The following is a 56,896-nucleotide window of genomic DNA, read 5'->3' on the forward strand; positions in this document are numbered from 1 at the left end:
AACAGCCCCGCCGGGCCGTTGGCCGGGGCGTTGAAGAACTGGTCCTGCTTGCGCCACGGGATTCCGCCGCCGTCCTCGGGGACCCACGCGTTGACCAGTTGGTCGTTGAGCTTGCGCAGCGCGCGCCCGCGGTCGACGTCCGCGATCCGCGACGCCCGCTCCAGCGACAGCGCCAGCCAGGCCATGTCGTCGTAGTAGTTGTTGACCCAGGATCCGTTGTTACGCAGTCGGTGCGCGCGGATCTGCCGTTGGATCTTGATGCGCCGTTCGGGCTGCGGGTCGCGCTGCTCGGCGTCGACCAGGCAGTCCAGCAGGTGCGCCTGCCACCAGTAGTGCCAGCCGCCGAACCATTTGTCGCGCCGCGTGGGTGGCCACGCCACTACGCCGAGTTGAGTCCCGGGCAGCGCCCACAGCTTTTTCAGATGCCGACCAGCAACAGCGGCCTCCGCGCTGACCGCCCGGTTGACCCATACCTGATCCATATCTGGTGATCCTGCCCTACCAGGCCTGGCCGAGTTCGGCGTGTTGGCTGATCCAGGTGTGCATCGCGATGCCCGCCGCGACGGCGACGTTGATGCTGCGCGTCGACCCGAACTGGGCGATGGAGACGGTCAGCGCGGCACCGTCACGGGCGTCGTCGCTGATGCCGGGGCCTTCCTGACCGAACAGCAGCAGGCAGTTCCGCGGCAGTGTGGTCCGCTCCAGCCGCGCGGCACCCGGCACGATGTCGACAGCGACCACCGTCAGGCCCGCGTCCGCGGCGCAGCGCAGCAACGCGGCGGTGTCGTCGTGATGCTGCAGACGCTGGTAGCGGTCAGTGACCATGGCGCCGCGACGATTCCACCGGCGCCGGCCGACGATGTGCACGGTGTCCACGGCGAACGCGTTGGCGGCGCGCACCACTCCGCCGATGTTGGCGTCCTGGCCGAAGTTCTCGATCGCGACATGGAGCGCGTGACGGCGTTTGTCTATGTCGGCGACGATCGCCTCCCGCGTCCAGTATCGGTAGGCGTCGACAACGTTGCGGGTGTCGCCGTCGCGCAGCAACTCAGGGTCATACCGCGGATCGTCGGGTAGCGGGCCCTCCCAGGGGCCGACGCCACCGGTTGACGGCAGCGCCCATTCCGTGGGCCCGGGCTCGGTCACCGCATGGTCCACACCGCGGCGTGGGTGCCCACGATCGAGACCGTCGCGTACAGCAGCGCGGCGTTGAGATCGCCCTGGGTGCACAGCGATGCGTTGAGGTGCACCGAGTCCAGCGACGCCTCGGGCAGGACCAGTACCGACGCCCCGTAGGTCGTGCAGGCGGGGTTCAGGCCCGGCGGTGGCAGAGTCGGTGAGGCGAGCAGCATCATCGGCCCGCCCCGGGCGGTGGAGTCGTCGCGATACTTGGCCGCGATGGTGTCGACCTGCAGGCCGAGCAGCATGTAGCCGCTGCCGTTGAACGCAGCCGGGTCGCCGAGCGATGCCTGGCTGAGCTGAGACCCGTCGGCCCGCCAGGCGGCCACACTGGTGGTCCTGACGAGCAGCCCGGTGTCGCTTTCGTTGGTCGGCAGCACGCCGACCGGGAACGCCGCCGCATAGGCGACCGCGGCGTTCGGGTCGGAATGCGGTTTGGCCGGGTCGGTCGGCGCCGCATCGACGTCGACGAGCACGTAGTCGTCTTGCCAACGCAGGTTCGATACCGACGTGTTCCAGCCCAGCACCGCCAGCGATTCACCGAGCCGCGCGGTTCCGGCGCCGTAAACCTGTTGCCGGGCAGCCGGATTCGAACAAGCGCAGATCAGCGCGAACGCCGCGATCATCGCGATGACAGTGCGCACGGTGACTAACTCAGCCCGAGGTCCGCCAACCCCAGCACGCTGCGGTACGGAAAACCCTCGGCCTCAATGGCTTCGGCAGCACCCGTGGCCCGGTCGACGACGGTCGCCACGCCGACGACCTCCGCGCCGGCTTCCAGCACCGCCCGCACCGCGGTCAGCGCCGACCCACCGGTGGTGCTGGTGTCCTCGACGACCAGCACCCGCTGGCCGGCGATGTCCGGTCCTTCGACAAGGCGTTGCATGCCATGGGTTTTCACTGATTTCCGCACGACGTAAGCGTCGATCGGGCGGCCAGGTGCGTGCATGACGGCGGTGGCGACGGGGTCGGCGCCCAGGGTGAGGCCGCCGACCGCGGCGTAATCCCAGTCCGCGGTCAGCTCGCGGACCAGCCGGCCGATCAGCGGGGCGGCCCGATGGTGCAGGGTAGCCCGGCGCAGGTCGACGTAGTAGTCGGCTTCCTTACCCGACGACAGCGTGACCCGCCCGTGCACGACCGCCAATTGGCTGACCAGGGCGGCCAATTCGGCGAGCTCAGGTGCGCCCACGGCCCCGACCAAAGACACTTGTGACGGCGCGTGACAGTGTTCGCGGCACCATCCGGGTAACGGTGGTGATCGCTTTGTATTGCAGCCCGGGGATGATCAGCGTGTTGCCGCGGGCCACCTCGGCGAGGGTCTCCCGGACCACGTCGTCGACCTCGAGCCACATGAACGACGGCAGGGATGTCATGTCGATGCCGGCCCGGTCGTGGAATTCGGTGTGCACGTAGCCCGGGCACACGACGTGTATCCCGACGCCGGTGCCACGCAGTCCAACGGCCAGACCTTCGGTGAACGACACGACGTACGCCTTCGAGGCCGAGTAAGTCGATCCGCGACCGGACAGCAGGCCGGCCACACTCGAGACGTTGATGACCGTGCCGTCGGCCCTGTCGATCATTGCCGGCAGTGCGGCCCGGGTCAGTTGCATGATCGCGGTGACATTGACGTCGAGCTGCTGCTGCAGCATCGAGGGGTCAGCGGTCCAGAATTCGCCGGATGTGCCGAAGCCGGCATTGTTCACCAGTACATCGATACCACCGGAGCCCAACCGCTCGGCCACCTTGTCCCGGCCGGCGGCGTCGGCGAGATCGGCCGGAAGCACTTCGACGTTGCAGCCGCCCTCGTTGGACAGTTCGGCGGCCAGTTGATTGAGCCGGTCGGCGTCGCGGGACACCAGGACGACGTCGTAGCCGTCGGCGGCGTAGCGGCGAGCGAAACCCTCGCCGATTCCGGAGGTGGGCCCGGTGATCAGGGCGACGCGGCGAGGCACGGCGTCAGTGTACTTAGCGTTGGTACGGCTCTGACTCAGCGTTGGTGATGTGAGGCCTGGTGACCGTTCCGGCCGGTCGGCGGGCGGTGGCCCGGCTCTTGACGGGCGGGCGGCGGAGTCGCGGCGCGAGTCGTGGAACCGGATTCGCGGGTGGGGGTTTCGGCGTGGCGCTGCGGAGTCTCGCTGCGACCAGCGGGGGCCAGCGGACGGCTGGGGGCCGCCTTGCGGCGTGCTGAGGCTTGCGGCGCATCGGTTGTCGGCGTCGACTGCGGCACCGGCGGCAGCACCCGCAGCAGGTCGTTGAACTGGCGCACCGTGCGCAGGCCTTCGTCCCACTGGGCGCGGGTGCTGCCGATCGGCATGCTGACCAGCGTCCAGTTCTGCTCGTTCCACATGATCTCGGCGCAGTCGGGCGCGGTGTGCGCGAAGGTGACCATCCGGCGGTCGCATGCGCGACGGGCGGCGTCCAGGTTGGTGGAGTACACCATCCGCGGCCCGATCGCGCCGAGCAGCCAAATGTCGTTCTCGCGAGGCTCTTTGAGGCCCTTGAGCCGCACGTCGACGACGACGTTGGTGCCGACCTTGCGGTGCAGGGCGATCACGGTCGCGACTTCTTCGAGGTCGAAGATGAAGACCGCCTCGCCGCGGATCTGGCCGAGCACGACGTTGCGCGCCGGGATACTGCTGCCGACGGTCGACATCACGCCGCGCTTCCAGCGCTTGAGGATCTCGGTGGATTCCTGCTCGTAATCGAATCCGTGCGAACGTGCCCACGACTTGCGGCGCCGGCCTCGGCCGCGGCGGCGGTCGATGTCGACGTACAGCAACACCGCCGCGCCGACGAAGCAGAGCGCGGAGAGCGTAAACCAGAGGGGAACCATCGCCACGTAGCCTAGCTGCTCTTGACCCCCAAGCGAGAATGCCAGCAGGTCACAACCGAATTAAAGTTTGCTACCCGTTCGGCGACGCCCGCGGAGGAGCCGGACCAAGACTCCCCCGCGGCGACGACGCGGGCGGGGGTCAGCGGCGGCCCACGCCCCGTACTTCGCGGACGACGCCATACCTGGCTGACCCAGCGCGCACCTGCTTAGGCGTCAAATGGCTAGCTTGCCCGGCGAGTTCTCGGGGTGCGCGGCGTACTGCTCTTCGATGCGGGACACCCGGCGAAATTCCACGACGAACCACAGCGCTCCGGCGATTGTTCCGAGCACGGCGACGAGCACTGTCGTGGCCAGCCACTCGTAATGTCGGTAGGCGGCTGCTGCCACCGTGCTGATCATCCCGGACACCGCCACGGCCAGCAGAACGAAGCCGGGCCAGAAGAAGTTGTCCTTCATCACGATTCCCGCGTGTGGTTGAGTGGTCCGGGAATGGTCTGTCGGATCGTGATGCGTGTCTCCCACCATGCCTCCCTCCGTGGACGGACGAGATGAACAAATATTACTCACCCGGCAGACTCCCCGATACCGAATTCGGCGCCGGCCGACAGCCGCAATCGCATAACTTTGGGGTACGTTCGCCTTGATTTGCTCAGCTCGCGCTGGCCTCATCGCGGGCGAACAACTCGGGCAACGAAATCGCCCCGACCGTTGTCACGAGCCACACCACAAGCGTTGTGGCTACCCATGATGCAAAGCCGCGGATGGTGAGCCCGTGAGTCGATAGTGAAGCGAGACTCAGCGCGCCGATGGTCAAGGCCAGGCCGCTGCCGCCCAACAGCAGCGACGCGTACGCGTGCGGCAACTTCAAGATCGATAGCGACAGGATCGCCTGCGCCACCGAGAACGCCACAATGGCGACGACGAACCCGGGCAACGACAACGAAACGCCGGGAACAACCCGCACCGCCAATAGCAGTCCGGCTGCCCACGATCCCAGAAGTACAACAGCCCGCAACAGGATTTGCGTCACGGCAATAAGCGTAGGTCTCGGGATGACTTTGATGGAATGAGATTGAACAATTGTTGTCTCGCGTGCACCCCACCTATCGCCTGGATTGCAATTGTCGGGCCCATGCTGGCAGAGCAGAGAATCGCGCCCGCGAAAGATTCGCGAGCGCGATTCTTTGGGCGAGTCTTAGCCCAGCACCAGCGAGTCGCCGTCGGCGCTGACGTTGACCGGCACCACGTCGCCGTCCTGCACGTCACCCGCCAGTAGCATCTTCGCCAGCTGGTCACCGATGGCCTGCTGCACCAGCCGCCGCAGCGGACGGGCGCCGTAGACCGGGTCGAACCCGCGCTTGGACAGCCACTCCTTGGCCGGCAGCGACACCTCCAGCTGCAGCCGTCGTTGGGCCAACCGCTTGGCCAGCTGCTCGAGCTGGATGTCGACGATGCGGACCAGTTCGTCGGGCTGAAGGCCCTCGAAGATCAGCACGTCGTCGAGACGGTTGATGAACTCGGGCTTGAACGCCGAGCGCACCGCGGCCATCACCTGCTCCTCCGTGCCGCCCGACCCCAGGTTGGACGTCAGGATCAGGATGGTGCTGCGGAAGTCGACCGTGCGGCCCTGCCCGTCGGTCAGCCGGCCCTCGTCGAGAACCTGCAGCAGCACGTCGAAAACATCCGGGTGGGCCTTTTCCACCTCGTCGAACAACACGACGGTGTAGGGCCGGCGGCGAACCGCCTCGGTCAGCTGACCGCCCTGGTCGTAGCCGACGTAGCCAGGAGGCGCACCGACCAGGCGGGCCACCGAGTGCTTCTCGCCGTACTCGCTCATGTCGATGCGGACCATGGCCCGCTCGTCGTCGAACAGGAAGTCGGCCAGCGCCTTGGCCAGCTCGGTCTTACCGACACCGGTGGGCCCGAGGAACAGGAACGAACCGGTCGGCCGGTTGGGGTCGGCGACCCCGGCCCGGGTGCGGCGCACCGCATCCGACACCGCCGCGACGGCCTTGCGCTGCCCGACGACACGCTTGCCCAGCTCGTCTTCCATCCGCAGCAGCTTGGCGGTCTCGCCTTCCAGCAGCCGTCCGGCCGGGATGCCCGTCCATGCCGACACCACATCGGCGATGTCGTCGGGGCCGACCTCTTCCTTGAGCATTTGAGATTCGTGAGCTCGAGCGGTCGTATCGATGGCGTCGAGCTTCTTCTCGACTTCCGGGATGCGCCCGTAGCGCAGTTCGGCGGCCTTGGCCAAATCGCCGTCCCGCTCGGCGCGCTCGGATTCGCCGCGCAAGGTGTCCAGCTGTTCCTTGAGTTCGCGGACGACGTCGATGGCGTTCTTCTCGTTCTGCCACCGGGTGGTCAGCTCGGCCAGCTTCTCCTTTTGGTCAGCCAGCTCGGAGCGCAGCTTTTCCAGCCGGTCTTTGGACGCCGCATCTTCTTCCTTGGCCAGCGCCATCTCTTCGATCTCGAGTCGACGCACCAAGCGCTCTACCTCGTCGACCTCGACGGGCCGCGAGTCGATCTCCATCTTCAGCCGGCTCGCCGCCTCGTCGACCAGGTCGATCGCCTTGTCCGGCAGGAAGCGGGCGGTGATGTAGCGGTCGGACAGCGTCGCGGCCGCGACCAGCGCGGAGTCGGTGATGCGCACGCCGTGGTGCACCTCGTAGCGGTCCTTCAACCCGCGCAGGATGCCGACGGTGTCCTCCACCGACGGCTCGCCGACAAACACCTGCTGGAAGCGCCGCTCCAATGCGGCGTCCTTTTCGATGTACTTGCGGTACTCGTCGAGCGTGGTGGCCCCGACCAGTCGCAGTTCGCCGCGGGCCAGCATCGGCTTGATCATGTTTCCGGCGTCCATCGCACCTTCGCCGGACGCACCGGCGCCGACGATGGTGTGCAGCTCGTCGATGAACGTGATGATCTGCCCGGCGGAGTTCTTGATGTCGTCGAGAACAGCCTTGAGCCGTTCCTCGAATTCGCCGCGGTATTTGGCGCCCGCGACCATCGAACCCAGGTCGAGCGAGACGACCGTCTTGTCACGCAGGCTTTCGGGGACATCGCCGTCGACGATGCGCTGGGCCAGGCCCTCCACGATCGCGGTCTTGCCGACACCGGGCTCACCGATCAGCACCGGGTTGTTCTTGGTGCGGCGGCTCAGCACCTGGACGACGCGACGAATCTCGTTGTCCCGTCCGATGACTGGGTCGAGCTTGCCTTCCCGGGCGCGCTCGGTCAGGTCGGTGGAGTACTTCTCCAGCGCCTGATAGGTGGCCTCGGGGTCGGGGTTGGTGACCCGGGCGCTGCCGCGGACCTTCACGAACGCCTCGCGCAACGCCTGCGGCGATGCGCCGTGACCGGTAAGCAGTTTGGCGACCTCAGAGTCGCCGGTGGCCAGGCCCACCATCAGGTGCTCGGTGGAGACGTACTCGTCGTCCATCTCGGTGGCCAACTGCTGCGCGGTGGTGATGGCTGCCAGCGATTCGCGTGACAGCTGCGGTTGCGAGTTGGCACCGCTGGCTTGCGGCAGCCGGTCCAGGATGCGTTGCGCTTCGGCGCGGACGGTGGCGGGCTCGACGCCGACAGCCTCCAACAGCGGCGCGGCGATCCCGTCGTTCTGCGTAAGCAGGGCGAGCAGCAGGTGAGCCGGCCTGATCTCGGGGTTGCCGGCGGCACTGGCCGCCTGCAGCGCCGATGTCAGCACCGCCTGCGTCTTGGTTGTCGGGTTGAAAGAGTCCACGACACCTCCGTTTCTCAGTCATGACGGACCTATGGGCCCGCTAAAAATGCTTGTCGCGTTGTTCAACGCCGTCAAGGTTGAGTCTGTTCCGCTCAACTCTAACGAATTTTGACGGATTTCCGCCAGACTGAGGTCGGGTGACGTTGCTGTGTTACAGCTCGCCGCCGACCGCACGAACGCATCGGCGAAAGGTGGTATCGAATGCTGGCGATCAACGAGGACGGGCCGATACTGCGGGTCGAACTCAACCGCCCCGACTCGCTCAACTCCCTCGACGACGACGCGCTGCTGGAGGTGACGGATCTGTACACCCGGCTTCAGCAGCGGTTCGATCTGAAGGCGGTTGTTCTCGGCGGGCGTGGCCGCGCGTTCTGCGCTGGCGCCGATCTCCGCAGACCACCCGGATTCGCGGGCACCAGCGGCCGGGAACGCCGCTACCACTCACAGATCGGGTACCGCGCCTGCCAGGCGATCGCCGATTGCGAAGTGGTGACGATCGCGCGGCTGCACGGACATGTGGTCGGCGGCGGATTCGCGCTTGCGCTAGCCTGCGATTTCCGCATCGCCGCCACCGGCACCGTGTTCAGGCTGCCCGAGGTCGACCTCGGTGTGCCGATGACCTGGGGCACGATACCTCGACTGATCGCCGAGGTCGGTGCCGCGCGAGCACGCGAGATCGTGCTGCTCGCCGACCGGATCGACGCCCAGACCGCGCACCAGATGTCGCTCGTCCACCGATTGGCAGAAGCCGACGAGCTCGACGACGCAACACAGGCGCTGGTCGACCTCATCGTCGCCAAACCCGACTACGCGCTGCACACCAGCAAAACGCAGTTTCGTGCTTACAGCCGCGCGTCCGGCGATCCCACGTTCGCCGAGGGCGACCTGGTCAGCCTCTCCGCACGCTTCAATGCCGCGCCTGAAACGCCGGACCCTCAACCTGAGCTCTGATTCGAACGTATGATCGATCGGTGGGTGACCTCGCATCGATCGGATACAACGGTCAGCCGGTGCGCAACCCGTTTCGGGTGGTGCGGCCGCCCATCAGGGTGCTGATCGATCTGACCGTGCTGTTTCCCCGCGAGCCGCATCGCCGCGGTCGGTATCACCCGAACGGTTTGCAGCTGCACAAGGTCGTCGAAGGTCAGCTGAGCTGTTGGGGCATCTGCGAGCAGGGCGACTGGTGGGGGTTGGTGAGCTATCCGATCGCCTACGGGTCCAAGCGCAAGACCGTCGCGCATTGGGTTCCGGCCTGGGTACTGCGTCGGACGCGCTAGCCGTCGAGTGCTGATCCGAGCTGGCCGAGGGTCCGGATCCAGACCTTGCCCATGACGGTCCGCGCACCCCGCTGGCCTTCGTCGTCAGGATCAAAACCACTGTGCCGCAGAATAACTCGCGTGCCGCTGCCTTCTGTGTGCAGTGTCCATGACACCAGCCAGCCAGCGGGCCGCCCAGTGTGGGCATCGGTCCAGCTGACGGTCAGTCGCTGGCCGTCCACCACCTCGATCACCTCGCACGCGATCTCCCCGGAGAAGTCCGCCGCGGGCATGGGTTGGGTCCGGAAGGTGAAACGCGTCCCGACCACCGGAGCGAACCCAGTGGGCTCCATCAGCCATCGCGCCATCAACTCCGGCGTGGTCAGCGCTCGCCAGACCCATTTTTCCTACCTGTCAAGAGGGTGCATCCCCTCAACGCAGGCCGGCCGTCGATGCGAAGATCAGCCGGTGACCGCAAGTTTGGGCTCAGTGCTGACCACGCTCATTCCGCTGGCATTGGTCATCTCGATCTCGCCGCTGTCGATCATTCCGGCGGTGCTGGTGCTGCAGACGCCCAGACCGCGGCCGACGGGGCTCGCGTTCCTCGGCAGCTGGGTACTGGGTCTGTCCGCGCTGACCGCGGTCTTCGCCTCGTCGTCGGACGCGCTGGACGGGCTACGTAAGTCGCCACCGACCTGGGCGTCGTGGCTGCGCATCGTCCTCGGCCTGGCGCTGATCGCGTTCGGGGTCTACCGCTGGCTGTCCCGGGAAGGTCACTCCGAATCGCCGAAGTGGATGCGTGCCTTTGAAACCATGACGCCCCGCCGCGCGGCGATCACCGGGCTGGTGCTGGTGGTAGTCAGGCTCGAGGTGTTGATCATGTGCGCGCTGGCCGGTTTGGCCATCGGCAGTGACGGGCTCTCGGTCGCCGACGAGTGGACGGCTGCGGTGATCTTCGTCGTCGCCGCTGCATCGTCGGTGGCAATTCCCGTCCTCGCCTACGCCGCTGCCGGTCATCGCCTCGACAATTCGATGGCGCGGCTCAAGGAGTGGATGGAAAAGAACAACGCCATGTTGCTGGCAGCCATCCTCGTGCTGATCGGTGCGATGGTGGTCTACAACGGCATCCATCCGCTGCTGCACCACGCCTAAACTCGGCGGCCGTGAGCCTCAACGACCGGGATGCACTGGCGGTGTTGCATGCCGCCGTGGATCCTGACGACGCCAACGGGCTCATCGGCCGGTTCTACACTCGCTGGTTCTCCTTCGACGCCTCCCCGCGCGATCTGTTCCCGCCCGACATGGCCGCCCAGCGGGCCGCCTTCGCCCAAGCGCTGAAATGGCTGTACGGCGAACTGGTCGCTCAGCGGTCCGAAGAGCCGGTGGCGTTTTTGGCCCAGCTGGGTCGCGACCACCGCAAGTACGGGGTGCTGCCCGAGCACTACGAGACGCTGGGGCAAGCGTTGTACGCCACCCTGCACGACGCGCTCGCCGACGGGTGGACCGACGCCGTCGACGCCGCCGCCCGGCAATCGCTGAACCTGATCACCGGGGTGATGAGCGGGGCCGCCGAGGCGGAAGATGGGCCGGCCTGGTGGGACGGCACGGTGGTCGAGCATCTCCGGGTCTCCCGCGACCTGGCCGTCGTCCGGTTGCAATTGGACAATCCCATGCCCTGTCACGCCGGCCAGTACGTCAATGTCACTGTGCCGCAATGCCCGCGGCGGTGGCGATACATGACGCCGGCCATTCCGCCGGACGAGACCGGCGCCGTCGAGTTTCACGTCCGGGTGGTCTCGGGTGGGCTGGTCAGCAACGCCATCGTCAACGAGACCCGGGCGGGTGACCGGTGGCGGCTGTCCAGCCCGCACGGCGCCCTGCAGGTCGACCGCGACGGGAGCGACGTGCTGATGGTGGCGGGCAGCACCGGGCTTGCGCCGCTGCGCTCGATCGTCATGGACCTCGCCCGCTGGGGCGACAACCCGCGCGTCCACCTGTTCTTCGGCGCCCGCTACCCATGCGAGCTCTACGACCTGCCGACCTTGTGGCAGATCGCCTCGAGCAACCCGTGGCTGTCGGTGACTCCGGTCTCCGAACTCAAAGGCGATCCCGCGTGGGCCGCCGACTACCCCGACGTGACGCCGCCGCGCGGCCTGCACGTCCGCCAGACCGGCAAACTGATGGACGTCGTCACCCGATACGGCAACTGGGGCGACCGCCAGATCCTGATCTGCGGCGGACCGGGTATGGTCCGCACCACCAAGGACACGCTGATCGCCAAAGGTGCGCCGCCGGAGCGAATCCATCACGACCCGTTGTCCCGCTGATCGCATAGGCTCATCGGGTGCGCACCGTCACGCTGAGCGACCCGGCATCACCGGTAGAGGCCCAGTTCGTGCCGGAGGCCGGCATGATCGGCATCTCGCTGACCGACTCGGGCGCCGAGCTGCTCGGACAACGCCGCGGACTGGACGCCTATGTGGCCAACGGTAAAACGATGGGTATACCCCTGCTGTATCCGTGGGCAAATCGGCTGGGCGCCAACACATATGAAGCCGAAGGCACAACGGTCACGCTGACCGACGGCGAGTACGGGGTGCGGACCGATCCGAACGGCTTGCCGATCCACGGCGTGCTCGCCGCCTTTCCCAACTGGCGGGTGACCCACGAGTCCGGGCACGAGCTCACCGGCGAGGTGGACTTCACCTCGGATGAGGAGCTGCTGGCCAGCTTCCCGTTTCCGCATCGGCTGGCGCTGACCATCACGCTGTTCGAGCGGACCTTGCGGTTGCGCGTAGCCGTGACCCCGACCGGTAAAGACGCAGTGCCGTTGTGCTTTGGATTCCACCCGTACCTGCAGCTGCCGGACGTGCCGCGCGATCAGTGGGTGATCGAAACTCCGACGATGCGCCACCTGACGCTCGACGACAAAGGACTGCCCACCGGGGAGGCGGTTGTCCAGCCGGCGCTCAGTGAAGCGTTGGGCGACAGGACTTTTGACGACGGATACGACCAGGTTTCCGAAGGCTCGGCGTTCGCGGCGTCGGGCGGTGGCCGTCGGATCGAAGTCCACTTCGAAAAGGGTTATCCGGCAGCGCAGATCTTCGCCCCGCCCGGCGAGAACGTCGTGTGCTTCGAGCCGACGACGGCTCCGACGGATGCGTTGCGCCGCGGCGGCTACCGATCAGCGCAGCCCGGCGACTGGGGCATCGCTCAGTTCTCGATCCGGGTCTGACATAGACGCGCGAAACAGAGATCAGGGTCGTGAATAGGCGACGGCACCTGCCCTGGCTTCTGTCTCGCGGCGATCCGCGGCGTCTAACGGCGCGGCTTCCAGACCACCACGGCGGTGCTCTTCGGCACGACCACGAGGTCGCGCCGCTGGTTGGCCCGCAGCGCCTCGATCTCGGCAGCCATCTCTTTCATCCGCGAATGCAGCGCCTCGACCTGATTGGTTAACTCGATAATCCGTTTGATGCCAGCCAGATTGACGCCTTCGTCCTGAGACAGCCGCTGTACCTCGCGGAGCAGATCCACATCGTGCTGCGAATATCGCCGGCCGCCGCCGGAACTGCGGCTGGGGCTGACCAGGCCGAGCCGGTCATAGGTGCGCAGCGTCTGCGCGTGCATACCGGCCAGCTCGGCTGCCACCGAGATCAGAAACGTTCGCGCGCTGGATTCTCCTGCGCTCTTGGCCATCAGCGATTACCCGCCCAACCGGCACGAGGATCGAAACCACTGGACCGCTCGGCGACCGCGTAGGCCTCGAGCGCCTCCTTGGCAGCGCCCTCCAGATTGGGCGGGACCGCCACTTTGACAGTGACCAGGAGGTCGCCCTGCCCGCCGGAACGCTTCGGCACTCCGCGCCCACGTACCCGCAGGATGCGACCATCCGTCGTCCCCTTGGGCACCCGGACACCGACCTTACCGTCCAGTGTCGGCACGGAAAGCGTTGTTCCTAAAGCTAATTCGCTGAATGCGACCGGCACGGTGACGGTGAGGTCGTCGCCGTCACGGGAGAACACCTTGTCGGGCCGCACATGCACGGTGACGTACAGGTCTCCCGACGGCGCGCCACGCAACCCGGCTTCGCCTTGCCCGGCCAACCGGATCCGCTGCCCGTCTTCCACACCGGGCGGAATTCGGACGTTGATGGTGCGGCCGCGGGTGGTGACACCGGTTCCCTTGCACTCGTCGCAGGGGTGCTCGATGATCGACCCGCTGCCCCGGCAGTCGGTGCACGGCTCGGAGAAGCCGAAAGCGCCTTGGTTGCGGTTGATTACGCCCGAGCCGTTGCAGGTCGGGCAGACCTTGGGGCTGGTGCCCGGCCGGGCACCACTGCCGTGACAGTTGGTGCACGGCGCCGGACTGGTCAGCCGCAGCGGCATCGCCACACCCTTGGTGGCTTCCAAGAAGTCCAGCTCGGTCTCGGTCTCCAAGTCGTTGCCGCGGCGCGGCCGGCTCGGTCGAGGCTGAGCTCCGCGGCCGAACAGTCCGCCGAACAAGTCGCCGATGTTGTTGCCGCCGCTGCGCCCGGCCGCGTCGAACAAGTCGTTGAGGTTGAAATCAGCGCCGTCACCGCCGAAACCACCGGCGAAATCGCCGCCGCCACCGCCGCCGTTGAATCGACGACCGAATCCGCCGCCGGCAAAGAGCCGACGGGTCTCGTCGTACTCCTTCCGCTTGGCCTCGTCGGACAACACGCTGTATGCCTCGGAGACCGCCTTGAACTGTTCGGCCCCGTCCGGGTTTTTGTCCGGATGCAAGTCGGATGCCAACTTGCGGTACGCCGTCTTGATTTCTTTGGCGCTGGCGTCAGAGGAGACGCCCAGCTCTTTGTAGAAGTCCTTTTCGACCCATTCACGTTGAGCCATAGCGCGTCACCTCCTCCGCCTGCCTAGAGTCCTGCCGTCGCTACTTTCCCGACGGTTCTGATTCTGCGTGCTGCTCACCCTCGTTCGCTTCGTTATCGCCTGTGTCGGCGGGCCCAGAGTTGTCCGCGACGGTGTCCACGACTCCCACGAGCGCGTGCCGCAGCACCTGCTCGCCGAGTTTGTAGCCCTGCCGCATCACGTTGCCGATGACCGGCTTGGAGCCCTCGCCGCCGTCGCCTTCGTGTTGCACGGCCTCGTGCAGCGCCGGGTCGAAGTCATCGCCCTCGGCGCCGAAAGCCGTCAACCCAAGACCGGTCAGCGCACCGACCAGTTTGTCGGCGACCGACTTCAGCGGGCTGGACTCCAGATCTCCGTGACTACGTGCCCGCTCGAGATCGTCCAGCACGCCCAGCAATTGGTTCACCACAGCGGCTTTTGCCCGCTCGGCGCTAGCCTCCTGGTCACGCAGTGCCCGCTTACGGTAGTTGGCGAAGTCGGCCTGCACCCGCTGTAGGTCAGCGGTCAGCTCGGCGATCTTCTCGTCGCTGGCTGCGCTGTGGCCCGCCGGCGCCGCCCCCGAAGGGACGGCACCCGAAGCTACGTGACGTACTTCGCCGGTCTCAGGATCGATGCGCCGCTTGTCGGTGACGACCAACGGTTCTTCTGGATTGCCGTCGGTCACTGGCCCTCATGGTCGTCGTCGACCACCTCCGCGTCGACAACATCGTCGGCACCGCCCGCACCGGGCTCGCCGCCGCCGGCGGGCTGCTCGGACTGGGTGGCCTCGTAGATGGCCTGACCGAGAGCCTGCGACTCTTGGCCGAGCTTCTCCATGGCGGTCTTGATGGCACCGATGTCGGTGCCCTCCAACGCCGTCTTGGCTTCTGCCACTGCGGCATCCACCTTATTCAGCGTGTCCTCGGGAACCTTGGAACCGCCGGGCTCGGACGCTGCGCCCCTCTGTTCAGCGACGAACTTCTCCGTCTGGTAAACCAGCGTCTCGGCCTGGTTGCGGACGTCCGCCTCTTCTCGACGCTTGCGGTCTTCGTCCGCGTGCGCCTCGGCGTCCTTGATCATCCGGTCGATCTCCTCCTTGGAAAGGCCGGAGCCCTCCTGGATCTTGATCGTGTTCTCCTTGCCGGTGCCCTTGTCCTTGGCCGTGACATGCACGATGCCGTTGGCGTCGATGTCGAAGGTGACCTCGATCTGCGGGACTCCGCGCGGGGCCGGCGGGATACCAGTCAGCTCGAAGGAGCCGAGCAGCTTGTTGTGCGAAGCGATTTCACGCTCACCCTGGAAGACCTGGATCTGCACCGACGGCTGGTTGTCGTCGGCTGTGGTGAAGGTCTCCGACCGCTTGGTCGGGATCGTGGTGTTGCGCTCGATCAGCTTGGTCATCACGCCACCCTTGGTTTCGATACCAAGGCTCAGCGGTGTGACGTCAAGCAGCAGAACGTCTTTCACCTCACCCTTGAGCACACCGGCCTGCAGCGCGGCACCCACGGCGACAACCTCGTCGGGGTTGACACCCTTGTTGGGCTCCTGGCCGCCGGTCATTTCCTTGACCAGCTCGGTCACCGCAGGCATCCGGGTGGAACCACCCACCAGCACAACGTGATCGATTTCTGAGACCGCGATGCCGGCGTCTTTGATCACCGACTGGAACGGCTGCCGCGTGCGGTCGAGTAGATCCTGGGTGATCTTCTGGAATTCGGCCCGGGTCAACTGCTCGTCGAGGAACAGCGGGTTCTTGTCCGCGTCAACGGTGATGTAGGGCAAGTTGATCGAGGTGCTCTGCGAGCTGGACAGCTCGATCTTGGCCTTCTCGGCCGCTTCGCGCAGCCGCTGCATGGCCATCTTGTCCTTGGTCAGGTCGATGCCCGCGCTGCTCTTGAACTTGTCCACCAGCCAGGTGACGATCCGGTCGTCCCAGTCGTCACCACCGAGGTGGTTGTCACCGGAAGTCGCGCGGACCTCGACCACGCCGTCACCGATCTCCAGCAGCGACACGTCGAACGTGCCACCACCGAGGTCGAAAACCAGGATGGTCTGTTCCTTCTCGCCCTTGTCCAAGCCGTAGGCCAGGGCGGCCGCGGTCGGCTCGTTGACGATCCGGAGCACGTTCAGACCGGCGATCTGGCCGGCCTCTTTGGTCGCCTGACGCTGGGCGTCGTTGAAGTAGGCGGGCACGGTGATCACCGCGTCGGCGATGTCCTCGCCCAGGTAGCTCTCGGCGTCGCGCTTCAGCTTCTGCAGAACGCGAGCGCTGATCTCCTGCGCCGTGTAGTTCTTTCCGTCGATCTCCACCGACCAGTCGGTGCCGATGTGGCGCTTGACCGAGCGAATGGTGCGATCGACGTTGGTCACCGCCTGGTTTTTGGCGGGCTGGCCGACCAGCACCTCGCCGTTGCGCGCGAACGCCACGACGGATGGAGTCGTCCTTGCACCCTCGGAGTTTGCGACGACGACTGGGTCGCCACCCTCGAGTACTGCGACGACGGAGTTGGTGGTCCCGAGGTCGATACCGACCGCACGAGCCATAGTTAATCCTCCCTGATAATCGAGCTTCGTATGCACTACGCTGCTGAGTGAACCTCGCTCAACATTGCCTTCAACGGTAGACCGTTGTCAAGCCAGGGTTGAGTCTGTGTCACTCAATGTTGTCACAGGGCTCAACGAGGTCACCCCAGAGTTTGTTCCCCATCTGTTGAGGCGGACATCACACCGTGGGATAGTTTCGCCAACCAGCCCCTAAGCGGTCGTGCCCAGCGCCGCAGCGTTGCCCCACGACGATAGGAAATCGATGCCTCCGCCGCCCAGCACCCCCGAGCCTGCCGCGGACGGAAATGCCGCGTTCGCCCGCGAAGACGCCGGCTATCACCACGACCTCAGCAATCGCCAGATGCAGATGATCGCGATCGGCGGCGCGATCGGAACCGGGTTGTTCATGGGCGCCGGAGCACGGCTGGCGTCCGCGGGGCCCGGTTTGTTCCTGGTTTACGGAATCTGCGGCGCCTTCGTCTTCCTGATCTTGCGTGCTCTCGGCGAACTGGTGCTGCATCGCCCGGCATCGGGCTCGTTCGTCTCTTACGCCCGCGAATTCTTCGGCGAAAAAGCAGCTTTCGTCGCGGGCTGGATGTACTTCCTGAACTGGGCAATGGCGGCGATCGTGGACAGCACCGCGATCGCGAGCTACTTCCACTACTGGACCGCGTTCCAGGCCGTCCCACAATGGGCACTCGCACTCATCGCCCTGGTGGCCGTGGTGTCGGTGAACCTGATCTCGGTGAAGGCCTTCGGAGAGTTCGAGTTCTGGGCCGCGCTGATCAAAGTGCTGGCCTTGATTACTTTTCTGGTTGTCGGCATCGTCTTTCTGGCCGGCCGCTTCAAGATCCAAGGCCAGACCACCGGGCCCAGCCTGTGGACCAACCATGGTGGATTCCTGCCGACCGGCCTGCTGCCGTTAGTGCTCGTCACCTCTGGGGTGATATTCGCCTACGCCGCAGTCGAATTGGTCGGCACTGCGGCCGGGGAAACCGCGGACCCAGAGAAAGTCATGCCGCGGGCGATCAACTCGGTGATTGCCCGCATCGCGGTCTTCTACTGCGGATCAGTCCTGCTCTTGGCCCTGCTGCTCCCCTACACCACCTATAAGCACGGCGAGAGCCCATTCGTCACCTTCTTCTCCAAGATCGGCTTCAGCGGCGCCGGCTCACTGATGAACATGGTCGTCCTCACCGCCGCGTTCTCGAGCCTGAACGCCGGGCTGTATTCCACCGGTCGCATTCTACGGTCGATGTCGGTGAATGGCAGCGGCCCGAAGTTCACCGGGCTGATGTCGAAAAACGGTGTGCCATATGGCGGTATCCTGTTGACCGCGACCATCGGATTGTTTGGCGTGGTGCTCAACGCGGTCAAACCAAGCCAGGCCTTCGAAATCGTGCTCAACATCGCCGCCGTAGGCGTTCTGGCGGCCTGGGCGACCATCGTGTTGTGCCAACTTCGGTTTTACCGCAAGGTGAAGGCCGGGACGTTGCAGCGACCACACTTCCAGATGCCCTTCGCCCCATACAGCGGCTACGTCACGCTGGCTTTCCTACTGGGTGTCCTGATCCTGATGGCACTCGACCCGGAGAAGGGGCCGTGGGTCATCGCGGCTCTCGTCGCCGCGGTTCCCGCCCTGACCGGCGGCTGGTTCCTGGTCCGCAACCGCGTCACCAGCGCGGCGGCCGAACTCGGCGAGCCGACCGCAGACGTTCCGGAACTGGCACCGGACTAACAGAGCATTCGCTCTGTTATTGTTTCGGGGTGCCCCGCCCCCGCGTCTACGAACCTGACCGGGTGCTGGACGCCGTCGAGTCATTGGCCGTGGCATCAGGGCCCGCCGCGGTCACCATCCGCGCCGTCAGCGCCGCCGTCGGTGTTTCCAACGGCGCGCTATACCACACGTTCGGGTCACGCGCGGGGTTGATGAGCCGCGCCTGGCTGCGGGCCGGGCGACGGTTCCTCGACGTGCAGAACGCGCTGGTCGATCAGGCCCTGTTGGCGACCGGGCCACCGGCGCCGGTCGCCGCGGTGGTGGCCGCCGCGGAGGCCCCGGTGGTTTTCGCCGAGCAACATCCCGACTCTTCGACAGTGCTGTGGGCGGTATCCCGCGAGGAGTTGCTGGATTCGGATCTGCCGGACGGTGTCGCGGCAGAGTTGAGCGATCTCCAACGGCTGCTGGTCGGCTTGATGATCCGGCTCGCGGTCAACCTCTGGGACCGCAAAGACGCGCGTGCCGTCGACACGATCACCACCTGCATCGTCGACCTGCCCACCGCCATCGTGTTGCGCAGGCACCGGTGGGCCAATCCAACCGCCCGAGAACACCTGCGGGCAGCGGTCCGTGCTGTCCTCGACGTGGGACCGCCGCCTCTGAGGAAAGGGAAAACATCGTGGGACTCAGCCTGAGCTACGAAGACAAGATTGCCGTTCTGGACCTCGGAGACGACGAAAACCGTTTCTCGCCAGAATTTCTCGACCAGGTCGACACCCACCTCGACGAGATAGTCGGCTCGGACGCGCAGGGACTGGTGACCACCGGCGGCGCCAAGTTCTACTCCAACGGTCTGGACCTGGATTGGCTGCTTGGACACGGCGATCAGACAACCTGGTACGTCGGGAAGGTGCAGGGCATGCTGGCCCGCTTTCTGACCCTGCCGATCCCGACGTCGGCCGCGGTGGTCGGTCACGCATTCGGCGCCGGAGCAATGCTGGCGCTGGCGCACGACTTTCGGGTGATGCGCTCCGACCGCGGCTACTTCTGCTTCCCCGAAGTCGACATCCGCATCCCGTTCACGCCCGGTATGGCCGCGCTGATCCAGGCCAAGCTCGCGCCGCAGGCCGCCGTCGCCTCGATGACCACCGGGCGACGCTTCGGCGGCGACGAGGCAGTCAGCCTGGGCATCGTCGACGCCGTCGCCGGTGAGGGCGCGGTGACGGCTGCGGCGGTCGATCTGCTGCGCCCGCTCAACGGCAAGGACCAGGGCACGCTGGGCGCCATCAAGCAGGCGATGTTCGGCCCGGCGGCGAAGACGCTGACCACCAGCCACTGATCGCGCGCGGTTACGTTGGAGTCATGGCTCCCAAAATGGCGACGGCCGAGCAAGTCGGCCTGTCCGAGTTGCTCGATTTCGTCCGGCCGCGACATCGGATGGTGTTGACCACTTTTCGCGCGGACGGCTCTCTGCAGAGTTCGCCGGTGACCGGCGGCGTCGACGAAGATGGCCGGTTGGTGATCGCGAGTTACCCGCAGCGCGCCAAGAGCGCCAACATCCGGCGCACTCCCAAAGCCAGCGTGGTCGTGCTCTCCGATGAGTTCAACGGCGCGTACGTGCAGATCGATGGAGACGCCGAGGCGATCAATGTGCCCGACGCGGTCGAATTGTTGGTCGACTACTACCGCGCGATCGCCGGCGAGCACCCCGACTGGGACGAATACCGCAGCGCGATGCTGAGCCAGGGCAAGTGCGTGATCCGCGTGACGCCGCGTCGCTGGGGCCCGGTGGCCACGGGCGGGTTTCCGCCGAAGTGACGGCCCATTGTGACCGGTGAAACCGGCGTTGCCGGGCGCGTCACTGCGGTCGGTTGCGGCGCCTCGTGCGTACCCTTGATTTGCCATGTTTCCGCGTGACGTCAAGACCCCCCGAACAGGTGGCCGGCTGCTGGTCGGCCTGATGCTCGGTGCTGCCCTGCTCAGCGGATGTCACTCCACCACGCCCGGCAACCCGGTGGGTTCGCCGGGCTCCGGCCCCACCGAGCCGTCGTTCCCGAAAGCCAAGCCGCCGATCCCCTCGCCGAGCCCGTCGGGTCCGGCGCCTTCCACCGGCAACCCGCCCGCCGGCGCGATCCCGTTGTCGCCCGACCAGAGTGGGCACGTCTTCATCGCAACCAAATCCGGCCAGACCCGCTGCCAGATCGACAGTGACAGCGTCGGCTGCGAGGCGCAGTTCACCAATTCCCCGATACAAGACGGCGAACGCGCCAACGGAGTCAACATCACCGCCAACGGCGACGTGCAATGGGTGCTGGGCAACCTCGGCGATATCCCTACGGTGACAATCGATTACCTGACCTACGACGCGGCGGGCTGGACGATCGCGGCCACCGAAAGCGGCACCCGGTTCACCAACGAACACACCGGCCACGGCATGTTCGTCAGCATCGAGAAGGTCGACACCTTCTAGGCCGGCGAACAGTCAGTAAGTTCCTTTGCACGGCGGCGGATATAGCGGAATCCCGCCGCCGGCTTGGCCATTTCCCGCCCCGGTGCGCCCATACCGCCAGCATTTTTCGGCTGGAATACCCCGCGGTGGCCCACCCGGATCCGGCTGGGAGCCCGGGGCAGGCGGGGACGGGTCCAACGGGGCGGCGTTGACAATCGCTACCCCGCTCGTCAGTCCTGACATGGCGACGGCGATCGCCGCCGCGGCGGCGAAGAGCTTGAGGTTCATGTTGCGGGTGCCTCCCCGGACTCGAGTGCCTAGTCGGCTACGCGGAAACCCACACCGTCTTGCCTTTGCGGATGATGCCCAATAATAGGCCTGAACCGCATGTTTTGCGGCGGATTGCACAGCGGAAATGCGCTGCCCCGGCCGTCACTTATGTTCTGGATGCCGACGCCAGATCAGATTCTGGAGCCGAGTCCCGCGATCAAGTTGATCGTGACCGCCAGAACCACCGCGCCGAGCAGATACGACAGCAGCGCGTGGCGCAGCACCGTCGCCCTGATCGTGGTCAACCCGATCTCGGTGTCGGAGACCTGGAACGTCATGCCGACGGTGTAGGCGAGATACGCGAAATCCCGAAAACGCGGCGGGTTCGGATCGTGAAAGTTGATGCCGCCCGGCTCATCTGAGTAATAGAGCCGCGCGTAATGCACGGTGAACAACGTGTGCACCGCAAACCACGACGCGGCGACCGTCAGCACCCCGACGATCGCGGCTTCCAACGCACCGCTGCCAGACAGCTTCGATCCCGCAGCCACCACGTAGCCGACACCGCCCAGACTCGCGACGCTCGACGTCAGGACCACCACGTCGGCCAGCCACCGGGTGGGGTCCTCCCGGGTCACCCATCGACAGGTCTGCTCAGCATCCATTCCAACCAGAATGCGTTGCGTCCACACCACATACAGCGCGGCCGCGGCCACCCAACCGGTGAGCGCGAATCGCCAGCCGACCGTGTTGCCCACCACCAGTGCGACGACGACACCGAGCGCGACCGAGACCAAGATCCGAACCGCGACGGTGTCGCGGAAAAACTTCGCGAGGGAATTCACGATCCTGACCTAACCACCATTGCGGCCGGTCAGCTCAGCTCATCGAATGACGCGGTATAGCAGGTGAACAACGCCCGGCGCTTCGAGCGCCCGCGGTCGATACTCATCGGCAGCTCTAAGCAACGCCGCCTAATGTGGCGCTCGTGGACTTTCGGGTATTCGTTGAACCGCAGCAAGGCGCCAGTTACTCCGACCAGCTCGCGGTCGCGCAAGCCGCGGAATCGCTCGGGTTCTCGGCGTTCTTCCGTTCTGACCACTACCTCGCGATGAGCGGCGACGGGCTGCCCGGGCCGACCGACTCCTGGGTGACGCTGGGCGGCATCGCCCGAGAGACCTCGACGATCCGGTTGGGCACGCTGGTCACGTCAGCGACCTTCCGCCACCCCGGACCGCTGGCCATCTCGGTGGCCCAGGTCGACGAAATGAGTAGCGGGCGTGTCGAATTCGGGATCGGCACCGGCTGGTTCGAGAAGGAGCATCTGGCCTACGCGATCCCGTTTCCTCCGCTGCGCGAGCGATTCGCCCGGCTCACCGAGCAGCTCGAGCTGATCACCGGGCTGTGGACCGCCCCGGTCGGTGAGACGTTCGACTACGCGGGAGCGCATTACGCGGTCAACGATTCGCCCGCGCTGCCCAAGCCGGTGCAGCGGCCGCATCCGCCGATCATCATCGGCGGATCGGGCGCCAAGAAGACGCCGCGTCTGGCGGCCACATTCGCCGACGAATACAACGTGCCGTTCGCGTCGCTGGAGACCATCACGACGCAGTTCGACCGGGTCCGTGCGGCCGTCGATGCGGTTGGTCGGCCCGCGGATTCGATGGTGTACTCCGCGTCCTTCGTGGTGTGCGCCGGGCGCGACGACGCCGAAATCGCCAAGCGAGCCGCCGCCATTGGCCGCGAAGTCGACGAGCTGCGCTCCAATTCTCCACTGGCGGGCACGCCCAACCAGATCGTCGATCAGCTCGCCCCGTTCGCCGAGATCGGCCTGCAGCGGGTGTATTTGCAGCTGTTGGACATGTCCGACCTCGAACACCTTGCGCTTTTCGCCGACGAAGTGCAGCGACAGCTCTGACGTAGCATTTCAGGCGTGACTGGCGTTCCCGACGACCCGAGCGATCAGCCGACACGGATGGCCGAATACGACGCCGACGGTTGGCAGCAGGTCCTCGAGCACGAGCCGCCCGGCGTCGCCGAGGACGGGCCATCCGACGGCGCATCCAAGCCCTGGTATCGCAATCGCGTGCTGCTGGCGCTGTGGGCGCTGATGGTCGCGCTGCTGGTCACGTTGGTCATCTACGGCTTCGTCGAGCTGTCCCGTGGCGGCGGCGAGACCACCGGCCCGGCCACGACCACGTCGTCGACCACGCCCGCCCGGTCCTCCACCACCTCGCCGGTGACGACTACCCCGTCGACCACCACCGAGACACCCCTGCCACCATCCGAGACGCCCGAGCAGACACCCCAGGAGGTGCCCCCACCGGCGAACAACTCCCCCGCCCCGGCTGAACCGCCACGCCATCACCACCACTTCCACTTACCGCACCTCTCCTGAGCCGCGGCCGCCGCAAACCGTTCAGGGTCCGAGGCTAGGATCGGCGCACGTGAGCGGCTACGAACCTCCCGACGATCCCAGCGAAGCCCCGACCGGCTACTACGACTACAGCGGCGAAGAGCAAGGGTCCCCGAAGCGGAGCACGTGGTACCGCAATCCGATCGTTTTGGTCGTATTCGGCCTGTTCGTCGCGATCCTGCTCGGGTTGGCGCTCTACGTCCTGGCTGACCAAACCAACGGCACCGGCGGAACGAGGCAAACCCCGACGTCGCCGACGACATCGACGATGACGTCGACCACCTCCACCGAGGTCACCACGACCACCGGACCGGTCGCGCCGCCGGAAACGACCACGGCGACCCTCCCGCCGTCCAGCATGCAGCCGAGCACCACAGTCACTACGCCTCCCACGACCACCACGACGGTCGACGAAGGCCACCATCACCACCATCACCACGACGGCGGGACGCCCTAGCTGTGAGTGGCTCCCGACCTCCGTACGACGACGATTCGCGGGCCGTTGACGAGACCGAGCGTTTCGGCGTCAGCGAAAGCCTGTCGCCCTGGTACCTGAAGCGGTGGGTTCTCGCCCTGTGGGGCCTGGCGGTGGTGGTGCTGATCGCGATCATCATCTACGGCCTGACCGTACTGGCGCGAGGCAACGGGGGCAGCGCGCCCGCGCCTACCACCACCCGGACGTCGACGCCGACGTCGTCGCGTACCACCACGGCGTCCACCACCCCGTCGACCACCGAGCCGACCTCGCCGACAACGGCCGACGTCACCATCGAACCTGTGCCACCCAGCGACACGTGGACATCGCAACATCCTCGCCGCCACTGGCGGCGCAGCAATTTGCCCCCAATACCGCCGATACCGCACTTCTGAGTCGACAACGCTCCGAAGACGGCGACGGTCAACTTAGGGCATCCTTCGTCGCGTCAGGCCCATCGGGGATGTCACTATGAGCAGGCTTACACGGCTTGAGCAGGTGCAGACGTTAGGTTACCGGCGAGTAGCATTGATCTAGTTACCCGTCAGTAACATCGGATTTGGGGAGATGCCTCCGTGCATACGCAGATGCTGATCAGACTCGTTGTCGGACTGGGCGGGACGGCGGTCATCGCTTTGCTCGCCGCGCGCCGGGTGCGGTGGCTGGTCAAACTCACACTGTCCGGGCAGCCGGTCACCGGTCGCACCGACCAAATCGGCACACGGATCTGGACTCAGTTCGCCGAGGTATTCGGACAGCGCAGGCTGTTGAAGTGGTCTGTCCCCGGTGTCGCGCACTTTCTGACCATGTGGGGCTTCTTCATCCTTATCACGGTCTACATCGAGGCCTACGGCACGCTATTCGTCCCGAACTTCCACATTCCGATCGTCGGCCGGTGGGACGCGCTCGGCTTCCTGCAGGACTTTATCGCCCTGGGCGTGTTAGCCGGCATCAGCACGTTCGCGATCATTCGGTTGCGCTCCGAACCCAAGGAGTACGGCCGCTCGTCGCGGTTCTACGGCTCGCACACCGGTGGCGCCTGGCTGATCCTGTTCATGATCTTCCTGGTCATCTTCAGCTACTCGATCTTCCGCGGCGCCGCCGTCAACACCGGGAACTTCCCCTACGGCTGGGGGGCGTTCTTCTCACACGGCATGGGCGTGCTCATGCACCCTTTGGGCACCGCCGCCAATGAGTGGATCGAAACCATCGCACTGCTCGCCCACATCGCGGTAGCACTGGTGTTCCTGCTCATCGTGCTGCACTCCAAGCACCTGCACATCTTCCTGGCGCCGGTCAACGTCACCCTCAAGCGGTTACCCGACGCCCTGGGCCCGCTGCTGCCGATCGAGGCCGACGGCAAGCCCCTCGACTTCGAAAACCCGCCGGACGATGCCATTTTCGGGCGCGGCAAGATCGAGGACTTCACCTGGAAAGGCAATCTCGACTTCGCCACCTGTACCGAGTGTGGACGTTGCCAATCGCAGTGTCCGGCCTGGAACACCGGTAAGCCGCTGTCTCCCAAGCTCATCATCATGGACCTGCGCGATCACTGGATGGCCAAGGCGCCCTACATTCTTGGCGAAAAAGAAAGCGCGCTCCAGGGCACGCCCGAGGGCGGCCTCAGCGAGGATTTGGTCGGCGAGAAGGAAGCCGACCAACACCACGTGCCGGAGTCCGGCTTCGGCCGGATCACCGGCTCGGGCCCCGAGCAGGCGACCCGTCCTCTGGTCGGCACCGCCGAACAAGGCGGCGTGATTGACCCCGACGTGCTGTGGTCCTGCGTGAACTGCGGCGCCTGCGTCGAGCAGTGTCCGGTGGACATCGAGCACATCGACCACATCGTCGACATGCGCCGCTACCAGGTCATGATGGAGTCCGAGTTCCCGTCGGAGCTCTCGGTGTTGTTCAAAAACCTTGAGAACAAAGGCAATCCGTGGGGGCAGAACGCCGCCGACCGGACCAATTGGATCAGCGAGGTCGACTTCGACGTCCCGGTCTACGGCGAGGACGTCGACAGCTTCGACGGTTTCGAGTATCTGTTCTGGGTCGGTTGCGCCGGCGCCTACGACGACAAGGCCAAGAAGACCACCAAGGCCGTCGCAGAGCTGCTGGCCACCGCGGGGGTCGAGTATCTGGTGCTGGGCACGGGCGAAACCTGCACCGGCGACTCGGCCCGCCGCTCCGGCAACGAGTTCCTGTTCCAGCAGCTGGCCGCGCAGGCCAAGGAGAGCCTGGACGGGTTGTTCGAGGGCGTGGAGACCGTCGACCGCAAGATCGTGGTCACCTGCCCGCACTGCTTCAACACGCTGAGTCGCGAGTACAAGCAGCTGGGCGCCAACTACACCGTGCTGCACCACACCCAGCTGCTCAACCGGCTGGTGCGCGACAAGCAACTGGTACCAGTGAGCCCGGCCTCTCCCCAAGACGTCACATACCACGACCCGTGTTTCCTAGGCCGGCACAACAAGGTCTACGAGGCGCCTCGCGAGCTGATCGGCGCAGCCGGTGCGACGCTGACCGAGATGCCTCGGCACGCCGACCGCAGCTTCTGCTGCGGTGCCGGCGGTGCGCGGATGTGGATGGAAGAACACATCGGCAAGCGGATCAACCACGAGCGCGTCGACGAGGCGCTGGCCACCGGCGCCACCACTGTCGCCGTTGCGTGTCCGTTCTGCCGGGTGATGCTCACCGACGGTGTGGGCGACCGCCAGGAGGCGGCTGGCCGCGAAGGCGTCGACGTTCGCGACGTCGCGCAGCTGCTGCTCGAGTCGCTGGACACCAGTACCGTCACGTTGCCGGAGAAGGGTTCGGCCGCCAAGAAGGCCGCTGAGCGCGCCGAAGAGGCGGAGAAAGCCGCGCCGAAGGCGTCTACGGCCGCCGCGACCGCCCCAGCCAGGGAGGCTCCGGAGTCAGAGGCCGCCGCACCGGCCGAGGACAAATCCGCCAAGGCGGTCACGGGCTTGGGACTGGCGGGGGGCGCACAGCGGCCCGGTGCCAAGAAGGCGGCGCCGGCATCCGACGAGAAACCCGCCGAAGAGACGGCATCGGCAGCTCCGGTCAAGGGACTGGGCATTGCCGGCGGGGCCAAGCGCCCCGGAGCCAAGAAGACCGCCGAAAAGCCCGATGCTGCAGCGGAATCCGCCCGGCAGCTGAGCCCGAAGCCATGACCGAGTCCGCATCCGCAGCACCCGCTGCGCCCGTCAAGGGGCTGGGCATTGCCGGCGGGGCCAAGCGCCCCGGAGCCAAGAAGACCGCCGAGAAGCCCGCAGCGTCAGCGCCGACTGCGCCCGACGCGGAGCCCGAGGAGAAGTCCGAACCTGCGGAGGCCGCCGAGGCCAAGGCGCCGGACGCACCGGTCAAGGGACTGGGCATCGCCGCTGGGGCCAAGCGGCCCGGGGCCAAGAAGGCTTCGGCGTCCCCGGCCCCGGCAGCCCCGGAGCCGACGTCCGAACCCCGGAGTCGAAGCCGAACCGGAGTCGAAGCCGGAACCGGAGTCCGAGCCCGAGCCCGAGGCGAAGGCCGAGCCGCAATCCGCGCCTGCCGACGGCGGCGGCAACGACGGCGAGGACGCTGCGCCGGCGGCTCCAGTGAAGGGTCTGGGCGTCGCCCGCGGCGCCCGTCCACCGGGTAAGCGCTGATCAGGCCGTCGGACGAATTATTAATTAGATAGACAACCGTGGCACCATGGTGACGTGACCACCCACCAGCTGCCATGGCAGAACGCGGGGCACCAGCCGCGGCAGCGCACGTTTGCGCAGTCATCGAAGCTGCAGGACGTGCTCTACGAGATCCGCGGGCCGGTACACGATCATGCCGCCCGGCTGGAATCCGAGGGTCACCGCATCCTCAAGCTGAACATCGGCAACCCCGCGCCGTTCGGCTTCGATGCGCCCGACGTGATCATGCGCGACATGATCCAAGCGCTGCCCTACGCGCAGGGCTACTCCGACTCCAAGGGCATCCTGCCGGCGCGGCGCGCGGTGGTCACCCGCTACGAACTCGTCGACGGCTTTCCACGTTTCGACGTCGACGACGTGTATCTCGGCAACGGTGTCTCGGAACTGATCACGCTGACTCTGCAGGCCCTGCTGGACAACGGCGATCAGATTCTGATTCCGGCGCCCGACTACCCGTTGTGGACGGCATCGACGTCGCTGGCGGGCGGCACTCCGGTGCATTACCTGTGCGACGAAACCCAGGGCTGGCAACCGGATATCGCCGACATCGAATCCAAGATCACCGAGCGCACCAAGGCCTTGGTGGTGATCAACCCGAACAACCCGACCGGCGCTGTCTACAGCCGCGAAGTCCTCACCCAGATCGCCGATGTGGCACGCAAGCATCAGCTGTTGCTGCTCGCCGACGAGATCTACGACAAGATCCTCTACGACGACGCCCAACACATCAGCCTGGCTTCGGTCGCGCCGGACCTGTTGTGCCTGACGTTCAACGGGTTATCGAAGGCCTACCGGGTGGCCGGTTATCGGGCCGGCTGGCTGGCTATCACCGGCCCCAAGGACCACGCCAGCAGCTTCATCGAGGGCATTCATCTGCTGGCCAATATGCGGCTGTGCCCAAATGTTCCTGCCCAGCACGCCATTCAGGTCGCACTGGGCGGTCATCAGAGCATCGACGACCTGGTTCTGCCCGGCGGGCGCCTGCTCGAGCAGCGCGACGTCGCCTGGTCGAAGCTCAACGAGATCCCGGGGGTCTCCTGCGTCAAACCCGCCGGGGCGCTCTACGCGTTTCCACGGCTGGACCCCGAGGTGTACGAGATCGTCGACGACGAGCAGCTCGTGCTGGACCTGCTGCTGCAGGAGAAGATCCTCGTCACCCAGGGCACCGGATTCAACTGGCCTGCACCGGATCACTTGCGAATCGTCACACTGCCCTGGTCGCGCGATCTTGCCCGCGCGATCGAGCGGCTGGGCAACTTCCTGGCCAGCTACCGCCAGTAGCGCTGGGCGCCCCGCGAGCCGACCGGTCCAGATGCAGATCCGGCCAGGAAAGTTTGAACTTTCTATGAATTTGGCCGTAGACCGCGCACCATAATGAAGGTTAGGCGCACTATGGGTTACATCTCTGCCAATGCTTCCGCCTTATTGGTCTGCCACACCGTAGTGGCTGCACGAGTTGTTCTGCGGTGCACCGGACCTGATCACGGGGGGGTGCGGCGTGTCGACTGATGGTTGATGCCCGGCGAACCTCAGCGCACCCCGCGTAATAACACCAGTCCCGCACCAGTGGATCTGTATAGATCAGCTTTTACCGAAAGGAGAGTTGCGATGTTGTTTGTTGCACAGCAGGCACAGTCGCCCGCAGCAACGGCCGACCGCAACCGATCGTGTACCTCGACGCCGTCGAAGTTGGACATCTGACCATGGATTTTGGCGCTCTACCACCTGAGATCAACTCTGGCAGAATGTATTCCGGCCCGGGGTCGGCACCCTTGCGGACGGCATCGGCGGCCTGGAATCTACTCGCCGCCGAGCTCGATTCGGCAGCCAACCAGTACCAGGCCACCATCAACGTCCTGGCCGACGACGACTGGCGCGGCCCGACGTCCGCAACCATGGCCGCCGCCGTCGCGCCGTACATCACGTGGATGTCCACGACCGGCGCGCAGGCCGAGCACGCCGCGGCCCAGGCGTCGGCCGCCGCGACCGCCTACGAGACCGCGTTCGCGTTGACGGTCCCCCCGCCGCAGATCGCGGCCAATCGGGCGCAGCTGGCGATGCTGGTCGCGACCAACGTCATCGGCCAGAACACCCCGGCGATCGCCGCCAACGAGGCGCTGTACGGCGAGATGTGGGCGCAGGACGCCGGGGCAATGTACGGCTACGCCGGGAGTTCGGCCACAGCCGCGGCCGTCAAGGCGTTTACGCCGCCGCCGGAGACGTCGAATCCCGCCGCCCAGGCGATGCAGGGTTCGGCGGTCACGCAGGCCAATACGGCCAGCACCGGTTCAGGCGTGCAGTCGACACTGCAGCAGACCGTCTCCAGCGTTCCGTCGGCGTTGAAGCAACTCACCTCGCCGCTGTCCGCGGCGGCAAGCCCGCAAGGTGCGTTCGGCGATTTCCTCGACTTCCTGGATGGCGCGGACGGGAACTCCTTCGGAATGTTCCTGAACTCCTCCTTGGTGAACGGTGTGGTGTCGGGCTCGTACGTCAGCCCCGCGCTCGTCACACCCGCGATCACCAGCGGTTTGGCCGACATCAACTCGTTGCAACCAAGCGTCGAGTCAACGCCTGGAGGCGCCGGCGTGACCGGCTTGATCACGCCACAGCCGCCGGCGCCGTTGCCCGCCGCGGCACCGAACGTGGGCGTCTCGGTGAACACGTCGGGCAGCGCACTGGTCGGCAAGTTGTCGGTCCCGCCGTCATGGACGGCAGCGGCCCAGGTCGCCAACCACAGCGGTGTGACGTACGCGGGCGGCGGCTGGACCAACGCGGTGGGCCCCACTGGCGGCGGCACCAACGCTGTCCCGGCCGGCATGCCGGGGATGCCCGGCGCGTCCGGCGCCAAGTCCGGCGGGTTCGGTCACGGGCCCCGCTACGGAAACCGCTTGACGGTCATGGGACGTCCGCTGTCCGGTGGCTGAGCGTCAGCGACGTTCGAGCAACTGCAGCAAGTAGGCGCCGTAACCGGATTTCAGCAACGACGTCGCGCGCTGGGCCAGCTGGTCGTCGTCGATGAAGCCCATCCGCCACGCGACTTCTTCAGGCACGCTGACCTTCAACCCCTGCCGACGTTCCAGCGTGCGAACGTAATCGCCGGCATCGGCCAACGAGTCGAAGGTGCCCGTATCGAGCCAGGCCGTGCCACGGGTCAAGATCTGCACCGCCAGGCGACCCTGGTCGAGGTAGGTCCGGTTGATGTCGGTGATCTCGTATTCGCCTCGCGCGGAAGGCGTTAATCCCCGGGCGATCTCGACGACGTCGTTGTCGTAGAAATACAGGCCGGGCACCGCGTAGTTCGATTTCGGCGTGGCCGGCTTCTCTTCGATCGAGAGCGCAATGCCGTCGTCGCCGAATTCGACAACTCCGTACGCCGACGGGTTAGCCACCCAGTAGGCGAAAATCGCTCCGCCGCTGAGATTTTGAAAGCGACGCAGATTGCTGCCCAAGCCGGGGCCGTAAAAGATGTTGTCGCCCAAGGCCAAAGCCACCGAGTCAGAACCGATGTGGTCGGCGCCGATGACGAATGCCTGGGCCAGCCCTTCGGGTTGGTCTTGCACGGCGTAGCTGATGTTGATGCCGAATGCGCTGCCGTCACCGAGCACCCGCCCGAAAGCGGGCGCGTCGGAAGCAGTGGTGATGATCTGGATGTCGCGGATGCCAGCCAGGATCAGCGTGGACAGCGGGTAGTAGATCATCGGTTTGTCGTAGACCGGCAGCAGCTGTTTGCTCACACCCAAGGTGATCGGATACAGCCGCGTACCCGCGCCGCCGGCCAGGATGATCCCCCGCATCGCCTACCCCACCAGGTCGGCGTCGGTCAGTTCGGTCGCGGCCAGCGCCGCGGCGAGGTTTTCATGACGGAACGCTGAGGTGACGTGGTCGTGCACGACACGAAAGGCCGATGCGGCATCAGAGCCGGATTCGCCTGGGCCGCTGATCTTTTGTTCGACGACCACCACCCCGTCGTGGAAGAAAAGTCGGCCGACTTCGATTGATCGCGGGTTGGCGGTCACCCAGTCCCGCAACGCGGCGTGGCCCTGGGCAGCGCCGTGCGCGTCGCCGACCTCGATGTCCTCGCTGGACAAACTCAGCAAGGTGTCGACGTCAGCCGTGTTCAGCGCGTCGTGCCATGCCAGTACGGTGGCGATCTCCGATGTGGTCATGCCATGAAACGTACCGCGTGCGGCCGCAACGGCGTGCGATCGCGGTGCGCTTTTGGGTCAGGAGCTCGAGCGGGCGGTCAAGCCACCCGCCGTCCCAAGCAGTGAACCCGCCAACCGGCTTGCTGCCAGCGCTGCACGTCCAGGCAGTTGCGGCCGTCGACCACCACCCGGGAGCGCACCCGGTCGGCGAGCAGACCGGGGTCGAGGTCGACGAACTCCGGCCACTCGGTGAGCACCAGGACCGCGTCGGCTCGATCGCACGCTTCCTCCACCGAGACTGCGTAATTCAGGGTCGGGAAGAGGCGCTGTGCGTTCTCCAGTGCCTTGGGGTCGTAGACGTTGACGCCGGCCCCGTTGAGTTGGAGCTGCCCCGCGACGTTGAGCGCCGGCGAGTCGCGGACATCGTCGGACTCGGGCTTGAATGCCGCGCCGAGCACCGCGATGTTCGCGCCCAACAGCGAACCGCCGCACGCCTTCGTGGCGAGTTCGACCATTTTGGTGCGGCGCCGCATGTTGATGTTGTCGACTTCGCGCAGGAAGGTGAGCGCCTGATCGGCCCCCAACTCGCCGGCGCGGGCCATGAATGCGCGGATGTCCTTCGGCAGGCAGCCACCACCAAAACCCAGACCCGCGTTCAGGAATCGGCGTCCGATTCGCGGATCGTGACCGAGCGCGTCGGCCAGCAGGGTGACGTCCGCACCGGCTGCCTCGCACACCTCGGAGATAGCGTTGATGAACGAGATCTTGGTGGCAAGGAAGGCGTTTGCGGACACCTTCACTAGCTCGGCGGTCTGCAAATCCGTCACCAAGAAGGGGACGCCGGCGTCCAGCATCGGCGCGTACATCTCGCGGATCGCGACCTCGGTACGCGTCGAATCATCCTGCACGCCAAGGACGATGCGATCCGGCTTCAGCGTGTCCTGGATCGCGAATCCCTCCCGGAGGAATTCGGGGTTCCACGCGATTTCCACGTCCACACCGGGACGTGCGGCGTCGCGGGCCCGTCCGACCAACTCGGCAGCGGTCCCGACCGGGACGGTGGACTTTCCGACGATCACCGCCGGCCGCGTCAGACGCGGTGCGAGCGTGTCGATTACGGCATGGACATGGCTCAGATCTGCGCCATATTCGCCGCGCTTCTGCGGAGTGCCGACTCCGAGAAAGTGCACATCGGCGAATTCGGCCGCCAGGTCGTAGTCGGTGGTGAATTGCAGTCGACCGGCAGCGATGTTGTCGCGCAACATCTTTCGCAGACCCGGCTCGTAGAACGGAACGTCACCGGCGGCGAGCTTGGCGACTTTTCCGGGATCGATGTCGACACCGACGACTTCATGCCCCATTTCGGCCATTCCGGCCGCGTGGGTCGCACCTAGATAACCAGTACCAAATACGGTGCACCTCATACACCCGTGTGTATGTTGCTGCAATGAGCTAACGGCATCGCTTTCCTGATCGGCGGGCAAACGCCAGATGACGGTTACCCATCGAAGATCAAAAGCCCAGGCCAGATGGGCCGAGTTAGTGGCCGAAGCCGCCGTGACCCCCGCCACCAAAGCCGCCGTGGCCTCCGCCGCCGAAGCCGCCACCACCGCTGCCGCCGTGGCCGCCACCACCGGGGTAACCACCACCACCGCCGGGATAGCCACCACCGCCACCCGGGTAGCCTCCGCCACCACCGCCGGGGTAACCACCACCACCGCCGGGATAGCCACCGCCACCGCCATACCTGGGCCCGCCGAAGATCGGCGGAACACCCGGAATCGGGATGGGTATCGGAACCACGGCGGGAGGCGGCGCAGGAGCCGGCGCGACCGGAGCGGGAGCGACGGGCGGCGGCGCGACCGGCTCAGGAACCGGGGCTGGCGCGACAGGAACGGGTTGCGGAGCGGGCGCCGCAGGCGCGGGCGCCTGTGCTGCAGGTTCGGGAGCGGGAGCTTCCGGTGCGGGCGCGGGTGCCTCAGGCGCCGGGGCGGGCGCCGCAGGTGCGGGAGCCGGCACGGACGCCGGTGCCGGGGCCGCGGGCGCAGCGGGCGCGGGCTTGGCGTTGTGACCGGGGTCGGGCCTGGTCGCAGCGGTCGGTCGCATGCTGACAGCCAGCGCCACGAGCAGCGCCGCCGCCCCGACGACGAAGAGTGCGGCGACGGCACTGGCCACCAGGAACAGCGGCCTGCGACCACCATCGGACGGAATTTCGGCGACGCCGGTATAGGTACCGGTCTGCAGGTCGGCCTCTTCGCCGGCGAGCGCGGTATACGCGTCGCCGTCTTCGTCCCCAACGGCGCTGTAGGCCAAGGCCTGCTCGCCGGTCGCGGGGTTGGTTGCGACATCGAAGTAGCCGGGTGCGACGGCGAGGGGGTTGATGAAGCCGGTGCCGGGATCCTGGGCGTACGCCAGCGCTTCGGTCGACGACGTGAACAACGGCGCGTTGGCCGATGCCAGCGCGGCTCCGCGGGCCAGCGCGGTCTCAGGCTCCTCGGGAGCGCTGACGATCAGCCCGGTCGCTGCTTCCAGCTGCGGCTTGAGCGCGGCGATGTCGACGCCGCCGGAGCCGACCAGGAAGAGACCGTCGGGCCGGTTGCCCAACGATTCGGCGCCGGATGCCAGCGCGGCGAGCTCGGCCAACGAATCGCGGCCACGAGTCAGCGGCTGGCGGTGCACCTCGGTGATCGAACCGTCGGAGGTGTTGACGACGGCCAGGGTCGCGGTGTCGGGCTCGACGAACAGCAATCCGGTCTGCGCGTAGCCGACGGAGCTGCCGACGACCTGGGCCAGCGCCGCGGCGGCCAGGAACGACGACACCAGCATTACGTTCTCGACCTTGCGGGCGGCGAGCGCGTCACGAAGCGCAGCGGCTTCGATGGGGTCGGTCCAGGTCACGCCGATGGACCGCACGTCGTAGCCGCTGTCGGAGGCGCCTTCGCGGGTGCCGAGGATGGCCGACACGACTTGGTCGGCGGCATTGATCGTCGGCGCGTCCCCGGATGCGTTGACGTTGAAGCCGTCCTCGTCGACGGTCACGCCATCGGCGTTTTCACCCTCGACGAGAACCATGCGGACCGCCGTGGGTGCCATCGACACGCCTAGTACGGTGTCCACTTTTCCTCCAAAGCTGCTTGCTCGCTGACCGGGTCGGTTATTGACGTGAGCCGAGCAGGTTGATTACCAGTGTTGCTGTTATGACGATACCGACGGCCCGGCCCGGCGGCTATGTCCTGACCGGCGAAATCCCTGGCGGTACTAGCGACCGTGGCCGCCGTGGCCCCAGCCACCGCCGCCGTGACCACCGCCGCCACCGCCGTGGCCCCAACCAGGACCACCGCCGTGGCCCCATTCGGGGCCGCCACCGCCCCACGGGCCGCGGTCAGGTTCATGAGGACCGCCCCACGCCGGTGGCGGCGGAGCAAGCCCCGGAATGCCGGGAAGGATCGGCCCTAGCGGAATCGGTATGGGCACGATTGCGGGAGGCGGCGCCGGCGCGGGCGCGAACAGCGGCGGCGGAGCGGGCGCGAACACCGGCGGCGGCGCCGGAGCCGGGACGGCCGCGTGAATCGGTGCGGGATTCGCCGCCGGGGCAGGCACGGGTGCGGCTTGTGGAACAGGTGCCGGTGGTGCTGCCGGGGCCGGGATCCGGACTGGCGCTATCACGTTGTGGCTCAGGCTGGGACGCGTGTAGGCCGACGGCCGGATGCTGAAAGCCAGCGAAATCACCAGCCCCATCACGCCGGCGACGAAAATGATCAGCACGCCCATCGCGACGAAAAACGGCTTGCGAGTTTCGGGTTCGTGTTCCAACCGGCCGAAGTCGGGATACATGCCGGTGGTGAAGTCTTGGTGCTCGTCGACGCCGGCGTAGGCGTCGGGGCCGAGTTGGGTGTACACGGCCGCTGAATCGTCGGCGACGGCACTGTAGGCCAGCGCGTCGGCGCCCGCGTCGGCGCTGGGAACCGCCGCTTCGGCGACGGCCAGGTAGCCGGGTGTGTCCACATGCTGGCTCACCGAGCCAGTACCCGGGTCCAGCGCGTAGGCGAGCGCGGCGGTCGAGGAGGCGAAGAGCGGTGCGTTGGCAGAGGCCAACGCCGCACCACGGGCCAGCGCGGTCTCGGGATGCTCAGGCACGCTCACTGGCAATGAGGTGGCGTCCTCCAGAGCGGGCTTGATCAGCGGAATATCGACGCCCGAGCCGACCACCAGCAGGCCTTCCGGCTGCTGGTCGTGTCCCGCGGCGGCGGACACCAGGGTGACCAGCGTGGCTACCGCTTGGTCGTCGTCGTCGGGCAGTTGCTCGCGTTGCACATCGATGATCGAGCCGTCCGCGGTGTTCACCACTGCCAACGTCGCGGCATCCGGCTCGACGTAGAGCAGTGCGTTGTGGGTGTAGCCGGTGGCGCTGCCCATCGACTGCGCCAGCGCGGCCGCAGCCAGGAACGACGACACCAGCATCACGTTCTCGACCTTGCGGGCGGCCAGGACGTCGCGCAGTTCGGCCGCCGCCCGCTGGTCGGTCCAGGTCACACCGGTCGACAGCAGTTCGTAGCCGGCCTCGTTGGCACCTTCGCGGGTCCCGAGAATCGCCGCGACCACCTGATTCGGCGCACTGAAGGTTGCCGGGTCGTCGTTCTCGGCGACCGCGAAGTTGTCCTCGTCGACGGTCACCCCGTCGGCATTTTCTCCCTCAACCAGCACGACACGGACCGCTGTGGGCGCCATCGACACACCGAGTACGGTGTCCATCAATCCTCCCGCCACTTTGCTAGTTGTCCGCGGGCCATCTGCAATTACGCACCATTCAGGGCCGCCAACACAGAAGTTAGCCCCACTCTGAAGCGCAGCGTGACTAACGCGGACCTAGCTGTGTCTACGAAGATGTGACCAGGAAAGCAACGGTCGAAACATGCCCCCCGGCCGACCCTTCGCAGCTCATTTTACCTTCTCACGCTTACGGCCGTCAGGCTAGTGGTGTCCGCCGCCACCGTGGCCGCCGCCTCCGAAGCCGCCACTATGCCCGCCGCCGCCGAAACCGCCGCCACCGAATCCACCGGAGCTGTGTCCGCCGCCGCCGAAACCGCCCGGGCCCCCAAAGCCGCCCGGTCCGCCACCAAATCCACCCGGCCCGCCGCCGAAGAGACCCGGGCCTCCACCGAATCCACCTGGCCCACCACCGAAGCCACCCCGTCCACCGCCGAATCCGCCGGGGTTACCACCGCCGAAGCCATCCCGTCCTCCGCCGAATCCGCCGGGGTTACCACCGCCGAAGCCACCCCGTCCTCCGCCGAATCCGCCGGGGTTCCCACCTGGTCCACCACCGAACCCACCCGGATTGCCACCTGGTCCACCACCGAACCCGCCGGGCCCCTGCTGGAGAGCGGGCGGTGAGATGCCCGGGATACCCGGGATTCCTGGAATGCCCAGTCCCGGCAACCCGGGAAATATCGGCGCCAGCGGGGCGGGCGGGTGTACCGGCTCTGGCATCTGCACGGGCGGCTCCGGAACCCTGATCGGCGGTTGCGGATCAGGGAGGTGCACCGGGGGCAGATTCGGCCCGCGCACCGGACCCACACGCACCGGAGTCGGTGCGCGCACCGGAATCGGTACCGGGAGCGGAACCACCACCGGCGCAGGCGCGATGACCGGGGCAGCCGGCGGCGCCACGGGAATCGGGAGCGCCGCGGGAACCGGCGGGGCTGGAATCGGCGGGGCGGCCGGCCGGAGAGCCGGAATCGGCACGTTGGCGGGTGGGTGCACCACCGCCGGAGCGTTGATGCGGTTGGCTTCCGGTACGTCGACGCTCGCCGGGGCCGGAGCAGGTGCCGGCGACTGGATGATGAGGTTCTGCAGCGGGCGGGGAAGCAATGCAACACTGGGTCGAATCCCAAGCGCCAGAGCAACTTCCAGCGACAACGCGGCGGCAACAAAGACAACCGCGAGAATGCTCCCAACCAGCACCAAAGGCCGGCGCTCGGGCCCGCTGTCAAAGTGCTCTCCGCTCGACACTTCCTGGGCAATGGCGGTGTGGGCAGCGGCGTCCTCGTCCGGGACGGCGCTGTAGGCGAGATCGTCTTCGCCCAACGTCGTACCAAGCGGAGCATCCGGCACCGCAAGGTATCCCGGGGACACGGCGAAGGGATCTATCGCGCCGGTGCCGGGATCGAGCGCGTACGCCAATGCTGCCGTCGACGACGCAAAGAGCGGAGCGCTTGCGGACGCCAGGGCGGCGCCCCACGCCAGCGCGGTCTCGGGCTCTTCGGCCGCGGTGACCGGAATTGTTGTGACCGCCTCTAATTGAGGCTTGATCGCGGCGACGTCCACGCCGGAGCCGACGATGAACACGCTCTGCGGGCGCGTCTCCAACTCCTCCAAACCGGCCACCATGTCAGCCAATTCGGCGACGCTGTGACCGCCGGACATCAGCTCCTTGTGGACGTCGTTGATGGAGCCGTCAGCGGAATCGATGACGGCCAGCGTCGCGGTGCCGGGCTCGAGGAAGAGCAGGGCGGTGTACGGGTCGCCGACGGTGCAGCCGACGGTCTGCGCCAACGCGGCCGCGGCCATGAATGACGACACCAACATGACGTTTTCGACTTTGTGAGTGGCGAGGGCGTCCCGCAGGGCGGCCGCGTCGACCGGATCGGTCCACGTGACCCCGGTCGAAGTCAGCGCATGACCAGCCTCGGTGGCGCCCTCGCGGGTGCCCAGGATCGCTGACATCACCTGATCGGCGGCACTGAGGGTGGCTGCGTCGTCGTTTGCGGCGAACGAGAACTGTGTGTCCTCGACGGTGACGCCATCGGCGTTTTCGCCCGCTACCAGCAGCATTCGAACCGATGTGGGTGCCATCGACACCCCGAGCACGATGTCCATCGCGCCTCCAAAAATCAGTCGTAGCGCGCCACGGTTTCAGGCGGAGGGATCACCGCGTCCGGCGCTACCTCTGAATCGTCGCGGTGGAACCTGTGCTGGACTGCAGGCGAGCTTAAGTGGACCTTATGAAATTTAAATACGACCGCGATGGCGTGGGTCCACGTTGGCCCTGGTATTTCGACCCGACGCTCGCGCTGCCATACGGCTGCTCAGCCGGACTGGTCAGCCGCAGGATGCACAGCTGCCCGATTTTCATACCCGGCCACAGCGTGATCGGCAGGTTGGCGACGTTTGAGAGCTCGAGAGTGATGTGGCCGCTGAACCCGGGATCGATGAACCCGGCGGTGGAATGCGTCAGCAGCCCCAGGCGTCCGAGCGACGACTTACCTTCCAGGCGCCCCGCCAAATCCTCCGGCAACGTGCACGTCTCCAGCGTCGAGCCGAGCACGAACTCGCCGGGATGCAGGACGAACGGCTCCCCGTCGGCCGGCTCCACCAACGAGGTCAGCTCGTCCTGTTGCTGCGCCGGGTCGATGTGGGTGTAGCGGGTGTTGTTGAAAACCCGGAACAAACTGTCCAGACGGACGTCGACGCTGGACGGCTGGACCAGAGCGTCGTCGAACGGGTCGATTCCCAGCCGGCCGGCAGCGATTTCGGCTCTGAGATCGCGATCGGAAAGAAGCACGCGACGAGCGTAGCGGCCTGCGATGCTGATGAACGGCGTGACTCCGACTGGTAGCCTTCCCAGGCAACGTCGCCGATGTAGTTCAATGGCAGAACATCAGCTTCCCAAGCTGAATACGCGGGTTCGATTCCCGTCATCGGCTCCACATCTGAGCAGCGCAGTGCATGCGCCTGGCTACGGCACAAGCGGACCGCTCCCTGATCGCGGGATCACGCAACGCCGACCGTCGCACGCGATCGAGACAGGCGTAGACGCGGGGCGGAGCGGCTACCGGATGGATAGCTCATGACGACGACAGCCCCGCGGCAGAATCGCCAAAGAGCGCGAGCGCCCCGCAGTTCCGCTAGAGGGAATGGAGGGACGTAATCGTAAGTATTAAGCGGGTTTTTGGCTTAACGCCCACCACCGGCGCCGCCGCCACGGCCGCCACCGGCACCGCCTCCGCGTCCACCACCGGCTCCGCCGCCGAGGATTCGTCCGCCACCGGCTCCGCCGCCGTCAATGATGAATCTGCTGATCTGAGTCATGCACACAGACTATCGCCGAATCCTTGCTGGCAGCAATAAGATTCAAAGTAAACACCAGCCCCGAAAGTGTTGAACGCAGGCCGTAGTCCCGTTGAACAACGGGTGTTCGCGCAACGGTTCAGAACCTGTCTATGCCGTGATCACACCGCCGATCGTCACAAGCAGCGCCGACGGGGTGCACATGTCTTAGAGTTCGGCAGTGACTCAGATTCAAGAGCACGCCGACGCCGAACAACCATCGCCGTGGGCGCCGTTGCACAATCCCATATATCGCAACCTGTTCATCGCCTCGTTCGTCTCCAACATCGGGACGTGGATGCAAAGTGTTGCGGCCCAATGGTTTTTGGTGGAGAAGCACAGCAGCGATGTCATCGTCGCGCTGGTGCAGACGGCGAGCCTCGGGCCGACGCTGATTTTCGCGTTGTTCGCCGGCGTGCTGGCCGATCTGTTCGACCGGCGCCGGTTGCTGATCGTTCTGCAGACGTATGCCGTGCTGGTCGCGCTGGCACTGGCAGTGATGACCTACCTCGATCGCGTCAGCCCCACCGCGCTGTTGCTGTTCACCGTGGCCGTCGGCTGCGCTTCCGCGCTGGCAGCCCCGGCCTGGCAGGCGATTCAGCCCGAGGTGGTCCCGCGCGAGCAGATACCGGCCGTCTCGACCTTGGGCAGCGTCTCGGGCAATGCCTCCCGCGCGATCGGGCCGGCGATCGGCGGCGTGATCCTGGCATTGGCCGGTCCCGCAGCGGTGTTCGCGATCAACGCGATCTCGTTCGCGGGAATCATCGTTGCCCTGCTGCTCTGGCAACGACCCAAGCAAATCGCGCCGCTGGAACGAGAACACTTCGGCCAGGCCATCCTCTCCGGACTGCTGTTCGTCGCCAACGCTCCGATCTTTCGCAGGATCCTCCTGCACGCAGCGCTTTTCCTTTTTCCCGCCTCGGCCCTTTTAGCGCTGCTGCCGGTGGTGGCCGCCCGCAGATGGCACCTGGGCGCCAGTGGCTATGGCGTGGCGGTGGCGGCTGTGGGTGTGGGTGCGGTACTCGCAGTGGCGGTCACCGGGCTGATCCGCCACAAGCTGTCCGACAACCTGCAGTTGGCGGTGGCTGCCGCCGTCTACGGCGTGGTCATGCTGGCAGTCGCACGGCTTCCGTTCGCCGCGGCGTTGCCTTTCCTGGTGATCTCGGGCATGGCCTGGCTGGTCACCTTGACCTCATTGAACGCGGCGGCTCAGCTGTCGTTGCCGCGCTGGGTCCGGGCCCGCGGATTGTCGATATATCTGTTGGTCGCCACCGGAGCACAGGCGATCGGCTCGTATGCCTGGGGTGCCCTCGCCACGCGGGCGGGTCTCGAAGTCGCGCTGATCGGGTCGGCGGTCGCGCTGGGTGTTGTGGTCCTCAGCGTTGCCGTGCTGCCCTTGCAGCCGTCGACGGGCAAACTGGACCTCGAGGTTTCCACGGCGTGGCCGACACCCACGCTCATGTTCGAGCCATGCCCTCAGGACGGTCCGGTGCTGGTCGCCGTCCGCTACCGGGTGTCGGCCGAGAACCGTGACAAGTTCGTCCAGTCGATGGGCAATATCAGGCGATCACGGCTACGGACGGGTGGCCACAGCTGGCGGCTGTATCACAGTGTCGGAGAACCCGACACCTACCTCGAGCGCTTCACGGTCGCGTCCTGGAGCGAATTCGAGCGCCAACGCACCGAGCGCTGGCTGGACTACGACAGTGAGGGCGTCACCAAGGCGATCGGCTATACCGTCGACAACGCGCGACGGCACGAGTACTACCTGGCCAAGCGGGTGCCCCGATGAGTGCGGCTGCAGCCGCCCCCGCCGGGACAGGTGTTTCGACCGGCCGCAGACCGGGAAGGCGGGCGCCATGTCGCTGCGCGTCGCTATAACCGGGCCAACCGGTGAGATCGGAATTTCGACAATCGAGGCGCTGGAACGGCATCCCGAGGTGGAGCACATCGTCGGCATGGCGCGGCGACCCTTCGACCCGGCCGAGCGGGGCTGGTCGAAGACGGAGTACCGGCAGGGCGACATCCTTGATCGTGAAGCGATCGACGCCCTGGTCGCCGATGTCGACGTCGTCGTGCACCTCGCCTTCATCATCATGGGCTCGCGCGAAGAAAGCGCGCGGGTGAATCTGGCCGGAACGCGCAACGTCTTTGCAGCGACCGTGGCCGCGCAACGGCCGCGGCGACTCGTCTACACCTCGTCCGTTGCCGCATACGGCTATCACGCCGACAATCCGACTCCGCTCACCGAGGACGTCCCGCCACAGGGCTCGCCGGAGCACTACTACTCCGAACAGAAGGCGGCCTGCGAGGCGACGCTGCGCGAAATCACGTCGGGCACATCGCTGGAGGTCTTCGTGCTCCGGCCGTGCATCGTCGCGGGCCCGAAGGCACCCATGCTGGCCGATGTCATGCCATGGAATCAGCTTCCCGACGCTGTCCGCCGGTTGACCCGATCGCTGCCGCTGCCGAAGCCGTTGTTCCCAGACCCGGGCACCCCTCTGCAGCTCGTTCATCACGACGACGTCGCGAGCGCCATCGCGTTGGCCGTCACCACCACCTCAGCCCCGGCAGGCGCCTACAACATCGCGGGCGACGGCCTGCTGTCGATGTCGGACATCGCCGACGCTTTCGGCGCAAGGCCGATTAGAGTTCCACGCGCCGCGGCGGTGGCGACGTCGGAAGTGATTTCGCGGCTGCCATTTGTGCCGTCGGCGTTGGAGTGGCTACACGCGGGCCGAACCTCCGTGGTGATGGACATCAGCAAGGCCAAGCAGCAGCTGGGGTGGAAACCGAAATACTCTGCAGCGGAGACGCTTTCCGCGCTGGCCGACACGGTCGACTAGGTACGGCCCACGTTTCCGGCGAGCCGGCCTGAGTGCCGTCTTTTACCGCCGGCTGCGCTCACCACGGAATGAGGCTCAGCGCAATCGGTTTCGAGCCACGGCTATCACCCGACTGGTAGCTTGATCGGTTATGGGTGTGTTGGACGGACGCGTTGCGCTGATCACCGGTGGAGCACGCGGCCAGGGGCGCGCGCATGCGCTCGCCCTGGCAGCCGAGGGTGCCGACATCGTCGTCGCCGACGCCCCGAATCCGATGGCGGACCTGACCTATCCGCTCGGCACCGAGGACGACCTACGCGAGACGGCAAAACTGGTCGACGAGCTCGGACGGCGCTGCGTCCCGCTGACCCTCGACGTGCGCGACGGCGCCGCCGTGAACGCCGCCGTCGAACAGACCGTCGCCGACCTGGGGAGCCTCGACATCGTGGTGGCCAACGCCGGGATCGTGAGCACCGGACCCTTGGACGAGGTCAGCGACGGCGTCTGGCAGCAGCTGATCGACACCAACTTGACCGGCGCGTTCCACACCTTGCGCGCGGCGCTGCCGGTGATGCGGCGACAGCGCTTCGGCCGGATCGTCGTCACGTCGTCCATGGGTGGCCGGATGGGCATCCCGGATCTGGCCGCCTACAACGCCACCAAGTGGGGCGTCATCGGCCTGGCCAAGTCCGCCGCATTGGAGGTCGCCAAAGAGGGCGTGACGATCAACGTCGTCTGTCCGACCACCACCCAGACGCCGATGGTGCAACCCACCGGTGGCGAAGACATCCCGGACGATCTCGTGCGCCGGATGATGAAGGCGAACCCGATCCCTCAGCCATGGCTGCAGCCCGAAGACGTCAGCCGCGGAGTGCTGTACCTGGTCACCGACCCCGGGGTGATCACCGGCAGCGTCCTTGAAATCGGGCTCGGCGGCAGCGCCCGCATCCACTGATACAAGGAGCTGTCCTGTGTGCGATCGGTTCATTGTGCCGACGGCTGTGCTACGCAGGCTCGCCGAAGACGAATCGATTCCAGAAGAGTCGCGGGAGGCGCTCCGCGACAGTGTTGCCGTCGAGGGCACCTGGCGAGACCTGCGCGACGCGCATACCACCGCGACCCAGGCCAGCCTGTTGGCCGCAGAGATCACCGGACTGGCCTTTGCCGGTGCGCTCGCGGCCGTACCGTCGGTAACGGTCTATGACTGCAAGAACACCCGGTCGCTACCCGGCTCGCCGGTCGCGCATCCTGGCGAGAGCACAGACGCCACGGCGCAGCGCGCGTTCGACACCACCCGCGCCGTCGTCGACTATTACCGAGAGTGCTTCGGACGCAACTCGGTTGACGACGCCGGCATGACGCTGATGTCGTCGATCCACTACGGCGTGCGCTATGACAACGCGTTCTGGAACGGCGCCCAGATGACCTACGGGGACGGCGACGGCCGGGTGTTCACCGACTTCACCAACTCAGATGACGTCATCGGCCACGAATTGACCCATGGTGTTACACAATTCACCGCGGGTCTCAATTACGCCGATGAGCCCGGAGCTCTCAACGAGAGTGTCTCGGACGCATTCGGTGCGATGTTCCACCAGTGGCGAAACCAGCAGGCCGTCGCCGACGCCGACTGGCTGATCGGCTCGGGCGTCCTCGGCCCGGCCGCAATTGCGAAGGGCTACAACTGTCTTCGCAACATGGCCGATCCCGGCTCCCAGCAGTGCCTGTCGCCGCAGCCGTCGCATTACTCGGACTACGTTGCCGGCGGCGACCCGCACGAGAACAGCGGGATCCCCAACCACGCCTTCTATCTGTCGGCCACCAACGTCGGCGGGCGGTCATGGGAGAAGACCGGCAAGGTCTGGTACGCGGCGTTGACGAGCCCGAAAGCCAATCCCGCGATGAACTTCGGCGAGTTCGCCGCCCTCACCCGCTCGGCCGCGAAATCGCTGTTCTCCCATGACCGCGACGTCTATCGTGGAATCGACGCCGCATGGACACGGGTCGGTATCCCGCAGCCCGACATCTCTGTCTGAGCCGAGAACGATCGAGGCAAGCAATGCAGTACATCATCGAGCGACGCGGCGGCTTGGCCGGACTCAAGGCCAGCTGCACCCTCGATGGGGATGCGCTCGATCCCGACGATCGCGAGGCACTCGAGCAGCTCCTCGACGGCGAAGAACCCCTGAGCGCGGATTCCGGCGCCGACCGCTACACCTATCTCGTCACTCGCAAGAGCTCGTCAGGCACGACATCGCGGGAAATTCCCGAAAGCGTGATGCCCCGCACGCTGGCAAGCGTTGTCACACCGGATATTTGAGCATCACGTGCTGATCGCGTTAGGCGGCGGCCTTCTCCAGGATGTGCACGCCGCACGCCGACCCGAGCCCGATCACGTGAGCCAGTCCAACCTTGGCGTTCTCGATCTGGCGGTCGCCCGCCTCCCCGCGCAGGTGATGGCAGATCTCCCAGATGTTCGCGATGCCGGTGGCCGCGATGGGATGGCCCTTGGACTGCAGCCCACCCGAGACGTTCACCGGGGTCGAGCCGTCCCGCCACGTCGCACCCGAGTTGAAAAAGTCAGCGGCGCCGCCCTTTTCGCATAACATCAGGTTGTCGTAGTGCACCAACTCGGCGGTGGCGAAGCAATCGTGCAGCTCGACCAGGTCGAGCTCGCCGGGACCGATACCGGCCTGCTCGTAGGCGGTGGCGGCGGCGTTGCGGGTCAGCGTGTTGACGTTCGGCAGCACCTGACAGCCATCCTCGAACGGGTCGGTGGTCAGGATCGACGCCGAGACCTTGACCGCCCGCTGGCGCTGCTGCAGCGCCAGCGACTTCAGCGTCTCGCCGTTACACACCACCGCGGCGGCCGCGCCGTCGCAGTTGGCCGAACACATCGGCCGGGTGTTCGGGTAGGCGATCATGACGTCGTTCATGATCTGCTCCAGGGTGAACTTCTTCTGGTAGGCAGCCAGCGGATTCAACGTCGAGTGGGCGTGATTCTTCTCGCTGATCTTGGCGAACAACTCGAAGCTTGTACCGCCGTACTTATGGCCGTATTCGGTGCCGATCTGAGCGAAGACGCCGGGCATGGACTCGGTGCCGATCCGCCCGTCCACCGGGGCGACTGCGCCGTAGCGGCCCTTGCGCTCCCAGACATCGGCATCGGCCTTCTTCGTTCCGGCACCGCCGAGCAGCCCGGCGCCGGACAGCTTCTCCACCCCCACGGCCAGGCCGTACTTCACCTCGCCGGCCTTGACGGCCATGATCGCCGTCCGAAGCGCGGTGGCGCCGGTGGCGCAGGCATTGGCCACGTTGTAGACCGGGATACCGGTCTGACCGATCTGCTTCTGGAGTTGCTGGCCGATTCCGGCGTTGGCCGCCATCAGGTTCCCGGCAGCGATGACGCCGATGTCGGCCATGGTGACGCCGGCGTCGGCGAGCGCGCCGGTCGCGGCTTCGGCGGCGAGGTCGACCGTGTCCTTGTCGGCGTGCTTGCCGAATTTGGTCATCACGATGCCGAGGATCCAGATGTCGTCGCTGGCACTCATGGGGCTACTCCTTGGATAGAGGCGGGTCGTCAGGTCGCGGGTTCGAAGCCGAAGCCGATCGCCTCGGTGCCCGCTGAGTCGGTGCCGATCGCGAATGTCGCCAGCCGCACTTTCATGCCGTCGTGGATGTGTTCGGGATCGGGTTCGACGTTGACCACATTGGTGCGCACCTGAGTGCCGTCGCAGTCGACGACGGAGGCGACGAATGGGGTGGGAATGCCGGGTGCGGCAAAAGTGACGATGGTGAATGCGCGGACGGTGCCCTCAGTGGGCACCGCAACCCTGGTGAATTCGGACGCGAAACAACTCGCGCAGGCGTTGCGCCGATCGAAAAATCGGGCTCCGCAGTTTGTGCATTCCTGCGCGACGAGGTGTGGGTCGCCGTCGTCGAGCACCAGGTAGTCGACCAAGGGAATCTGACCCGTCATGACACCTCCGTCGTCGGTACCATTGACCGTAGCGACTTCGACTCAGCCCAGACGCCGAATATCAAGATCGGATGCAGCAAAAACGAGACTTCCCCGCCGCCTTGGGATGTGCTCCGGTACAGGTTGAAGCCAGCCGCGAATCGCTGTGGAGTGTTCCGGGTGCAACGTTGTTTCCCACCCTCGACGTTTTGGGTAAACAACTGCATGAATTTCCGCGCTGCCAACGTTTACTGCTGGCAGCCGAAATCGCCCTCGCCGACAAGAAGAATTCGGCGACCGACCCCGAACTGACACCATGACCTACTCTCTGACAGTCACCGCCACGGCACCGTCGGCCTCCGTCCGGATCGCCGGTGATCTGGACTATGAGACGACCGACAACCTTGTCGAGGTCGCATCGCAACTGCTCGACCAGTCGGACACGTTGCGCGATCTTCATCTCGACTTCAGCGAGTTGGCGTTCGTGGATTCAGCAGCCCTGTCCGGGCTGCTGATGCTGCACCGCCGCACATCCCAGGCAGGTGTGGCGCTCCATCTCGACCATCGCCCACAGTTCCTCGACCGCGTCCTTCAGGTGACCGGACTGTTCGATCACTTCGATCTGACCCGCACCGCAGCAGAGACCGGTGACCCAAGTCTGTTGCGCCAGGCCAGTTCGGGCGAATCAGGCGCTCGCTGAGCCCTGCGCCAGCGGGTCTCGCGGGCCGTGGCCTAAACGTGACCAAGGCTTTACCGAATCGCACACGCGCGCTTACAGTTCCAACATTCCGGACGTGCCTACTATCGCTATCGCAAGCTCATCTAGTGAAGGAACGGGTGCATGCGCGCGCTCTTCAAATCTGCTCTGGTGGCGGCTGGTACCGCCGCGTCCGTGGTTGCCGGACCTTCGGGCGTAAGCCTGGCCGCGTCGGACCAGTCGTTTCGATTTCTGGTGGCATCGGTAGGGCCTACGGCAGACCAGGTCGTGGGTGTCGCGCACCCTGTCGTCATCAACTTCCGCTCGCCCGTCGTCAACCGGAAAGCCGCCGAGCGTACCGTCCACGTCACCTCCTCGCCGGCGATGACTGGCACGTTCGAGTGGATCAAAAGTAATGTTGCACAATGGGTTCCGGACCGATTCTGGCCGGCGCACAGCACGATTGCATTGTCCGTAGGCGGTGCGTCGGCAGAGATCAAAACGGGGCCCGCCGTGCTCGGTGTGGCCGACATCTCCGACCACACATTCACCGTCAGTGTCGACGGGGTGCCGAGCACACCCGCACAACAGCTGCCGGCGCCGCACCACCAACCGCACTTGGGCGAACCAGGCGTGATGCCGGCCTCGATGGGTCGGCCGCACTTCCCGACGCCGGCCGGCGTCTACACCGTGCTGTCGAAAGAGCGCACCGTGATTATGGATTCGAGCAGCGTCGGTGTCCCGATCACCGACCCGGAGGGCTACAAGACCCCGGTGCAGTACGCCACCCGCTTCACCAGCCGCGGGCTCTTCGTGCACGCGGCTCCGTGGGCCGTCCAGTCCCTGGGTCGCGAAAATGTCAGCCACGGCTGCATCAGCTTGAGCCCCGCCGACGCCGAGTGGTATTTCAACACGGTCAACATCGGCGACCCGATCATCGTCAAGGAGTAAGGCGTACAGCGTATTTCATAAGTAGACCATTGAAAGAGCCTCCCGCCTCTAGACCGGGGCTTTTTCGACGGTCTTTATTCAGGAGGTCCCGGCGGCAGCGGCTGACCGGCCACCGGCCCGCTCGTCGGCGCCGAACCCGTCGGAGCACCTTTGCCGCCCGCGACACCGGCCATGTCCACAATCGGCGCGCCCGGCAGGCCGCCCAGCGCGATCAGCGGGGCACCAGCCGGAACCGCAACGGGGAGAGGGGCGCCCGCGCCGGCCGGGAACGGGAGTCCGCCCGGAATCGGAGCGCCGGCCGGGATGGGAGCACCGACGGGTAGCGGGGCTGCCGCACCCGCCATGTCAGCGACGGGGGCACCTGCGGGTGCACACGCTGCACCGGCAGCTCCTGCACCGCCAGCTCCTGCACCGGCGGCTCCTACGCCTCCCGCTGCCGGCGCGGCGACTTCGCCTGCCGATCCGTACATGCACGCCGCGCCGCCCGTCTTCAGCGGAGCCGCTATTGCGCCCGGGCTCAGCGCGATCGCGGCACCGCATAGTCCAACGCCAGCAACAACTTTGATGCTGAAACGATCGAAGGTTGTCATCGACGTCCACTCTCTTTCACGCCCCGGGCAGATCAACACGGTGCAGCCGCACCGGGCCGCGCTTCTTACGGCCAACTCATTTTTAATGGACCGGTGTTCAACACGCACTACGCCGCACCCGACTGTTTCCAAATAGAGACGTTTCGTCCGGTTTACTGGACCGTGAAACTCACACTTGGGGAAGAGCTTGTGAACGAAGAGCGCCTAGTGATCATACTGACCAGGCGAAACCTGCACCAAGACTTGATGTTTGATTTGAAACATCACAATTCGGCATCGAAGGCCTTGCGGGCCAAGACTTTACCGCTGTGGTCAGCGGATGTAGACCTCTTTGCCGGTGGGGTATCCCCCGCCGTGCGTGGTGATGTGCACGTGGTCGTAGTGCCCGTAGCCGTGGCCGGACGGACCGCTCGGCGTGTAATACATACCGCGCCAGATGCAATCCTGCAGTGAGAACTTGTCCGCGTTCTTCAGCGCGAACGCGACGATCTCGTTGCCCAGCGCGATCCCGGCCGAGCTGGACGGGTTGGGGATCATCACATCGAGCGCGAGGCCCCGAGGGTGCCAGGGAAGAGAATCCGGGCGGACGCCGCCGATGTTCTTGATCTCCGGGAAGATGGCGCTGATGGTGCGGGCCACCAAGATCGTCTTGACCTGCAGGCCATGTTCTGGAGCGATGTCCGCGATCAGCACCTGTGGGGCGTTCTTGGCGGCGACGTGCCAGCGCGACGCTCGCGACGCGGCGGACTCCTCAGCGGGAGCGCCGTTCGGCTGCACAGCGGAGGCGGACCACGACGATGCGGTCGGAGTCGCGGCGGTCATCTGCAGGTGACAACACGCCGCGGCGGCCTCAGCTACCGAATCGGCCTTGCCACGGTGACCCTCGGCATGGGCGCTGCCGCCGAGGGCAAATGTGACCGCGACGGGCGCGATCACCGCAGCCATCACTAGCGGCGACTTTCGTCTGTCGCTGGCTAATTCGTGACGCCCCACGGCAGCAGCTTACGAACAAATCGCGAATAAGTCACGATCAGGTAACGACGCCGCAGGAAACGTTGGCGCTACGCAGCAGGTCAGGCCCCGTCGCCGTCCATCATCCAATTGCTTGGCGCGGGTGCGAATCGCAGGGCTGACGCCGCGGGCAGCGGCCGCCGGCGGTCGACCGATATCGCATCCAGCATCAACGCGACATAGCGCCGCCAGCCGTCGTCGCCGGTGTCCATCGTCCACAGCACGCTGTGCAGCATCGCGATCATGCGTGGTAGATCAGCCGGCACCAGATCGGCCCGGACGACACCGGCCAGCCGGCCGCGACGGGCGAGCTCGTTGAGCGCCTCATTCAGCGAGGCCGAGATGTCAGAAGTCAGCGACCCGGCCCTGCGGGCCGCGGCCAGCAGGTTGTGTTCGCGCGCGCCCAGCGAGATCGCCGCTTCGATCAGCTGGGCCAGGCCCTCCAGCGGATCGGCGGCGCCGCGGACAGCCTCGATCGTCGGCGTGAGGTCTTCGGCGATGCACTGATCCAGGGCCGCCCGGATCAGCGCGCCCTTGGTCGGAAACCTGCGGTAGAGCGTGCGCTCGCCGACGCCGGCACGCTGAGCAATGGTTTCGATGGCCGCCTCGGGCCCGAGTTCGCCGTAGACATCCCGGGCCGCTCGCAGGATGCGCTCGGCGTTGCGCGCGGCATCGGCGCGCAACGGCCGGTCCGACACCGCGGTCATCGCCCCAGCGTAACTGACTGTTGACTGCCATTTAGGCGACCTCTACGCTCTGCAATTGACAGCCCACTGACACTTAACGGGAAACGCCGGTGACTTCAACGACTTCCGATCTGCCCGTGATTCCGGCGCAGCGCTCCGCGCGGTGCCCCCTCGCTCCACCGCCCGAATTCGCGGGCTGGAGGGACGAGCCCGGCCTTCGGCGAGCGATGTGGAACGGCCACCAGGTGTGGTCGGTGAGCCGCCACCAGGACATCAGGGCCGCGTTGGTCGATCCACGGCTGTCGGCGCAAACCCTGCCGGAGCTGTTCGGGGAGTCGGGCGAGATACCGGCAGTTTTCGCGCGCATCGACGATCCCGAGCATCACCGGTTGCGGCGCATGATGACCAGCCAATTCACCTTCCGGCGTACCGAGGCAATGCGGCCTCAGATTCAGGAAATGGTCGACAAATACCTGGACGCGATGATCGACAAAGGCCCGCCGGCCGACATCGTGCGCGACTTCGGCCTTCCGGTGCCGTCGCTGGTGATCGCGCTGCTGCTGGGCGTGCCACCCGAAGATCTCGAACTCTTTCAGCACAACTCCACCGCCGGACTGGACGTGAATTCCACCGAAGAGGAGCAGGCGAAGGGCTTCATCGAGATGTACAACTACATCCAGGAGTTGGTGCCGCGAAAGGAACGTGACCCCGGCGACGACTTGATCAGCCGGCTGATCACCGACTACGTCGCAACCGGCCAACTCGAATACGACACCGTCGCGGCCAACGGCGTGATCATGATGCTGGCCGGCCACGAGACCACGGCCAACATGATCTCGTTGGGAACGGTTGCGCTGCTCGATCATCCGGACATGTTCGAACGACTTGGGCAGACCGACGATGCTGCCGTCATCGCCAACGCCGTCGAGGAGCTCTTGCGTTACCTCTCGATCGTGCACGCCCAGGTGGACCGGATCGCCACCGAAGACCTCGTTCTGGGCGGCCAGCAGATTCGGGCCGGGGACAGATTGCTGATGAATCTGCCAGCCGGAAACTGGGACAGCGAGTTCGTCGATAGCCCAGAGACTTTGGACATCGCCCGAAACGCCCGCGGGCATGTCGCTTTCGGCCACGGAACCCACCAGTGCATCGGTGCCAACCTGGCCCGAGTTGAGATGCAGGTGGCGTTCTCGACGCTGGCGCGCCGGCTTCCCGGGCTCCGGCTGGCGGTGCCGTCGGATGAGTTGAAGTTCAAGGACGCCGACATCTACGGCATGAAAGAACTGCCGGTCACCTGGTGAGCGAGGACGTGCGGTTCGACGACCAGGTTGCCGTGATCACCGGCGCCGGCGGCGGTCTGGGTAAGCAATATGCGTTGCTGTTGGCCGCCCGCGGCGCCCGCGTCGTGGTCAACGACATCGGCGGCTCGGTGACCGGATCGGGTTCGGACGCCGACGCCGCCACTGCGGTCGCGGACGCGATCCGCGCTCACGGCGGCGAAGCGGTCGCCGACACCAACAGCGTGGCCACACCCGAAGGCGGTCAGGCTATTGTCGCTTCCGCCCTGGACGCGTGGGGCCGGGTCGACATCGTGATCAACAACGCCGGCATCGTCCGCGACGCACCGTTCGAGGACATGACCGCCGAGAAGCTCGATCCGTTGGTGGACGTGCATCTGAAGGGCGCGTTCCACGTCACCAAGCCCGCCTGGATCCGGATGCGCGAGCAGGGGTACGGACGAATCCTGAACACCTGCTCGGCCGCCGGATTGCTGGGCGCCGAACGGATGAGTAACTACGGCTCGGCGAAGACCGGGTTGGTCGGGTTGACCCGGGTGCTGGCAGCCGAGGGTGCCAATCACGACATCAAAGTCAACGCGATCGCGCCGATCGCCTACACCCGGATGCTGGCGCATTCGGTCGACAGCGCCGGCCGGCCAGACGACCCGTCAGCTCAGGCGATTCTGGATGACCTTGTGGCGCAATACCTTCAGAAGCTGGATCCGGCGCTGGTCGCCCCGGTCGCGGCATTTCTGACGCATCGGGACTGCCCGGTCTCCGGCGAGATCTACACCGTCGGCGCCGGGCACGTCGCCCGGTTCTTCGTCGGCCGGACCAAGGGCTTCTACAGCCCGACCCTGTCTGTCGAGCAAGTCCGCGACCATCTCGACGAGATCCGCGACGAGATCGGTTACACCGTGCCGGGAGGACCCGCCGACGAGATGGCCGCCTTATTCGCGATCATGGCGGACCAGCCCGGTTGACGGCTACAGATGGCTGGCGGCGTAACCCGCGGCCTGCGCGGTCATCCCGTTCACCGGATACGACGAGTGCGCGAAGTTCGGCAGGCCACCGGGATCGCCGTCGCAGATGGTGTCGCCATCGGCGCACAAGTCGTCGGTCTTCGGCACATACAGCGGGCCGATGACGATCGGCGGCGCGCCGAAATTCTGCAGCCACGGCGCCGACGGTTTGCCAAAGAGCGTGACCGCGGCCACGTGGCTGGCAACCTCCGGCGGCATCGGCTTGGGCAGGAAAGATGAGTACTCCGTCGGCACTCCCGCTGGGATCGACGCCGAGGTGACGGTGCCGGCTACGGCCGCACCCTGGGAATAGCCGCCGAGCACGATCCTGGTCTTGGGGCAGTTCGCCGCAGTGGCCTCGATATGACTGCTGGCGTCCTTGACCCCGTCGACGAAGCTCTGGGCGAACTCGATGCGGTCGGAGAAATTGCTACTGGCTTGGTAGTTGACCGGGTACACGTTGAGCGACTTAGGGCCGATCGCGGTGCGCAATTCGTCGACGAACGGTTCTCCGATGCCGCCGACGCCGGCCGGCTCACCGGTGCCGCGGGCGAACACCGCTTCGACGTCGGGGCACGGTTGCGCACCGGCGACCGGCATAGGGGCGCTCAACAACCCGCCGGCGACGGCGACCGCGGCGAACAGGACATGGCCAATCTGGCGTGGGGACATGGTCACCATTGTGTCGGAAAGAACGCGAACGTGCCGCAACCAGGTGACCGGCGTCGCGTTCGCCGGCGAAAGGCCTAGGAGGCCTCGTCGGAATGGTCGAGGACGCTGACCGCGATGCCGTAGGGCAGGAATCGGACTTTGCGGGTTGCGTCGGTGTTGTTCCGGTTCGCCCGCAAGGCGTCGAGTTCGGTGGCGTACACCTCCTCGACGCGAGCGCCGCCGTCGGCACTCACCGTATAGATCGCCCACACCCCGTCGCCGGCTTCGCCGGTGGTTTCCGGCCTGGTCCGGGTGCGCCGCGACAGATCCTCGAAGACCGACGACCACCCGGCCCGCTCACCAGAGGTGGTGAAGAACCGGCCGAAGCCCCCGAGTGCCTCGCGAAGGCCCTCGGTTGCGTCGCGGATCACGTGTTCGAAGTCTTCCGGCTCAAACCCGAACCGACCTTTGTCGTCGTCCATTGCGGCCTCCTGGCTGCTCACCCTTGATATGACCAGTGTGCGCATTTCGGGCGGCTCGCGCCACGCCCTAGTAGCCGTACCCCGGGCCCGCGTAGGGATTCTGCTGGTACGGACTTTGCTGGTACGGATTCTGCTGGTACGGGCTCTGTTGGTGGGGGTTCTGCTGCTGGTACGGGTTCTGCGGCTGCTGGTTCGCCCCACCCTGGCCTTCGGGAACCTGGACCGGGATCGGCACCGGCACGAACGGCAGGTTCAGGTACGTCGTCGTCATCGCCGGTGACGGCGGCACGCTCGACGTCGGTGGTGGCGGAGGCGGAGGCGGCGGCGTCGTGCTCGGGGTGGTCGCCGCCGGTGTTGTCGTCGTCGGCTGCGGCACGGTCGTCGTCGTGGCTCGTGGCTCGTGGCTGGTTTTTGGCGGAGGCGGCGGCACGTAGGTCTCCACCGGCGGAGGCGGCGGCGGGGGCGGGGGCGCCTCGCTGGTCGGCGGGGGCACCGGGACGGGCGACGGCTCCGCGCTGGGCGGCGGAGGTGGCACCGGGCTCGGCGACGGCAGTTGCGAACTGAGTGGCGGCGGAGGTGGCGCGGTGGTGGTGCTGCTGGGCAGTGTCGGCGCGCGGTCGCTGCTGGTCAGCGTGAAGGCGACTCCGCCGATCGCGACCATCGAAACGAGCGCGGCGAGCCCCAGGAACAACTGCGGCAGTCGAGTTCCGCGACCCCGGCCCACGTCGGGCGGCTCGTACTTCGGCAGTTGCATCAGTTGCGACGGTGTCGCGCGGTTGTCGTCGATGTCGTACGGTTCGCCGGTATAGACAACCGGCTCGTCGTTGGAATCGTCGGCCTGCGACCAGGCCAGCTCGGTCAGTCGTTCCGACGGGTCGTCGAACAGCGCACCGGCGGTCGGGATGTCGAACGTGCCGGTCGATGCGCCGAACGCGCCGGTGGGGGCACCGATCGCGCCGGTGGGCGCAAGGAAGCGGCCGGTGGTGGCGAGACCGCTGGTCGCCGTGGCGAAACCGCCGGTCGACGCGCCCACCAGCGCAGCCATCGTGGTCCCCTCGCGTTCTCCGTCGCGCTGCTCGATCGGCTGGCGGGCCGACAGCTTCACCGCACCGACGGCCGTCGCGAGCCCGGGCTGCATCGCCGTGATCACCGAGGCCTTAGTGTGCGACGAAAGGCGCTGGGCGACAACCGGAATCTTTGCCGTACCACCGGCCATTGCTACTGCCGCGAGGTCTTTGGTACGAATCTTGTTGCGGCGCAACATCTCGTCGAAAGCGTCGAACAGGCCGTCGAGCCGCTCTTCGATCAGGCCATCGAACTCCGCTCGGCTTATCTGCAGGCGGGTGCGCTGGCCGGGTAGATCGAGGGCCAGCCTCGTCGTGTCTTGGGTCGACAGCCGCTCTTTGGCCAGCCGGCACTCCTCGCGCAGGCCGGCGAACTGTCCGACGACGGCGGTGCTGGCGGGATCGGGCCCGTTGTGGTGGCCGGCGTTGTCCAACGCGTGCACCATCAGCGCCTGGTCAACCAGGTCGCCGGAGAAGTCCTCATACCGCAGGGTGTCGGCAATGGGTGTGAAGTCCGACGCGGCGTCGGCCAGGGTGATGCTGGTCCCGCCGCCGCCGAAATCGAGCAGCGCGACAACGCCCTTGCCGGGCAGCCGGGAATCAGAGTTCAGCGCCGTCAGCGCGGCAACAGAATCCGGCACGAGTCGCGGCGCGATGCCGCCGTGGACGAAATCGGCGTGAGTGTTCAACGCGGCCTGCATGCCCCGCAACGCCTCTGCGCCCCAGTGGGCCGGAACGGCCATCGTAATGCTCGAGTTCGAGGCTTCGCCGCCGGTCTCGGCGATCAACGCGTCCAGCGCTTCCACCAGCAACAGTGACGGGTCGTGGCTCGAGCCGTCCGCGGATTTCACACTCTTCGACCGGCCGACGCGCTCGACGAAACCGGTCATCAGCGTGCCAGTGTCCTCGCCGTCCGGGTTACTCACAGGCACACCGAGTTCCGGCGCGCGGTCCGGAAAAAGTGTCAGCACGGCGCGGCGCGATACGGGCGGATTGCCGTTACGGACCGCGACTAGGTTTGTGGTGCCGATCGATAACCCCAACGGGTCATACATAACGCAAATACTTTCGTCGACAACATTCGGTGGCCAGCGTCAACGATAAGGGCGGGTCGCGGTATGACCATCGGGCACAACGTCATCGGTATCGGGTCGATGCGGTTGCGTCACCGAAGCGAGACAGCCACCGCCTTGACAGATCGGGCCGCGTCAGACCACGGTCAGTGGCAGCGATTGCCGCGGCCGGAATTCGAATGTCGCCCCGCCGCTGACTTTGGCGACCGCAACCTCGGACGACTCCTTTGCCGCCGTGTCGGTTTCGGACAGCTCGGCGGTCCAGTCGGTGCTGGTGCCGATGACCCTGACCTCGACACATCGGTCCACCGCGGTCGCGATCGCCTGCAGCGGCTGGATCGACTCCGGCGAACACAGCGAGATCCACGCTGCGTCATCGTGGGCCGGCGACCGGTGGATCGTCAGTGTGTCGCCGACCTCCGCGTTGACGTACCCCAACGGGTTGAGCAACGGGTGCAGCTCGAAAACCCTTCGGATTCCCTCGATTCCGGCGGGCAGCTCAAGTGCCCGGTGAATGCGCTCCGCGGCGAGCCCGGCGACGCCGGTCAAGCCGCGGGTGCAGACCGAGTCGGCCAGCTTGATGTCCGATCCCGCGCGCGCCCGCACCGCGATCGCGAAGGACAGGTACAGCAGATGCATCTGCAGGCATACTTCGTCGGCCATCCGCACGAGTGCCGAATGCGAGTACGCACCGAAGTCGAAGTCCGACACCACCGGGCCCGAGTAGTCGGCCAGACCCTCGTCGGAATGGTCGATCGCGTCGAGTTCCCAACGGGCTGCCAGGGTTTCGGCTACGATGTCCAGCGCCGGAATGCCTTCGACCGGCGGATAGGACTCGTCGATGATGACGGTCCAGGCGCAGTGCGGGTGCCGGTCCGACGGCGTCCGGGGCGGCCGGTGGATGGGACGCACCTGTG

At 66.3% G+C, this 56,896-nt stretch carries 56 protein-coding genes, 1 tRNA gene and 3 pseudogenes (2 of these 60 cut by a window edge); 28 read left to right on the forward strand and 32 right to left on the reverse strand.

What is annotated here, in order from left to right; genetic code table 11:
* The 9 genes from ACQY5A_RS23340 to clpB form a co-directional block, all read right to left on the reverse strand.
* Positions 1 to 482 carry the 5' end (the start) of a glycoside hydrolase family 76 protein gene (locus ACQY5A_RS23340; protein WP_428342634.1) on the reverse strand. 649 nt of this gene lie to the left of the window's left edge, so 482 of the gene's 1,131 nt are visible here — the first part of the coding sequence; the start codon lies at positions 480 to 482; its stop codon lies beyond the left edge, outside the window.
* Between the two features lie 16 nt (positions 483 to 498).
* Complete coding sequence (locus ACQY5A_RS23345) at positions 499 to 1,146, reverse strand: TrmH family RNA methyltransferase (RefSeq protein WP_428342635.1); 648 nt, start codon at positions 1,144 to 1,146, stop codon at positions 499 to 501.
* Entirely contained in the window at positions 1,143 to 1,823 is a 681-nt protein-coding gene (locus ACQY5A_RS23350; RefSeq protein WP_428342636.1) for a hypothetical protein, read from the reverse strand. The genes ACQY5A_RS23345 and ACQY5A_RS23350 overlap by 4 nt, the downstream gene beginning before the upstream one ends.
* A 5-nt stretch (positions 1,824 to 1,828) precedes the next feature.
* The gene (gene pyrE, locus ACQY5A_RS23355; RefSeq protein ID WP_428342637.1) at positions 1,829 to 2,368 is read right to left on the reverse strand and encodes an orotate phosphoribosyltransferase; all 540 of its coding nucleotides are present in this window, start codon (positions 2,366 to 2,368) and stop codon (positions 1,829 to 1,831) included.
* A complete protein-coding gene (locus ACQY5A_RS23360; RefSeq protein ID WP_428342638.1) occupies positions 2,355 to 3,134 on the reverse strand; it encodes an SDR family NAD(P)-dependent oxidoreductase in 780 nt (259 codons plus the stop codon). The genes pyrE and ACQY5A_RS23360 overlap by 14 nt, the downstream gene beginning before the upstream one ends.
* Positions 3,135 to 3,169: 35 nt before the next feature.
* Complete coding sequence (gene ttfA, locus ACQY5A_RS23365; RefSeq protein ID WP_428342639.1) at positions 3,170 to 4,015, reverse strand: trehalose monomycolate transport factor TtfA; 846 nt, start codon at positions 4,013 to 4,015, stop codon at positions 3,170 to 3,172.
* A 213-nt stretch (positions 4,016 to 4,228) separates the two neighbouring features.
* Positions 4,229 to 4,540, reverse strand: coding sequence for a protein UsfY (gene usfY / locus ACQY5A_RS23370; protein ID WP_428342640.1), 312 nt, complete (start codon positions 4,538 to 4,540; stop codon positions 4,229 to 4,231).
* Between the two features lie 124 nt (positions 4,541 to 4,664).
* Positions 4,665 to 5,045: a hypothetical protein gene (locus ACQY5A_RS23375; protein ID WP_428342641.1), complete on the reverse strand. Its 381-nt coding sequence runs from the start codon at positions 5,043 to 5,045 to the stop codon at positions 4,665 to 4,667.
* A 165-nt stretch (positions 5,046 to 5,210) separates the two neighbouring features.
* Entirely contained in the window at positions 5,211 to 7,757 is a 2,547-nt protein-coding gene (clpB, locus tag ACQY5A_RS23380; protein ID WP_428342642.1) for an ATP-dependent chaperone ClpB, read from the reverse strand.
* A gap of 201 nt (positions 7,758 to 7,958) precedes the next feature.
* Here clpB and ACQY5A_RS23385 point away from each other — a divergent pair, with 201 nt between their 5' ends.
* Together ACQY5A_RS23385 and ACQY5A_RS23390 are read left to right on the forward strand one after the other, a co-directional pair.
* Entirely contained in the window at positions 7,959 to 8,708 is a 750-nt protein-coding gene (locus ACQY5A_RS23385; RefSeq protein ID WP_428342643.1) for an enoyl-CoA hydratase/isomerase family protein, read from the forward strand.
* Between the two features lie 20 nt (positions 8,709 to 8,728).
* Complete coding sequence (locus ACQY5A_RS23390; RefSeq protein ID WP_428342644.1) at positions 8,729 to 9,034, forward strand: hypothetical protein; 306 nt, start codon at positions 8,729 to 8,731, stop codon at positions 9,032 to 9,034.
* Here the strand turns inward: ACQY5A_RS23390 and ACQY5A_RS23395 are convergent.
* Positions 9,031 to 9,402: pseudogene (locus ACQY5A_RS23395) on the reverse strand (SRPBCC family protein); the annotation flags it as partial. The gene ACQY5A_RS23390 and the pseudogene ACQY5A_RS23395 sit on opposite strands and share 4 nt — an antisense overlap.
* Before the next feature lie 79 nt (positions 9,403 to 9,481).
* Between ACQY5A_RS23395 and ACQY5A_RS23400 the strand changes: the two are divergent.
* Genes ACQY5A_RS23400 through ACQY5A_RS23410 form a run of 3 tightly spaced genes read left to right on the forward strand, consistent with a single transcriptional unit; the run spans position 9,482 to position 12,248 of the window.
* Positions 9,482 to 10,165 (forward strand): GAP family protein, encoded by a 684-nt coding sequence (locus tag ACQY5A_RS23400; protein ID WP_428342645.1) that lies wholly within the window; start codon positions 9,482 to 9,484, stop codon positions 10,163 to 10,165.
* Between the two features lie 11 nt (positions 10,166 to 10,176).
* The gene (locus ACQY5A_RS23405) at positions 10,177 to 11,340 is read left to right on the forward strand and encodes an FAD-binding oxidoreductase (protein WP_428342646.1); all 1,164 of its coding nucleotides are present in this window, start codon (positions 10,177 to 10,179) and stop codon (positions 11,338 to 11,340) included.
* Between the two features lie 17 nt (positions 11,341 to 11,357).
* A complete protein-coding gene (locus tag ACQY5A_RS23410; RefSeq protein ID WP_428342647.1) occupies positions 11,358 to 12,248 on the forward strand; it encodes an aldose 1-epimerase in 891 nt (296 codons plus the stop codon).
* An 83-nt stretch (positions 12,249 to 12,331) separates the two neighbouring features.
* On the opposite strand, the gene ACQY5A_RS23415 is transcribed toward ACQY5A_RS23410, so the two are convergent.
* From ACQY5A_RS23415 to dnaK, 4 genes are read right to left on the reverse strand one after another with little or no spacing between them, the layout of a single operon-like run.
* Positions 12,332 to 12,712, reverse strand: coding sequence for a heat shock protein transcriptional repressor HspR (locus ACQY5A_RS23415; RefSeq protein ID WP_428342648.1), 381 nt, complete (start codon positions 12,710 to 12,712; stop codon positions 12,332 to 12,334).
* A complete protein-coding gene (gene dnaJ, locus ACQY5A_RS23420) occupies positions 12,712 to 13,887 on the reverse strand; it encodes a molecular chaperone DnaJ (protein WP_428342649.1) in 1,176 nt (391 codons plus the stop codon). The genes ACQY5A_RS23415 and dnaJ overlap by 1 nt, the downstream gene beginning before the upstream one ends.
* Before the next feature lie 40 nt (positions 13,888 to 13,927).
* A complete protein-coding gene (gene grpE, locus ACQY5A_RS23425; protein ID WP_428342650.1) occupies positions 13,928 to 14,569 on the reverse strand; it encodes a nucleotide exchange factor GrpE in 642 nt (213 codons plus the stop codon).
* Positions 14,566 to 16,428 carry a molecular chaperone DnaK gene (dnaK, locus tag ACQY5A_RS23430; protein WP_428342651.1) on the reverse strand — a complete coding sequence of 621 codons (1,863 nt, stop codon included), beginning with the start codon at positions 16,426 to 16,428 and terminating at the stop codon, positions 14,566 to 14,568. The genes grpE and dnaK overlap by 4 nt, the downstream gene beginning before the upstream one ends.
* A gap of 262 nt (positions 16,429 to 16,690) precedes the next feature.
* Between dnaK and ACQY5A_RS23435 the strand changes: the two genes are divergently transcribed.
* From ACQY5A_RS23435 to ACQY5A_RS23455, 5 genes are all read left to right on the forward strand, one after another.
* Complete coding sequence (locus tag ACQY5A_RS23435; RefSeq protein ID WP_428342652.1) at positions 16,691 to 18,166, forward strand: amino acid permease; 1,476 nt, start codon at positions 16,691 to 16,693, stop codon at positions 18,164 to 18,166.
* A 29-nt stretch (positions 18,167 to 18,195) separates the two neighbouring features.
* Complete coding sequence (locus tag ACQY5A_RS23440) at positions 18,196 to 18,840, forward strand: TetR/AcrR family transcriptional regulator (protein WP_428342653.1); 645 nt, start codon at positions 18,196 to 18,198, stop codon at positions 18,838 to 18,840.
* Entirely contained in the window at positions 18,825 to 19,484 is a 660-nt protein-coding gene (locus ACQY5A_RS23445; RefSeq protein WP_428342654.1) for an enoyl-CoA hydratase-related protein, read from the forward strand. The genes ACQY5A_RS23440 and ACQY5A_RS23445 overlap by 16 nt, the downstream gene beginning before the upstream one ends.
* Before the next feature lie 23 nt (positions 19,485 to 19,507).
* A complete protein-coding gene (locus ACQY5A_RS23450) occupies positions 19,508 to 19,963 on the forward strand; it encodes a PPOX class F420-dependent oxidoreductase (RefSeq protein ID WP_428342655.1) in 456 nt (151 codons plus the stop codon).
* Between the two features lie 85 nt (positions 19,964 to 20,048).
* The gene (locus ACQY5A_RS23455; protein ID WP_428342656.1) at positions 20,049 to 20,615 is read left to right on the forward strand and encodes a hypothetical protein; all 567 of its coding nucleotides are present in this window, start codon (positions 20,049 to 20,051) and stop codon (positions 20,613 to 20,615) included.
* 440 nt (positions 20,616 to 21,055) lie between these two features.
* On the opposite strand, the gene ACQY5A_RS23460 is transcribed toward ACQY5A_RS23455, so the two are convergent.
* On the reverse strand, positions 21,056 to 21,709 hold the full coding sequence (locus ACQY5A_RS23460; RefSeq protein WP_428342657.1) for a DUF1345 domain-containing protein: 654 nt from the start codon (positions 21,707 to 21,709) through the stop codon (positions 21,056 to 21,058).
* A gap of 143 nt (positions 21,710 to 21,852) precedes the next feature.
* Between ACQY5A_RS23460 and ACQY5A_RS23465 the strand changes: the two genes are divergently transcribed.
* The 7 genes and pseudogenes from ACQY5A_RS23465 to ACQY5A_RS23495 all read left to right on the forward strand — a co-directional run bounded on the left by ACQY5A_RS23465 (position 21,853) and on the right by ACQY5A_RS23495 (position 30,359).
* Positions 21,853 to 22,782 carry an LLM class F420-dependent oxidoreductase gene (locus ACQY5A_RS23465; RefSeq protein ID WP_428342658.1) on the forward strand — a complete coding sequence of 310 codons (930 nt, stop codon included), beginning with the start codon at positions 21,853 to 21,855 and terminating at the stop codon, positions 22,780 to 22,782.
* 15 nt (positions 22,783 to 22,797) lie between these two features.
* On the forward strand, positions 22,798 to 23,262 hold the full coding sequence (locus ACQY5A_RS23470) for a hypothetical protein (RefSeq protein ID WP_428342659.1): 465 nt from the start codon (positions 22,798 to 22,800) through the stop codon (positions 23,260 to 23,262).
* Positions 23,263 to 23,311: 49 nt separating this feature from the next.
* A complete protein-coding gene (locus ACQY5A_RS23475) occupies positions 23,312 to 23,737 on the forward strand; it encodes a hypothetical protein (protein ID WP_428342660.1) in 426 nt (141 codons plus the stop codon).
* Between the two features lie 2 nt (positions 23,738 to 23,739).
* Complete coding sequence (locus ACQY5A_RS23480) at positions 23,740 to 24,150, forward strand: hypothetical protein (protein WP_428342661.1); 411 nt, start codon at positions 23,740 to 23,742, stop codon at positions 24,148 to 24,150.
* Positions 24,151 to 24,330: 180 nt separating this feature from the next.
* Positions 24,331 to 27,389, forward strand: a pseudogene (locus tag ACQY5A_RS23485) ((Fe-S)-binding protein).
* A 35-nt stretch (positions 27,390 to 27,424) separates the two neighbouring features.
* Positions 27,425 to 28,716 (forward strand): annotated as a pseudogene (locus ACQY5A_RS23490) (pyridoxal phosphate-dependent aminotransferase).
* A gap of 422 nt (positions 28,717 to 29,138) precedes the next feature.
* On the forward strand, positions 29,139 to 30,359 hold the full coding sequence (locus tag ACQY5A_RS23495; RefSeq protein ID WP_428342662.1) for a PPE family protein: 1,221 nt from the start codon (positions 29,139 to 29,141) through the stop codon (positions 30,357 to 30,359).
* Between the two features lie 3 nt (positions 30,360 to 30,362).
* On the opposite strand, the gene rfbA is transcribed toward ACQY5A_RS23495, so the two are convergent.
* The 7 genes from rfbA to dcd form a co-directional block, all read right to left on the reverse strand.
* Positions 30,363 to 31,229, reverse strand: coding sequence for a glucose-1-phosphate thymidylyltransferase RfbA (gene rfbA / locus ACQY5A_RS23500; protein WP_428342663.1), 867 nt, complete (start codon positions 31,227 to 31,229; stop codon positions 30,363 to 30,365).
* 3 nt (positions 31,230 to 31,232) lie between these two features.
* Entirely contained in the window at positions 31,233 to 31,601 is a 369-nt protein-coding gene (locus ACQY5A_RS23505) for a nuclear transport factor 2 family protein (protein WP_428342664.1), read from the reverse strand.
* Positions 31,602 to 31,678: 77 nt separating this feature from the next.
* A complete protein-coding gene (locus tag ACQY5A_RS23510) occupies positions 31,679 to 33,004 on the reverse strand; it encodes a UDP-glucose dehydrogenase family protein (RefSeq protein ID WP_428343310.1) in 1,326 nt (441 codons plus the stop codon).
* A gap of 115 nt (positions 33,005 to 33,119) precedes the next feature.
* Positions 33,120 to 34,697 carry a DUF7159 family protein gene (locus ACQY5A_RS23515; RefSeq protein ID WP_428342665.1) on the reverse strand — a complete coding sequence of 526 codons (1,578 nt, stop codon included), beginning with the start codon at positions 34,695 to 34,697 and terminating at the stop codon, positions 33,120 to 33,122.
* Positions 34,698 to 34,838: 141 nt separating this feature from the next.
* Positions 34,839 to 36,332, reverse strand: coding sequence for a DUF7159 family protein (locus tag ACQY5A_RS23520; protein ID WP_428342666.1), 1,494 nt, complete (start codon positions 36,330 to 36,332; stop codon positions 34,839 to 34,841).
* 219 nt (positions 36,333 to 36,551) lie between these two features.
* Positions 36,552 to 38,459, reverse strand: coding sequence for a DUF7159 family protein (locus ACQY5A_RS23525; RefSeq protein WP_428342667.1), 1,908 nt, complete (start codon positions 38,457 to 38,459; stop codon positions 36,552 to 36,554).
* Positions 38,460 to 38,571: 112 nt separating this feature from the next.
* Entirely contained in the window at positions 38,572 to 39,144 is a 573-nt protein-coding gene (dcd, locus tag ACQY5A_RS23530; protein WP_428342668.1) for a dCTP deaminase, read from the reverse strand.
* Positions 39,145 to 39,215: 71 nt separating this feature from the next.
* On the opposite strand from dcd, the gene ACQY5A_RS23535 reads away from it, so the two are divergent.
* Positions 39,216 to 39,289 (forward strand) — tRNA-Gly (locus tag ACQY5A_RS23535).
* 247 nt (positions 39,290 to 39,536) lie between these two features.
* On the opposite strand, the gene ACQY5A_RS23540 is transcribed toward ACQY5A_RS23535, so the two are convergent.
* Positions 39,537 to 39,671, reverse strand: coding sequence for a hypothetical protein (locus ACQY5A_RS23540; protein WP_428342669.1), 135 nt, complete (start codon positions 39,669 to 39,671; stop codon positions 39,537 to 39,539).
* Positions 39,672 to 39,870: 199 nt separating this feature from the next.
* Between ACQY5A_RS23540 and ACQY5A_RS23545 the strand changes: the two genes are divergently transcribed.
* The 5 genes from ACQY5A_RS23545 (at position 39,871) to ACQY5A_RS23565 (ending at position 44,834) form a co-directional block, all read left to right on the forward strand.
* Positions 39,871 to 41,481 carry an MFS transporter gene (locus ACQY5A_RS23545; protein ID WP_428342670.1) on the forward strand — a complete coding sequence of 537 codons (1,611 nt, stop codon included), beginning with the start codon at positions 39,871 to 39,873 and terminating at the stop codon, positions 41,479 to 41,481.
* Between the two features lie 67 nt (positions 41,482 to 41,548).
* Positions 41,549 to 42,535 carry an NAD-dependent epimerase/dehydratase family protein gene (locus ACQY5A_RS23550; protein WP_428342671.1) on the forward strand — a complete coding sequence of 329 codons (987 nt, stop codon included), beginning with the start codon at positions 41,549 to 41,551 and terminating at the stop codon, positions 42,533 to 42,535.
* 130 nt (positions 42,536 to 42,665) lie between these two features.
* Positions 42,666 to 43,469, forward strand: coding sequence for a mycofactocin-coupled SDR family oxidoreductase (locus tag ACQY5A_RS23555; protein ID WP_428342672.1), 804 nt, complete (start codon positions 42,666 to 42,668; stop codon positions 43,467 to 43,469).
* 16 nt (positions 43,470 to 43,485) lie between these two features.
* Complete coding sequence (locus ACQY5A_RS23560) at positions 43,486 to 44,550, forward strand: M4 family metallopeptidase (RefSeq protein ID WP_428342673.1); 1,065 nt, start codon at positions 43,486 to 43,488, stop codon at positions 44,548 to 44,550.
* A gap of 23 nt (positions 44,551 to 44,573) precedes the next feature.
* Positions 44,574 to 44,834, forward strand: coding sequence for a protealysin inhibitor emfourin (locus tag ACQY5A_RS23565; protein WP_428342674.1), 261 nt, complete (start codon positions 44,574 to 44,576; stop codon positions 44,832 to 44,834).
* Between the two features lie 19 nt (positions 44,835 to 44,853).
* Here the strand turns inward: ACQY5A_RS23565 and ACQY5A_RS23570 are convergent, their stop codons facing one another.
* On the reverse strand, positions 44,854 to 46,065 hold the full coding sequence (locus ACQY5A_RS23570; RefSeq protein ID WP_428342675.1) for a thiolase family protein: 1,212 nt from the start codon (positions 46,063 to 46,065) through the stop codon (positions 44,854 to 44,856).
* Between the two features lie 29 nt (positions 46,066 to 46,094).
* Complete coding sequence (locus tag ACQY5A_RS23575) at positions 46,095 to 46,493, reverse strand: Zn-ribbon domain-containing OB-fold protein (RefSeq protein ID WP_428342676.1); 399 nt, start codon at positions 46,491 to 46,493, stop codon at positions 46,095 to 46,097.
* Between the two features lie 71 nt (positions 46,494 to 46,564).
* Between ACQY5A_RS23575 and ACQY5A_RS23580 the strand changes: the two genes are divergently transcribed.
* The 3 genes from ACQY5A_RS23580 (at position 46,565) to ACQY5A_RS23590 (ending at position 48,120) form a co-directional block, all read left to right on the forward strand.
* A complete protein-coding gene (locus ACQY5A_RS23580) occupies positions 46,565 to 46,792 on the forward strand; it encodes a hypothetical protein (RefSeq protein ID WP_428342677.1) in 228 nt (75 codons plus the stop codon).
* Positions 46,789 to 47,172, forward strand: a complete 384-nt coding sequence (locus tag ACQY5A_RS23585; RefSeq protein ID WP_428342678.1) for an STAS domain-containing protein — start codon at positions 46,789 to 46,791, stop codon at positions 47,170 to 47,172. Before ACQY5A_RS23580 ends, ACQY5A_RS23585 begins: the two co-directional genes overlap by 4 nt.
* A gap of 141 nt (positions 47,173 to 47,313) precedes the next feature.
* Complete coding sequence (locus ACQY5A_RS23590; RefSeq protein ID WP_428342679.1) at positions 47,314 to 48,120, forward strand: L,D-transpeptidase; 807 nt, start codon at positions 47,314 to 47,316, stop codon at positions 48,118 to 48,120.
* 74 nt (positions 48,121 to 48,194) lie between these two features.
* Here ACQY5A_RS23590 and ACQY5A_RS23595 read toward each other — a convergent pair whose 3' ends face one another.
* From ACQY5A_RS23595 to ACQY5A_RS23605, 3 genes are all read right to left on the reverse strand, one after another.
* Entirely contained in the window at positions 48,195 to 48,710 is a 516-nt protein-coding gene (locus ACQY5A_RS23595) for a hypothetical protein (protein WP_428342680.1), read from the reverse strand.
* Positions 48,711 to 49,022: 312 nt separating this feature from the next.
* Entirely contained in the window at positions 49,023 to 49,703 is a 681-nt protein-coding gene (locus ACQY5A_RS23600) for a hypothetical protein (protein ID WP_428342681.1), read from the reverse strand.
* An 80-nt stretch (positions 49,704 to 49,783) separates the two neighbouring features.
* Positions 49,784 to 50,428, reverse strand: coding sequence for a TetR/AcrR family transcriptional regulator (locus ACQY5A_RS23605; protein ID WP_428342682.1), 645 nt, complete (start codon positions 50,426 to 50,428; stop codon positions 49,784 to 49,786).
* 233 nt (positions 50,429 to 50,661) lie between these two features.
* On the opposite strand from ACQY5A_RS23605, the gene ACQY5A_RS23610 reads away from it, so the two are divergent.
* Both ACQY5A_RS23610 and ACQY5A_RS23615 read left to right on the forward strand, forming a co-directional pair.
* Positions 50,662 to 51,708 carry a cytochrome P450 gene (locus ACQY5A_RS23610; protein WP_428342683.1) on the forward strand — a complete coding sequence of 349 codons (1,047 nt, stop codon included), beginning with the start codon at positions 50,662 to 50,664 and terminating at the stop codon, positions 51,706 to 51,708.
* Complete coding sequence (locus ACQY5A_RS23615) at positions 51,705 to 52,670, forward strand: SDR family NAD(P)-dependent oxidoreductase (protein WP_428342684.1); 966 nt, start codon at positions 51,705 to 51,707, stop codon at positions 52,668 to 52,670. Before ACQY5A_RS23610 ends, ACQY5A_RS23615 begins: the two co-directional genes overlap by 4 nt.
* A 3-nt stretch (positions 52,671 to 52,673) precedes the next feature.
* On the opposite strand, the gene ACQY5A_RS23620 is transcribed toward ACQY5A_RS23615, so the two are convergent.
* From ACQY5A_RS23620 to ACQY5A_RS23635, 4 genes are all read right to left on the reverse strand, one after another.
* A complete protein-coding gene (locus ACQY5A_RS23620) occupies positions 52,674 to 53,381 on the reverse strand; it encodes a cutinase family protein (RefSeq protein WP_428342685.1) in 708 nt (235 codons plus the stop codon).
* A 74-nt stretch (positions 53,382 to 53,455) separates the two neighbouring features.
* Entirely contained in the window at positions 53,456 to 53,842 is a 387-nt protein-coding gene (locus ACQY5A_RS23625) for a hypothetical protein (protein WP_428342686.1), read from the reverse strand.
* 67 nt (positions 53,843 to 53,909) lie between these two features.
* Positions 53,910 to 55,832, reverse strand: coding sequence for an Hsp70 family protein (locus tag ACQY5A_RS23630; RefSeq protein ID WP_428342687.1), 1,923 nt, complete (start codon positions 55,830 to 55,832; stop codon positions 53,910 to 53,912).
* 282 nt (positions 55,833 to 56,114) lie between these two features.
* A protein-coding gene (locus ACQY5A_RS23635) for a hypothetical protein (RefSeq protein WP_428342688.1) crosses the window boundary here: on the reverse strand, positions 56,115 to 56,896 show its 3' portion. Its footprint extends 445 nt past the window's final position; the window shows 782 of its 1,227 coding nt (coding positions 446–1,227); the start codon falls outside the window, past its right edge; it ends in the stop codon at positions 56,115 to 56,117.

This window comes from Mycobacterium sp., from assembly GCF_965277065.1.
Taxonomy (GTDB): Bacteria; Actinomycetota; Actinomycetes; order Mycobacteriales; family Mycobacteriaceae; genus Mycobacterium.

Excerpts from the sequence above, each read along its gene's own strand:
- ttfA (WP_428342639.1), bottom strand. The coding sequence starts at position 4,015 with ATGGTTCCCCTCTGGTTTACGCTCTCCGCGCTCTGCTTCGTCGGCGCG.
- usfY (WP_428342640.1), bottom strand. The coding sequence starts at position 4,540 with ATGGTGGGAGACACGCATCACGATCCGACAGACCATTCCCGGACCACT.
- ACQY5A_RS23385 (WP_428342643.1), top strand. The coding sequence starts at position 7,959 with ATGCTGGCGATCAACGAGGACGGGCCGATACTGCGGGTCGAACTCAAC.
- ACQY5A_RS23415 (WP_428342648.1), bottom strand. The coding sequence starts at position 12,712 with ATGGCCAAGAGCGCAGGAGAATCCAGCGCGCGAACGTTTCTGATCTCG.
- dnaJ (WP_428342649.1), bottom strand. The coding sequence starts at position 13,887 with ATGGCTCAACGTGAATGGGTCGAAAAGGACTTCTACAAAGAGCTGGGC.
- dnaK (WP_428342651.1), bottom strand. The coding sequence starts at position 16,428 with ATGGCTCGTGCGGTCGGTATCGACCTCGGGACCACCAACTCCGTCGTC.
- ACQY5A_RS23435 (WP_428342652.1), top strand. The coding sequence starts at position 16,691 with ATGCCTCCGCCGCCCAGCACCCCCGAGCCTGCCGCGGACGGAAATGCC.
- ACQY5A_RS23450 (WP_428342655.1), top strand. The coding sequence starts at position 19,508 with ATGGCTCCCAAAATGGCGACGGCCGAGCAAGTCGGCCTGTCCGAGTTG.
- ACQY5A_RS23455 (WP_428342656.1), top strand. The coding sequence starts at position 20,049 with ATGTTTCCGCGTGACGTCAAGACCCCCCGAACAGGTGGCCGGCTGCTG.
- ACQY5A_RS23495 (WP_428342662.1), top strand. The coding sequence starts at position 29,139 with ATGGATTTTGGCGCTCTACCACCTGAGATCAACTCTGGCAGAATGTAT.
- rfbA (WP_428342663.1), bottom strand. The coding sequence starts at position 31,229 with ATGCGGGGGATCATCCTGGCCGGCGGCGCGGGTACGCGGCTGTATCCG.
- ACQY5A_RS23505 (WP_428342664.1), bottom strand. The coding sequence starts at position 31,601 with ATGACCACATCGGAGATCGCCACCGTACTGGCATGGCACGACGCGCTG.
- ACQY5A_RS23510 (WP_428343310.1), bottom strand. The coding sequence starts at position 33,004 with ATGAGGTGCACCGTATTTGGTACTGGTTATCTAGGTGCGACCCACGCG.
- ACQY5A_RS23520 (WP_428342666.1), bottom strand. The coding sequence starts at position 36,332 with ATGGACACCGTACTCGGTGTGTCGATGGCGCCCACAGCGGTCCGTGTC.
- ACQY5A_RS23525 (WP_428342667.1), bottom strand. The coding sequence starts at position 38,459 with ATGGACATCGTGCTCGGGGTGTCGATGGCACCCACATCGGTTCGAATG.
- ACQY5A_RS23540 (WP_428342669.1), bottom strand. The coding sequence starts at position 39,671 with ATGACTCAGATCAGCAGATTCATCATTGACGGCGGCGGAGCCGGTGGC.
- ACQY5A_RS23550 (WP_428342671.1), top strand. The coding sequence starts at position 41,549 with ATGTCGCTGCGCGTCGCTATAACCGGGCCAACCGGTGAGATCGGAATT.
- ACQY5A_RS23555 (WP_428342672.1), top strand. The coding sequence starts at position 42,666 with ATGGGTGTGTTGGACGGACGCGTTGCGCTGATCACCGGTGGAGCACGC.
- ACQY5A_RS23565 (WP_428342674.1), top strand. The coding sequence starts at position 44,574 with ATGCAGTACATCATCGAGCGACGCGGCGGCTTGGCCGGACTCAAGGCC.
- ACQY5A_RS23570 (WP_428342675.1), bottom strand. The coding sequence starts at position 46,065 with ATGAGTGCCAGCGACGACATCTGGATCCTCGGCATCGTGATGACCAAA.
- ACQY5A_RS23575 (WP_428342676.1), bottom strand. The coding sequence starts at position 46,493 with ATGACGGGTCAGATTCCCTTGGTCGACTACCTGGTGCTCGACGACGGC.
- ACQY5A_RS23580 (WP_428342677.1), top strand. The coding sequence starts at position 46,565 with ATGCAGCAAAAACGAGACTTCCCCGCCGCCTTGGGATGTGCTCCGGTA.
- ACQY5A_RS23585 (WP_428342678.1), top strand. The coding sequence starts at position 46,789 with ATGACCTACTCTCTGACAGTCACCGCCACGGCACCGTCGGCCTCCGTC.
- ACQY5A_RS23590 (WP_428342679.1), top strand. The coding sequence starts at position 47,314 with ATGCGCGCGCTCTTCAAATCTGCTCTGGTGGCGGCTGGTACCGCCGCG.
- ACQY5A_RS23595 (WP_428342680.1), bottom strand. The coding sequence starts at position 48,710 with ATGACAACCTTCGATCGTTTCAGCATCAAAGTTGTTGCTGGCGTTGGA.
- ACQY5A_RS23605 (WP_428342682.1), bottom strand. The coding sequence starts at position 50,428 with ATGACCGCGGTGTCGGACCGGCCGTTGCGCGCCGATGCCGCGCGCAAC.
- ACQY5A_RS23620 (WP_428342685.1), bottom strand. The coding sequence starts at position 53,381 with ATGTCCCCACGCCAGATTGGCCATGTCCTGTTCGCCGCGGTCGCCGTC.
- ACQY5A_RS23625 (WP_428342686.1), bottom strand. The coding sequence starts at position 53,842 with ATGGACGACGACAAAGGTCGGTTCGGGTTTGAGCCGGAAGACTTCGAA.